Source organism: Geobacillus zalihae (assembly GCF_030414215.1).
In the GTDB taxonomy this organism is placed as follows: Bacteria; Bacillota; Bacilli; order Bacillales; family Anoxybacillaceae; genus Geobacillus; species Geobacillus zalihae.
This window is the reverse complement of sequence record NZ_CP129217.1, coordinates 973,846-1,031,250: the sequence shown is the minus strand read 5'-3', so window position 1 is coordinate 1,031,250 and position 57,405 is coordinate 973,846. Positions and strand designations below refer to the sequence as shown.

General features: G+C 53.8%; 62 protein-coding genes and 1 other annotated feature (2 of these 63 cut by a window edge). Of the genes, 6 read left to right on the top strand and 56 right to left on the bottom strand.

Translation table 11 applies throughout. From position 1 onward, the window contains the following. The 33 genes from ileS to QWV57_RS05205 form a co-directional block, all read right to left on the bottom strand. A protein-coding gene (ileS, locus tag QWV57_RS05365) for an isoleucine--tRNA ligase (protein WP_301101074.1) crosses the window boundary here: on the bottom strand, positions 1-1,215 show its 5' portion. Its footprint begins 1,560 nt before the window's first position; only the first 1,215 of its 2,775 coding nucleotides appear in the window; its start codon is at positions 1,213-1,215; the stop codon falls past the left edge of the window. 53 nt (positions 1,216-1,268) lie between these two features. Continuing rightward, positions 1,269-1,489 (bottom strand) — a binding site (T-box leader). A 97-nt stretch (positions 1,490-1,586) separates the two neighbouring features. After that, on the bottom strand, positions 1,587-2,099 hold the full coding sequence (locus tag QWV57_RS05360) for a DivIVA domain-containing protein (RefSeq protein WP_011230635.1): 513 nt from the start codon (positions 2,097-2,099) through the stop codon (positions 1,587-1,589). A 78-nt stretch (positions 2,100-2,177) separates the two neighbouring features. Then, a complete protein-coding gene (locus QWV57_RS05355) occupies positions 2,178-2,951 on the bottom strand; it encodes a YlmH family RNA-binding protein (RefSeq protein ID WP_015374367.1) in 774 nt (257 codons plus the stop codon). A 122-nt stretch (positions 2,952-3,073) separates the two neighbouring features. Then, positions 3,074-3,346 carry a YggT family protein gene (locus tag QWV57_RS05350; RefSeq protein WP_011230633.1) on the bottom strand — a complete coding sequence of 91 codons (273 nt, stop codon included), beginning with the start codon at positions 3,344-3,346 and terminating at the stop codon, positions 3,074-3,076. 3 nt (positions 3,347-3,349) lie between these two features. Next, positions 3,350-3,778 (bottom strand): cell division protein SepF, encoded by a 429-nt coding sequence (locus QWV57_RS05345; protein ID WP_011230632.1) that lies wholly within the window; start codon positions 3,776-3,778, stop codon positions 3,350-3,352. Positions 3,779-3,791: 13 nt separating this feature from the next. Continuing rightward, complete coding sequence (locus QWV57_RS05340; protein WP_015374366.1) at positions 3,792-4,466, bottom strand: YggS family pyridoxal phosphate-dependent enzyme; 675 nt, start codon at positions 4,464-4,466, stop codon at positions 3,792-3,794. Next, the gene (pgeF, locus tag QWV57_RS05335; RefSeq protein WP_011230630.1) at positions 4,463-5,287 is read right to left on the bottom strand and encodes a peptidoglycan editing factor PgeF; all 825 of its coding nucleotides are present in this window, start codon (positions 5,285-5,287) and stop codon (positions 4,463-4,465) included. Before pgeF ends, QWV57_RS05340 begins: the two co-directional genes overlap by 4 nt. A 247-nt stretch (positions 5,288-5,534) precedes the next feature. Continuing rightward, positions 5,535-5,777, bottom strand: a complete 243-nt coding sequence (locus tag QWV57_RS05330) for a YlmC/YmxH family sporulation protein (RefSeq protein WP_025039063.1) — start codon at positions 5,775-5,777, stop codon at positions 5,535-5,537. Between the two features lie 97 nt (positions 5,778-5,874). Then, positions 5,875-6,654: an RNA polymerase sporulation sigma factor SigG gene (gene sigG, locus QWV57_RS05325; RefSeq protein WP_011230628.1), complete on the bottom strand. Its 780-nt coding sequence runs from the start codon at positions 6,652-6,654 to the stop codon at positions 5,875-5,877. A gap of 119 nt (positions 6,655-6,773) precedes the next feature. Then, positions 6,774-7,493 carry an RNA polymerase sporulation sigma factor SigE gene (gene sigE / locus QWV57_RS05320; RefSeq protein ID WP_011230627.1) on the bottom strand — a complete coding sequence of 240 codons (720 nt, stop codon included), beginning with the start codon at positions 7,491-7,493 and terminating at the stop codon, positions 6,774-6,776. A 52-nt stretch (positions 7,494-7,545) separates the two neighbouring features. Next, on the bottom strand, positions 7,546-8,460 hold the full coding sequence (gene spoIIGA / locus QWV57_RS05315) for a sigma-E processing peptidase SpoIIGA (RefSeq protein ID WP_014195377.1): 915 nt from the start codon (positions 8,458-8,460) through the stop codon (positions 7,546-7,548). A 377-nt stretch (positions 8,461-8,837) separates the two neighbouring features. Next, positions 8,838-9,971, bottom strand: coding sequence for a cell division protein FtsZ (ftsZ, locus tag QWV57_RS05310; protein ID WP_011230625.1), 1,134 nt, complete (start codon positions 9,969-9,971; stop codon positions 8,838-8,840). Between the two features lie 27 nt (positions 9,972-9,998). Continuing rightward, positions 9,999-11,267 carry a cell division protein FtsA gene (gene ftsA, locus QWV57_RS05305; protein WP_033006544.1) on the bottom strand — a complete coding sequence of 423 codons (1,269 nt, stop codon included), beginning with the start codon at positions 11,265-11,267 and terminating at the stop codon, positions 9,999-10,001. Between the two features lie 195 nt (positions 11,268-11,462). Beyond that, a complete protein-coding gene (locus tag QWV57_RS05300; protein WP_301101063.1) occupies positions 11,463-11,825 on the bottom strand; it encodes a small basic family protein in 363 nt (120 codons plus the stop codon). Position 11,826: 1 nt separating this feature from the next. Next, positions 11,827-12,543 carry a DUF881 domain-containing protein gene (locus QWV57_RS05295; protein ID WP_015374360.1) on the bottom strand — a complete coding sequence of 239 codons (717 nt, stop codon included), beginning with the start codon at positions 12,541-12,543 and terminating at the stop codon, positions 11,827-11,829. Positions 12,544-12,571: 28 nt separating this feature from the next. Further along, positions 12,572-13,276, bottom strand: a complete 705-nt coding sequence (locus QWV57_RS05290) for a DUF881 domain-containing protein (protein WP_011230621.1) — start codon at positions 13,274-13,276, stop codon at positions 12,572-12,574. Further along, positions 13,257-14,042 (bottom strand): cell division protein DivIB, encoded by a 786-nt coding sequence (gene divIB / locus QWV57_RS05285; protein WP_011230620.1) that lies wholly within the window; start codon positions 14,040-14,042, stop codon positions 13,257-13,259. The genes QWV57_RS05290 and divIB overlap by 20 nt, the downstream gene beginning before the upstream one ends. 212 nt (positions 14,043-14,254) lie before the next feature. Beyond that, positions 14,255-15,355 (bottom strand): stage V sporulation protein E, encoded by a 1,101-nt coding sequence (gene spoVE, locus QWV57_RS05280; protein ID WP_011230619.1) that lies wholly within the window; start codon positions 15,353-15,355, stop codon positions 14,255-14,257. Between the two features lie 53 nt (positions 15,356-15,408). Then, on the bottom strand, positions 15,409-16,764 hold the full coding sequence (gene murD / locus QWV57_RS05275; RefSeq protein WP_013145847.1) for a UDP-N-acetylmuramoyl-L-alanine--D-glutamate ligase: 1,356 nt from the start codon (positions 16,762-16,764) through the stop codon (positions 15,409-15,411). Further along, positions 16,765-17,739 carry a phospho-N-acetylmuramoyl-pentapeptide-transferase gene (mraY, locus tag QWV57_RS05270; protein WP_021321509.1) on the bottom strand — a complete coding sequence of 325 codons (975 nt, stop codon included), beginning with the start codon at positions 17,737-17,739 and terminating at the stop codon, positions 16,765-16,767. Next, on the bottom strand, positions 17,724-18,179 hold the full coding sequence (locus QWV57_RS05265; protein WP_301101058.1) for a hypothetical protein: 456 nt from the start codon (positions 18,177-18,179) through the stop codon (positions 17,724-17,726). The genes mraY and QWV57_RS05265 overlap by 16 nt, the downstream gene beginning before the upstream one ends. Then, positions 18,176-19,645: a UDP-N-acetylmuramoyl-L-alanyl-D-glutamate--2,6-diaminopimelate ligase gene (locus QWV57_RS05260; RefSeq protein WP_020756474.1), complete on the bottom strand. Its 1,470-nt coding sequence runs from the start codon at positions 19,643-19,645 to the stop codon at positions 18,176-18,178. Before QWV57_RS05260 ends, QWV57_RS05265 begins: the two co-directional genes overlap by 4 nt. A gap of 113 nt (positions 19,646-19,758) precedes the next feature. Then, positions 19,759-21,693 (bottom strand): stage V sporulation protein D, encoded by a 1,935-nt coding sequence (locus QWV57_RS05255; protein ID WP_301101055.1) that lies wholly within the window; start codon positions 21,691-21,693, stop codon positions 19,759-19,761. A 71-nt stretch (positions 21,694-21,764) separates the two neighbouring features. Next, the gene (locus QWV57_RS05250; protein ID WP_301101053.1) at positions 21,765-23,975 is read right to left on the bottom strand and encodes a penicillin-binding protein; all 2,211 of its coding nucleotides are present in this window, start codon (positions 23,973-23,975) and stop codon (positions 21,765-21,767) included. 6 nt (positions 23,976-23,981) lie between these two features. Then, positions 23,982-24,338, bottom strand: coding sequence for a cell division protein FtsL (gene ftsL / locus QWV57_RS05245; RefSeq protein ID WP_011230612.1), 357 nt, complete (start codon positions 24,336-24,338; stop codon positions 23,982-23,984). A gap of 95 nt (positions 24,339-24,433) precedes the next feature. Continuing rightward, on the bottom strand, positions 24,434-25,366 hold the full coding sequence (gene rsmH / locus QWV57_RS05240) for a 16S rRNA (cytosine(1402)-N(4))-methyltransferase RsmH (protein WP_011230611.1): 933 nt from the start codon (positions 25,364-25,366) through the stop codon (positions 24,434-24,436). A gap of 278 nt (positions 25,367-25,644) precedes the next feature. After that, complete coding sequence (gene bshC / locus QWV57_RS05235) at positions 25,645-27,273, bottom strand: bacillithiol biosynthesis cysteine-adding enzyme BshC (RefSeq protein WP_011230610.1); 1,629 nt, start codon at positions 27,271-27,273, stop codon at positions 25,645-25,647. A gap of 82 nt (positions 27,274-27,355) precedes the next feature. Then, positions 27,356-27,742: a DUF3397 domain-containing protein gene (locus tag QWV57_RS05230; protein WP_011230609.1), complete on the bottom strand. Its 387-nt coding sequence runs from the start codon at positions 27,740-27,742 to the stop codon at positions 27,356-27,358. Beyond that, on the bottom strand, positions 27,735-28,655 hold the full coding sequence (locus tag QWV57_RS05225; protein WP_014195370.1) for a 2-dehydropantoate 2-reductase: 921 nt from the start codon (positions 28,653-28,655) through the stop codon (positions 27,735-27,737). Before QWV57_RS05225 ends, QWV57_RS05230 begins: the two co-directional genes overlap by 8 nt. 69 nt (positions 28,656-28,724) lie before the next feature. Next, on the bottom strand, positions 28,725-29,303 hold the full coding sequence (locus QWV57_RS05220) for an RsfA family transcriptional regulator (protein ID WP_011230607.1): 579 nt from the start codon (positions 29,301-29,303) through the stop codon (positions 28,725-28,727). Between the two features lie 69 nt (positions 29,304-29,372). Next, positions 29,373-30,128 carry an enoyl-CoA hydratase/isomerase family protein gene (locus tag QWV57_RS05215; RefSeq protein ID WP_011230606.1) on the bottom strand — a complete coding sequence of 252 codons (756 nt, stop codon included), beginning with the start codon at positions 30,126-30,128 and terminating at the stop codon, positions 29,373-29,375. 166 nt (positions 30,129-30,294) lie between these two features. Then, positions 30,295-30,468, bottom strand: coding sequence for a 50S ribosomal protein L32 (gene rpmF / locus QWV57_RS05210; RefSeq protein ID WP_011230605.1), 174 nt, complete (start codon positions 30,466-30,468; stop codon positions 30,295-30,297). A gap of 145 nt (positions 30,469-30,613) precedes the next feature. Continuing rightward, entirely contained in the window at positions 30,614-31,153 is a 540-nt protein-coding gene (locus tag QWV57_RS05205) for a YceD family protein (RefSeq protein WP_011230604.1), read from the bottom strand. Positions 31,154-31,462: 309 nt separating this feature from the next. Here QWV57_RS05205 and QWV57_RS05200 point away from each other — a divergent pair, with 309 nt between their 5' ends. After that, positions 31,463-32,683, top strand: a complete 1,221-nt coding sequence (locus QWV57_RS05200; RefSeq protein ID WP_301101036.1) for a nucleotidyltransferase — start codon at positions 31,463-31,465, stop codon at positions 32,681-32,683. On the opposite strand, the gene QWV57_RS05195 is transcribed toward QWV57_RS05200, so the two are convergent. Both QWV57_RS05195 and QWV57_RS05190 read right to left on the bottom strand, forming a co-directional pair. After that, entirely contained in the window at positions 32,656-33,675 is a 1,020-nt protein-coding gene (locus tag QWV57_RS05195; RefSeq protein ID WP_033005868.1) for a SepM family pheromone-processing serine protease, read from the bottom strand. The two genes, QWV57_RS05200 and QWV57_RS05195, sit on opposite strands and share 28 nt — an antisense overlap. Further along, on the bottom strand, positions 33,672-34,460 hold the full coding sequence (locus QWV57_RS05190) for a patatin-like phospholipase family protein (RefSeq protein WP_033005867.1): 789 nt from the start codon (positions 34,458-34,460) through the stop codon (positions 33,672-33,674). The genes QWV57_RS05195 and QWV57_RS05190 overlap by 4 nt, the downstream gene beginning before the upstream one ends. Positions 34,461-34,590: 130 nt before the next feature. Between QWV57_RS05190 and ylbJ the strand changes: the two genes are divergently transcribed. After that, a complete protein-coding gene (ylbJ, locus tag QWV57_RS05185; protein WP_301101032.1) occupies positions 34,591-35,826 on the top strand; it encodes a sporulation integral membrane protein YlbJ in 1,236 nt (411 codons plus the stop codon). A gap of 139 nt (positions 35,827-35,965) precedes the next feature. Here the strand turns inward: ylbJ and coaD are convergent, their stop codons facing one another. Together coaD and rsmD are read right to left on the bottom strand one after the other, a co-directional pair. Further along, entirely contained in the window at positions 35,966-36,460 is a 495-nt protein-coding gene (coaD, locus tag QWV57_RS05180) for a pantetheine-phosphate adenylyltransferase (RefSeq protein WP_129447510.1), read from the bottom strand. Continuing rightward, the gene (gene rsmD / locus QWV57_RS05175; protein WP_129447509.1) at positions 36,426-37,022 is read right to left on the bottom strand and encodes a 16S rRNA (guanine(966)-N(2))-methyltransferase RsmD; all 597 of its coding nucleotides are present in this window, start codon (positions 37,020-37,022) and stop codon (positions 36,426-36,428) included. The genes coaD and rsmD overlap by 35 nt, the downstream gene beginning before the upstream one ends. Positions 37,023-37,418: 396 nt before the next feature. Between rsmD and QWV57_RS05170 the strand changes: the two genes are divergently transcribed. Continuing rightward, on the top strand, positions 37,419-37,808 hold the full coding sequence (locus tag QWV57_RS05170) for a DUF7147 family protein (protein WP_013145867.1): 390 nt from the start codon (positions 37,419-37,421) through the stop codon (positions 37,806-37,808). 58 nt (positions 37,809-37,866) lie between these two features. Here the strand turns inward: QWV57_RS05170 and QWV57_RS05165 are convergent, their stop codons facing one another. The 7 genes from QWV57_RS05165 to QWV57_RS05135 all read right to left on the bottom strand — a co-directional run bounded on the left by QWV57_RS05165 (position 37,867) and on the right by QWV57_RS05135 (position 41,416). Continuing rightward, the gene (locus QWV57_RS05165; protein ID WP_025949744.1) at positions 37,867-38,136 is read right to left on the bottom strand and encodes a YlbG family protein; all 270 of its coding nucleotides are present in this window, start codon (positions 38,134-38,136) and stop codon (positions 37,867-37,869) included. A gap of 17 nt (positions 38,137-38,153) precedes the next feature. Continuing rightward, positions 38,154-38,600, bottom strand: coding sequence for a YlbF/YmcA family competence regulator (locus QWV57_RS05160; RefSeq protein ID WP_011230595.1), 447 nt, complete (start codon positions 38,598-38,600; stop codon positions 38,154-38,156). A gap of 140 nt (positions 38,601-38,740) precedes the next feature. After that, complete coding sequence (locus QWV57_RS05155; RefSeq protein ID WP_025949743.1) at positions 38,741-39,109, bottom strand: hypothetical protein; 369 nt, start codon at positions 39,107-39,109, stop codon at positions 38,741-38,743. Between the two features lie 40 nt (positions 39,110-39,149). After that, positions 39,150-39,383 (bottom strand): YlbE-like family protein, encoded by a 234-nt coding sequence (locus QWV57_RS05150; RefSeq protein WP_129447507.1) that lies wholly within the window; start codon positions 39,381-39,383, stop codon positions 39,150-39,152. Between the two features lie 12 nt (positions 39,384-39,395). Further along, positions 39,396-39,779: a YlbD family protein gene (locus QWV57_RS05145; protein WP_014195361.1), complete on the bottom strand. Its 384-nt coding sequence runs from the start codon at positions 39,777-39,779 to the stop codon at positions 39,396-39,398. A gap of 80 nt (positions 39,780-39,859) precedes the next feature. Further along, positions 39,860-40,867 (bottom strand): CAP domain-containing protein, encoded by a 1,008-nt coding sequence (locus QWV57_RS05140; RefSeq protein ID WP_020755441.1) that lies wholly within the window; start codon positions 40,865-40,867, stop codon positions 39,860-39,862. Positions 40,868-40,990: 123 nt separating this feature from the next. Further along, positions 40,991-41,416: a CBS domain-containing protein gene (locus QWV57_RS05135; protein WP_023634054.1), complete on the bottom strand. Its 426-nt coding sequence runs from the start codon at positions 41,414-41,416 to the stop codon at positions 40,991-40,993. A 175-nt stretch (positions 41,417-41,591) separates the two neighbouring features. Between QWV57_RS05135 and QWV57_RS05130 the strand changes: the two genes are divergently transcribed. Beyond that, a complete protein-coding gene (locus tag QWV57_RS05130; RefSeq protein ID WP_015374347.1) occupies positions 41,592-41,951 on the top strand; it encodes a YugN family protein in 360 nt (119 codons plus the stop codon). A gap of 26 nt (positions 41,952-41,977) precedes the next feature. Here QWV57_RS05130 and QWV57_RS05125 read toward each other — a convergent pair whose 3' ends face one another. The 8 genes from QWV57_RS05125 to cyoE all read right to left on the bottom strand — a co-directional run bounded on the left by QWV57_RS05125 (position 41,978) and on the right by cyoE (position 49,177). Then, positions 41,978-42,283 carry an Asp23/Gls24 family envelope stress response protein gene (locus QWV57_RS05125; RefSeq protein ID WP_015374346.1) on the bottom strand — a complete coding sequence of 102 codons (306 nt, stop codon included), beginning with the start codon at positions 42,281-42,283 and terminating at the stop codon, positions 41,978-41,980. 455 nt (positions 42,284-42,738) lie between these two features. After that, entirely contained in the window at positions 42,739-43,194 is a 456-nt protein-coding gene (locus QWV57_RS05120) for a DUF420 domain-containing protein (protein ID WP_011230587.1), read from the bottom strand. Between the two features lie 48 nt (positions 43,195-43,242). Further along, positions 43,243-44,145, bottom strand: a complete 903-nt coding sequence (ctaG, locus tag QWV57_RS05115; protein WP_015374345.1) for a cytochrome c oxidase assembly factor CtaG — start codon at positions 44,143-44,145, stop codon at positions 43,243-43,245. A gap of 102 nt (positions 44,146-44,247) precedes the next feature. Continuing rightward, positions 44,248-44,580, bottom strand: coding sequence for a cytochrome c oxidase subunit IVB (gene ctaF / locus QWV57_RS05110; RefSeq protein WP_013145877.1), 333 nt, complete (start codon positions 44,578-44,580; stop codon positions 44,248-44,250). A gap of 4 nt (positions 44,581-44,584) precedes the next feature. Further along, entirely contained in the window at positions 44,585-45,205 is a 621-nt protein-coding gene (gene ctaE, locus QWV57_RS05105) for a cytochrome c oxidase subunit III (protein ID WP_011230584.1), read from the bottom strand. Further along, positions 45,205-47,076, bottom strand: coding sequence for a cytochrome c oxidase subunit I (gene ctaD / locus QWV57_RS05100; protein ID WP_015374343.1), 1,872 nt, complete (start codon positions 47,074-47,076; stop codon positions 45,205-45,207). Before ctaD ends, ctaE begins: the two co-directional genes overlap by 1 nt. A 22-nt stretch (positions 47,077-47,098) precedes the next feature. Further along, positions 47,099-48,169, bottom strand: a complete 1,071-nt coding sequence (gene coxB, locus QWV57_RS05095) for a cytochrome c oxidase subunit II (protein ID WP_301100990.1) — start codon at positions 48,167-48,169, stop codon at positions 47,099-47,101. A gap of 78 nt (positions 48,170-48,247) precedes the next feature. Beyond that, entirely contained in the window at positions 48,248-49,177 is a 930-nt protein-coding gene (gene cyoE, locus QWV57_RS05090; RefSeq protein ID WP_015374341.1) for a heme o synthase, read from the bottom strand. 380 nt (positions 49,178-49,557) lie between these two features. Here cyoE and QWV57_RS05085 point away from each other — a divergent pair, with 380 nt between their 5' ends. Beyond that, positions 49,558-50,511 (top strand): COX15/CtaA family protein, encoded by a 954-nt coding sequence (locus QWV57_RS05085; protein ID WP_015374340.1) that lies wholly within the window; start codon positions 49,558-49,560, stop codon positions 50,509-50,511. Between the two features lie 76 nt (positions 50,512-50,587). Here QWV57_RS05085 and pyc read toward each other — a convergent pair whose 3' ends face one another. From pyc to QWV57_RS05070, 3 genes are all read right to left on the bottom strand, one after another. Then, a complete protein-coding gene (gene pyc, locus QWV57_RS05080) occupies positions 50,588-54,031 on the bottom strand; it encodes a pyruvate carboxylase (RefSeq protein WP_015374339.1) in 3,444 nt (1,147 codons plus the stop codon). 62 nt (positions 54,032-54,093) lie between these two features. Further along, positions 54,094-55,305, bottom strand: coding sequence for a putative lipid II flippase FtsW (gene ftsW, locus QWV57_RS05075; RefSeq protein ID WP_013523316.1), 1,212 nt, complete (start codon positions 55,303-55,305; stop codon positions 54,094-54,096). Between the two features lie 122 nt (positions 55,306-55,427). Further along, positions 55,428-55,715, bottom strand: coding sequence for an Fpa/YlaN family protein (locus QWV57_RS05070; RefSeq protein ID WP_013145884.1), 288 nt, complete (start codon positions 55,713-55,715; stop codon positions 55,428-55,430). 162 nt (positions 55,716-55,877) lie between these two features. Between QWV57_RS05070 and QWV57_RS05065 the strand changes: the two genes are divergently transcribed. After that, positions 55,878-56,384: a molybdopterin-binding protein gene (locus tag QWV57_RS05065; RefSeq protein ID WP_011230576.1), complete on the top strand. Its 507-nt coding sequence runs from the start codon at positions 55,878-55,880 to the stop codon at positions 56,382-56,384. Between the two features lie 185 nt (positions 56,385-56,569). Here the strand turns inward: QWV57_RS05065 and QWV57_RS05060 are convergent, their stop codons facing one another. Beyond that, positions 56,570-57,405: the 3' portion of a PhoH family protein gene (locus QWV57_RS05060; RefSeq protein ID WP_011230575.1), read on the bottom strand. 496 nt of this gene lie beyond the right edge of the window; the window shows 836 of its 1,332 coding nt (coding positions 497-1,332); the start codon falls outside the window, past its right edge; the stop codon is at positions 56,570-56,572.

Genomic DNA, 57,405 nt, shown 5'->3' with positions numbered 1-57,405 from the left:
CCGGAAAATCGTCGGCTGCTTTGTCCGCCAGTCGTGCGGATACGAGTGGGTGATAAACCCAAGCTTCAACAAAGCGCCGACTTCCTCAAGCTTCTGTGTAATCGCCTTGTTGGCGTCTTCGTAAAACATCCCCTCAAATCCCGGCGCTTCCTCGGTCATGTAGCCGCGTTCATCAACCGGACAAAGGACCGGAAGCCCATATTTTTGCCCAACGAGAAAGTCGTCTTCCCCGTGGCCCGGCGCCGTATGGACGCAGCCCGTGCCGGCGTCGGTCGTGACGTGTTCGCCGCACACAACAAGCGAGTCGCGCTCATAAAACGGATGTCTCGCCACGACGTATTCAAGCTCTTTTCCTTTGACCGTTTTGACGACCGACCATGCGTCCCAACCGATTTCTTTCGCCACCGATTCCGCCAAGGCGGCGGCGACGACATACCGTTTTCCGCCGACATCGACAACATGGTAATCCAAATCCGGATGAACCGCGATCGCCAAGTTCGCCGGAATCGTCCACGGCGTCGTCGTCCAAATGACGATTCGCTCATCGCCCTCAAGCACGCCTTTGCCTTCTTTCACCGGGAAGGCGACATAAATCGACGGCGAACGCTTGTCTTTATATTCGATTTCCGCTTCGGCGAGCGCCGATTCGCTTGACGGGGACCAATAGACCGGCTTCAACCCTTTGTAGATGAGCCCTTTTTTCGCCATTTCGCCAAATACTTTAATTTGCTGGGCTTCGTACTCCGGTTTGAGCGTAATGTACGGGTTGTCCCAGTCGCCGCGCACACCGAGCCGCTTGAACTGCCGGCGCTGGTTGTCGATTTGTTCATACGCGTATTGCTCGCACCGCTTGCGGAACTCGGCGACGCTCATCGATTTGCGGTCGACGCCTTGCTTCGCGAGCGCCGTTTCGATCGGCAGTCCGTGCGTATCCCAGCCCGGCACGTACGGCGCGCAATAGCCGTTCATCGATTTGTAGCGGACGATGATATCTTTTAAAATTTTGTTCAGCGCATGGCCCATATGAATGTCGCCGTTGGCATACGGCGGGCCGTCATGCAGGACAAACAGCGGCCGTCCTTTCGTCCGCTCCTGCACTTTCCGGTAAATGTCCATTTCCTCCCATTTTTTTTGCATTTCCGGCTCCCGCTTCGGCAAGTTGCCGCGCATCGGGAACTCGGTTTGCGGCATAAGCAGCGTTTCTTTGTAATCCATCCTTGCTCCTCCTTCGAACGATAGATTCCAAATAAAAAAACCGTTCTCCCCCGGCAAGGGACGAGAACGGTCTCGCGGTACCACCCTTCTTGGCCATGCAAACGACGCACAGCCCACTTTTCATTCGTAACGGGAATGACGCGCCATGGCCTACTTGATGTTCGGCATGGAACTCCAGGGTGATGTTCACTCTTGCGCCGATGCCAGGCTTCCACCATCCCCGGCTCGCTGCGACCGGTCGTACAAGAGCTACTGTCCCTTTCATCGTCGATGGCTATTTCGCTATTCATCCTGAAAAAAGCCAACCGCCTCCCACGGCGGCTGATGCGGCGATTTTTGCCAATTATTATAACCGAAACGTCTTCGGTTCGTCAAGGCTGTGACAGCGGTTCTCTCGCCCCTTCTTCCAAATCCGGCGCCTCATACTCCATCAACTCGTCCCAATCGCGGCTGTTGATCATATCAAGCTGGGCCTCGACAAGCATGCGGAAACGGGCGCGGAACACTTTCGACTGCCGCTTCAGCTCCTCGATCTCGAGGGCGATTTTCCGCGATTTCGCCAATGCATCGCTGATGATGCGCTCGGCGTTTTTTTCCGCCTCTTTAATGATCAGCTTCGCCTCTTTTTGCGCATTCCGCTTCACTTCTTCCGCTGCTTCTTGAGCAACAAGAATCGACTTGTTGAGCGTCTCCTCAATGTTCGCAAAGTAGTTCAGCTTTTCCGTCAGTTCGGCCACTTTCTCTTCCAGCTGCTTTTTTTCACGGATGAGCATTTCATAGTCTTTAATGACTTGATCGAGGAACTCGTTCACTTCGTCTTCATCGTACCCGCGAAACCCGCGGCTGAATTCCTTGTTGTGAATATCCAATGGCGTCAACGGCACAACGGCCACCTCCGTCTCCATCATTCCTTTTCTTCACTTTCATTCGACACGGTTTGCCGATTTCCTGCCGTCATTTGCTTATTTTTGTCGGCCGATCTGAACGAGCCAGCGCTCTTTTTTCGTCGGCCCTTCCACCGAAAACAGCTTGCAGCGGCCAAAACCGCGCGCCGACAGGACATCGCCCGGTCCGCAGAGGAAATCCGGCTTGTCCACCACCTTCCAGTTCACTTTGACGAGCCCGCTTTCAACAAGCGCACGCGCTTTCTCGCGCGCAAGGCGAAACGCCTGAGCGAGCACAGCATCGAGCCTTAGAGAAGACACCGTGACCGTTCCTTCCTCCCACGTTTCGGCAAGCGGCATGGCAGCCGACAGCGGCAGCGGCTCCAACGCCACCCGGGCTTTGCCGATCATTTCGATATGCAAGCGGACGTAGTCGGCGACCTCAGCAGCAACAAAAAACTGAATTTCCCCATCCCGAACGAGAATATCGCCAAACTTGCCGCGCCGCAAGCCAAGCGACATCAGCGCCCCCAACACGTCGCGATGTTCAAGGGAAACGAATTTCGCCGGATAGCGGACGGCAAACAGCACAATGCCATAATCCTCTTCCTCAGGGTCGATATACGGCGGAGCGAGAAACGCCCGCTTCCGCTCGACAAACGGGGCGCCTCCGAAAAAAAACACGCGCACGTCTCCATCGCCGCCCGTGATGCTTTGCACGATTTGCTGCTCACGCGGATCGAGAAAATCGGTCAGCTTCGGAGCGTACTGACGGCTCACCATCTCCTTCCACTCGAGCACTTGATCAATGAACGGATGTTCCTCTTTGCGAAAATGCTGATACAGCTCCACTCGACGTCACCTTGCTTTCATGGAAGAAAGGAACCCACAACGGATTCCTCTCTGCGAGTTCCGCCCTTCCGCCTTTTTGCCTGCCGGACGGAGAGCGGCGGCGCCGTGCGCGCAAAACGAAGCTAAAACTGCGACTGAAGAATGTCGAATAGGGCATGAAGCCCTCTCGTCGCGAATTCAAGAACGATAAACGCGACGATTGGGGAGACGTCAATGATGCCAAGCGGCGGAATGACGCGCCGAAACGGCTCCAAATACGGCTCGCAAATGGCGGCAAGCATCTGTCCAAACCGCGTTTCGCGCGCATTGGGAAACCACGACATTAAAATATAAATGATCAGCGCATACGAGTACACTTGAATCACTGTCGTCAAAAACGTGAGTACATAATCCAACGGCTACCACCTCTTCATCGGTCTGTCATCCTCGCCGTCGAGCGAAATCGAGCCGCTGACGTCGACGTTTTCCGGGGTGCATAAAAAAATTTTTGTGCCGACTTGCTGAATGTCGCCGCCAATGGCGTACACCGTGCCGCTTAAAAAGTCGACGATCCGCTTCGCCTGCTCATGCTGGATGCGCTGCAAGTTGACGATGACCGCGCGCCGGCTTTTCAAATGGTCGGCGATCTCCTGCGCCTCCGCATACACCCTCGGCTCAGCAAGCACGACTTTCGCCGATTTTTGCACGCTTTGCAGGCTGACGACGTTCGCCTTGCCTGCCGTCTTCGGCAGCGCCTCTTCTTCCGGCTGTGGCGCCTCATATTCTTCTTCATAGTCTTCGTAGTCTTCTTCTAAAAAATAATCACGGAATTTTTTCATCAATCCCATCCGGTTTCACCTCCTACAATGATCCAACAAGCGCGCTGCCTATGCGCACAAACGTCGCTCCTTCCTCGATGGCGATCGTGTAATCGTTTGACATGCCCATTGACAGTTCGGTGCATGGGGCATGGGCCATTCCCAACGCCTGAACGCGTTCCTTCAGCATCCGCAATTGGCGAAAGCAAGCGCGCAATACCGCTTCGTCGTCCGTGTGCGGCGCCATCGTCATCAATCCGACGACTTCGATGCGCGAAAAGGCGCGAAGTTGTTCAATAAACGGAATCGTTTCTTCGGGGGCGAGCCCGTGTTTGGTCACTTCCCCCGACACGTTCACTTGCACAAAACATTTTACTGGCCGCACCGCCCGTTTTTCAATTTCTTTCGCGAGCGACAAGCGGTCGAGTGAATGAATGTAATCGACTTTATCAATAATGTCTTTGACTTTGCGCGACTGAAGCGTCCCAATGAAATGCCACGTCGCTTGATTTCCGATCCGTGCATGCTTTTCAATCAATTGGTCGGAGCGGTTTTCGCCGAGGTCGGCAATGCCGGCGTCAAGCACCTCCATCGCCCGCTCGGCATCGACATATTTAGTGACCGCCACGATGCGCACGCCGGCCGGATCGCGGCCGACGCGAGCGCAGGCCGCCTCGATTTCTCGGCGAATGGCCGCCAAGTTGTCGCGCACCGTCATGCCGTCTCCTCCCTTCGGCCGATAAACGCCAACATCCTTCCAGTCGTTCCGCGGTCGCGGCGGTGGGAAAAAAACAACGCTTCCTCACAGCTTGTACAGCGTTCCGACACATAAATATGGCTGTTCGGAACGCCAGCCGCGATCAACTGAAGCCGATTGGCTTCCTTTAAGTCGAGCGCATATTGCCCTGGGCTTGTTTCCCGCCATGGCAACGGGCTTTCCGGAGGAAGCGTCGGGCGCAGACTGTCCACGACACGGTCGTCAACCGTATAACAGCACGGACCGATGGCAGGTCCGATGGCAACATAGATGTCGCTCGGCGCGATGTGTTCGCGCGTTTGCCAAAGCCGCACCATGTGACCAGCGATGCCGCCCGCCGTTCCCCGCCACCCGGCATGAGCAAGGCCGACTAACCCAGCAGATGGCGCCACAAAATAAATGGGCACACAATCGGCAAAACAAAGCGCGAGCAACACCTCCGCTTCGTCTGTATACAACCCGTCGACCCCTGGAACCGCCGTGGCGAAATCTTGCGCTCCGTTCCCCCGTTCGTTTTTCGTCACCTTCCGAATGTCGGCGCCATGCACTTGTTCACAACATACCCATCGCTCAAGCGGGAATGAGAGCCATTGCGCCAAACGCCCGCGGTTGGCGACAACAACCGTGCGATCGTCGCCGACGTGCAGCCCCATATTCAGCGAAGCGAACGGCCCTTTGCTCTCCCCGCCATGTTTCGTCGTCAATCCAGCGACGGCTCCAGCAAACGGAGGCGCACCGCAGCGGAGCCAGCCGCGGGCTTCTTGTTGAAAAATGTCCGGCATTCGCGTCAACCTCACGCTGTTTTTTGTAGTTTTTTATCACTTTTTTTCCTATTTTATCATAGTTTGTTTGTCCATGATAACCTTTATTTATGATTTTGTCGAAACATTGCCGCAGAAATTGTCCAACCCTTATTGCCGCCCGAAAACCGCGCTGGCGGCATAGCCGATCTGCCCACGAAAAGCGGAAAGGTCTGCAACATCGTCCTGCCGCGTTGCAAGCGACGGGGCCAATCGTTGCACCAGCCGTTTAATCGGAATCATGAAGGCGGACTAAAATAACATCGGCTCCGATTTTGACGATGTTCTGCCATGGAATGACGACCGCCTCTTCGCGGCCGAACAGCCCGAGCATCTTTCCGGCGCCTAAAATAATGAGTGAGCGGATTTTTCCAGTATCTAAATCAATATCAATGTCCCCAATATTGCCAAGCTTCTTCCCATTGGCTACATTGACAACATCTTTCGTCTGAAATTCGGAAATTCTCATCACGGTTTTTCTCCCCGCCTTTCCTCTCTCCCTCTTTTTCATCTATATGAAGCCAAATGTGCAGTTATGTGCCAAAGAAAAAGGCTGCACCTGCAGCCTGTCACACTTGGATGTTTTTATTCATTTGCCGGATCGCCGCTTTTTCGAGCCTCGACACTTGCGCTTGGGAAATGCCGATTTCCTCGGCCACTTCCATTTGCGTCTTTCCTTGGAAAAAGCGTTTGCGGATGATCATTTTTTCCCGCTCATTCAACCGCCGAAGCCCTTCCTTCAAGGCGATTTCTTCGATCCATTGGCTGTCGCGGTTGCGCTCATCGCTCAGCTGGTCCATCACATAAATCGGGTCGCCGCCGTCGTTGTAAATCGGCTCAAACAACGAAACAGGATCTTGAATGGCATCGAGGGCAAAAACCACTTCCTCATGGGCGACGCCGAGTTCTTTGGCAATTTCCTCGGTTGACGGTTCTTTCGCCGTCTCGCTCATGAGCCGCTCTCGCACTTGCAACGCTTTGTAGGCGATGTCGCGCAGCGAGCGCGAAACGCGGATCGGGTTGTTGTCGCGCAAATAGCGGCGGATTTCGCCGATGATCATCGGCACGGCGTAAGTGGAAAACTTCACGTTTTGATTGAGGTCAAAATTATCAATCGATTTCATAAGTCCGATGCAGCCGACTTGAAACAAATCATCGACAAATTCGCCTCGGTTGTTGAAGCGCTGAATGACGCTCAACACGAGGCGCAAGTTGCCGTTTACTAATTTTTCTCTTGCCTCCAAATCCCCCTCATGCATCCGTCGAAACAGTTCACGCATTTCCTCATTTTTGAGGACGGGAAGCTTCGAAGTGTCTACGCCGCAAATCTCGACTTTGTTCCTCGTCAAGTTGTTCCCTCCCATCAGGAGATGCTAAGTCGTCAGTTTTCAGTATCTCCTTGGAAGGGAAAAATATGCACAGCCTGTCCGACGCGGAAAAAGCGGCGGAATTTCGCTCCCGCCGCCCGCTACATCATTTTATTGAATTCTTTGCGCAACCGTTTAATGATCCGCTTCTCGAGCCGCGATATGTACGATTGCGAAATACCGAGCAAATCAGCGACGTCTTTTTGCGTCTTTTCTTCGCCGCCGGAGAGGCCAAAACGCAATTCCATAATTTGCTTCTCGCGGTCGCTCAGCTGGCGCAAGGCGTTTAAGAGCAAGCGCCGGTCGACATCCGCTTCCAAATCTTTCGTAATCACGTCGTCATCCGTTCCCAACACGTCGGAAAGCAACAGCTCGTTGCCATCCCAGTCGATATTGAGCGGTTCATCAAACGACACTTCCGCCCGCACTTTGTTGTTGCGGCGCAAATACATTAAAATTTCGTTTTCAATGCAGCGCGACGCGTATGTCGCCAGCTTGATCTTCTTCTCTGGGTTGAACGTGTTGACCGCCTTAATGAGGCCGATCGTTCCAATGCTGATCAAATCTTCAATGTGAATGCCGGTGTTTTCAAACTTGCGCGCAATGTAGACGACAAGACGCAAATTGCGTTCGATCAAAAGCGATCTTGCCGTGTCATCACCGGCGGCGAGCCTGGCAATCAGCTGCTCCTCTTCTTCTTTTGTCAGCGGCGGCGGGAGGGCTTCGCTGCCTCCGATATAATAAATTTCATCCGCCTTCAGGCCAAGCTTGGCCAAAAGCTTATACAGCCAGTTCATGAAGCGAAGTTTCCATTTTCTCATGAAAATCCCCCTTCTAAACGGATCAAAAGTGAGTATGATATACTAACAAAACCTACGAAGCGGTCAGCTTTCTTCCCGCCTGCACCATTTTCGGATGGACGATGCAGTCGTACTCCCCATCCGTCGACAGCGGATCAGCGCTTAGCGCCACAAGCCCTTGCGCTACTTCCAACCATTCGTTTTCGTACCGAAGCATAATGCGGTCTGGCTTAACCGCCGCCATCATTTGTGGACCGCTGCCGACCGCACGGTACGGAATGAGACGGAGGCGATGGACCCACCGCTCCGGCGGGGAAGCCAGCATCATGGGAGAGCTGAGACAACCCAGTAGCTCCTCAGGAAGCACGGCCTTTGCTTTTTCCTGTTCGACTACCATCACCGGCGTTTTTGTCAACGGATCGACGAGCTGGTTGCCGCTGTCAATCAAGCCGCGCAGCATAAGCGGCCGCCCGTCCCATACGATCTTGACCTCAATGATATATTCAAACCGCAGTTTTTTTTCGCGAATCGCCTCCACCCTTCGGCGAGAAAAAAGCCATAAAACCGGAAACCCGATGACAACAAACAGCCAACTGACCGGATCGCCCGCTCCGGGATGATGCATGAGAAGCATTCCTTGGCGGACGGACAGTTGGTGCGCGAAAACATAATGAACCGCCAGCATGCCGCCGCCGACGGCGAACGTGGCAAAGTAAAACGCCAGCATATTCTCAAGCAAATAGCGCGGGCGCTTAAACCCGAAGGCGGCCCACACGATCAACACGGAAACAGCTACTTTTACCAACGGGTGCTGGGCGATGGCGGAAAACGGGGTAAACAGCAATATGACAAGCAGCGAACCGATCAACGCCCCAGCCAACAGACGCCACCAGACGATCGGCCGCTTGAGCATGAGCGCCGTCAGCCAAAGAAGCAACGCGTCAAAACAGACGTTCAACAGCCAAATCACATCGAGATAGACGACCAACCGTCAAGCCCCTCCCCCGCCCATATCGGCTTTGTCTGAAACAAGTATATAGCACCTTGCGAGGGAAAGTCTGTCAATCGGTGGCGGTGAAAAAGGAGATGTTTTGTCAAAACAGGGGGAACCACGGCGGATCAAATCGGCCGGCACGAAAGCCTAGCCCGCCTTCTCTTTTTCGCCCTTTCGTTGCGAGAGAGCGGGCGGCCAACGCGAGAAGTTTTTGGTCCTAATCGGAAAAGCGAGGCTGTCTCAAAAGATCGTCTTTCTTTAAGAGAGATACAATATATTGTTTCACCAAAGTGCTTCGTGCACGTTCGTGCATGCATCTTGTGATGAAGAAAGGGTGTCCCGTTGCTTTTGGGACACCCTCGTTTCGCCATCTAGCGGCGGCGGTTGCGGTTGCGCAAGAAAGCGGGAATGTCAAGCGGATCTTCTGCTTGCCCCGAGCGGAGCGCCGCATAGTCTTGTATCGGTTCTTCGCGCTTTTCCCGCTTTGGCGCCGGCGCCGCTTTCGGCACAGTGCCGATGCCAATGCGCGGCGGCCGCGGCTGCGAAGCGACGTTTTCGTTGAATCCGGTCGCAATGACCGTCACGATGATCTCGTCCTTTAAGTTCTCATTAATAACGGAGCCGAAGATCATGTTCACTTCTTGGTCGGCCGCCGAAGCGACGATATCGGCAGCCTCCTGCACTTCGTACAAACTTAAGTTCATGCCGCCGGTGATGTTCATGAGCACCCCTTGCGCGCCGTCGATCGACGTCTCCAACAGCGGGCTGGAAATGGCTTTTTTTGCTGCCTCAGCAGCTCGGTTTTCGCCGCTGGCGATGCCAATCCCCATCAATGCCGAACCTTTATTCGACATGATCGTCTTCACATCAGCGAAGTCAAGGTTGATCAACCCCGGCACGGCGATCAAATCGGAAATGCCTTGCACCCCTTGGCGCAGCACATTGTCCGCTTCGCGGAACGCCTCAAGCATCGGCGTATTTTTGTCGACAATCTCAAGCAACCGGTCGTTCGGAATGACGATGAGCGTATCGACCGCCTCTTTCATGGCGGCGATGCCGCTTGCGGCCTGCGTCGCCCGCTTGCGCCCCTCAAACGTAAACGGGCGTGTAACAACGCCGACCGTAAGCGCCCCTAACTCGCGCGCAATTTGGGCGATGACCGGGGCAGCGCCAGTTCCCGTGCCGCCGCCCATGCCAGCGGTGACAAACACCATATCGGCGCCGCGAAGCGCTTCTTCAATTTGCTCTTTGCTCTCCTCAGCTGCTTTTTTTCCAACTTCTGGGTTCGCCCCCGCGCCCAAGCCGCGTGTCAGCTTCGCCCCGATTTGCAGCTTGATCGGCGCCTTCGACAAGTTGAGCGCCTGTGCATCCGTATTGACCGCAATAAACTCTACACCTTGCACCCCATGCTCAATCATCCGATTGACGGCGTTGTTGCCGCCGCCCCCGACTCCAATCACCTTGATCGTTGCCAACTGATCGACTGTTGTCTCAAACTCCAACATGGCCAAATCCTCCTAAAATTTCAATCTCTATTCAAAGAAAGAACCAAAAAATCTCTTGACCTTCTTCCCAAAATGGTCTTCTTTCTTTTTCGGTTTCGACTGCTGTTTTGGCGAGGAGCGCTCGACCGGCTCCACCGCAGCGGCAGCCGGGACCGTTTTCCCTTGCAGCTGCGCCTGCCGGTAGGCGAACTTGAGCAAGCCAACGCCGATCGTATACTGCGGGTCGCGCACACCGATATAATCCGGCATGGCAATGCGGACGCTCGTCCCTAAAACGACGTGGGCCAGCTCAAGCAACCCTGGCATATTGGCGACGCCGCCGGTCAGCACATAGCCGCCGGGGAGATCGCGAAACCCGAGACGACGCACTTCCTGCTGAACCATTTGCAAAATTTCTTCCAGTCTTGCCTCAATAATATCGGCGATCTCCAGCTGGCTGAACTGCTGGTGTTGATCGGTGCCCATGATCGGCACGCTGAACACTTCTTCCTCCGAAGCGTAGTCGTAAAATGCATGTCCGTGCTTCAGTTTGATTTTTTCGGCATCGTCCGTTGTCGTCCGCAATCCGATGGCCAAGTCTTTCGTAATGTGCTCCCCGCCGACCGGCAGCGAAGAGACAGCTTGCAACGTCCCTTGCTCAAAGACAGCGACCGTTGTCGAGCCGCCTCCCAGGTCAACGAGCGCCGCCCCCAAATGCCGTTCGTCATCGGACAGCACGAGCGAACCGGCCGCCAGCGGCTGAAGACAAATATCGCTGATTTCCAAGCCTGCCCGCTCCACACAGCGAAGAAGATTATGTAATACCGTCTTCGCACCAGTCACCATAGTGCCTTCCATTTCCAAGCGGACGCCGAGCATGCCGCGCGGATCATGAATGCCGTCCAACCCGTCGACGATAAACTGGCGCGGAACGACGCCGATGATTTCCCGATCGGGAGGAATAGAGACAACTTGCGCGGCATCGATGACGCGGGCGACATCTTCATCGCTGATTTCCCGGTTTTCGCTCGCGACGGCGACAATGCCGTGGCAGTCATGGAGCTGAATATGGCTGCCGGCCACCCCGACGATCACACGGCGGATCGATAAACCGACCATCCGCTCCGCTTGCTCGACGGCCCGTCTGATCGACTGCACCGTTTTATCTATATCAACAATCGCCCCTTTTTTGAGCCCTTCCGCTTTGACATTGCCCACCCCGATAATATTGATGGAGCTGCCTAGCATTTCCCCGATGATGACTTTCACGCTCGATGTTCCGACATCCAGGCTAACGACGATCTCATTGCTGCTCATTTTTTGGCATCTGCCTACTAAAAACGCGCCGGTGCCGGCCGGCGTTTCAGTAAGCAGCGACACCTCCTTTTTCGGCTGAAATTTCCCATCTCTTTGTCTATTGGTCTATGTCTAGTTTGCGAGTTTCGCAACAACACTATATTTTGTTTTACCCTATATAATTCAACACGCGAAAACACTTTCCCTGTCTTTTGCCTAACTTTTTTCGCGATTGTACCGCCGCTTGGCCCACTCAGCAAGCCAAAGGCGGCGGATGATGGCAATATTTTGAAACAAGCGGACGCCGAAGGCGAACACAGCCGCTAAATACAAGTCTACACCAAGATGCACCCCAAGAAAAGTTAAAGTTGCGGCCAGAACAATGTTGAAAAAAAACCCGGTTATAAATACGGTTTCGTCGTACGTCCGCTGCAGGTGGGCGCGCCATCCCCCTATTAATGTATCAAAGGCGGCCAAAATGGCAATCGACAAATAACTGGAATACTGATCGGGAACTTCCCAGCCGGCGAGAACGCCGATGGCAAACCCAAGAAGCAATCCGAGAAGCGGAAGCCACATGCTATTTCTCCTCCTTGCCGCCGTTTTCTGTCTCCATGTATTTCACATCAGGGCGGCTAGCCGCGGGCGGAATGACAACGAGCGGCTGGGGCTTGGATATTGACAGCTCCAAGTTTTCCACGGCGAAATCATCGCGGATCGGCGAAACGGCGAGCCCGCTGTACAGCTTGTCCGCATCATCGGCGATTGCTCTCACTTCGACTGGCAGCCTCACTGAGCGGCTCCCGACTTTCGTTGCGCCATTGACATCGCGAATGGCCGTCCGGTTCGTCAGTCGTTCACCGTCGATGGCGATTTCTTTCGCCCCGTATTTGTTCAACTCATTCACTAACCGTTGCAATAGCTCGGGCGATACGGCGGCAACGGCCGGACCAACGTAGCCGGCCGCCGAAAGCGGCGCGATCGTCAACACGAGACCGCTTCCTCTCACTTCTGTCAGCCCGGCTTCTTCCCTCAGCTTCGCGACTGTCGCTTCAAGCTCTGTCGCGCCGCCCGCCTCGTGTTCCCGCCGGTAGCGGCGCAATGTTTCCTCGTAACTCTCTAGCTCCTCAAGCAGCCGTTGTTCAAGCTTCTGCTCTTTTGTCAAATCGGCGCGCAACTCCCAAATGTCGCGCGTGTCGCGTCCTTCCGGATGCAGCGTCGTCCGAAGCCCGACGGCCAGCATCACACCGAATATGGCAGCTACGCCGGCAAAATAGAATCGATTTTTCCGTTCCAATGCGCTTCACCGCCCCTTTCCGCCCGTTTTACGGCTCGGGCGCAAACACCGGATCCAACACGATCGCTCCTTGCTTTTCCACTTTTACGTCGATATGGTCTTCGACAAGTTCGTCAACGATGCCGCCGGGAAGCTCTAGAGCGGACATGAGCACGTCCGGATTGCCAATGGCCGAAATGACAAACGGAGCGGCATGCTGCGTTCCATCGACCTCAATGACTGGGCCGTTGCAGACGATGTATGAACGGTGGGAAATGCGCTGCCCATTAATCGCGACCGCTTCGGCGCCGGAAATGAGCAACTCGTGAACAACTTTCCATACGTGCTGTTCGTGAACGATATAATTGGTAGCGCTCGCTTCAGAGGGGATATAAGAGGAATCGGAAAGGGTGACTGCTACACCTTTCCCTTTCACCCTCGCTTTTCCGACATGCATGCGCAGCTGTTCCGCTTCTTTTGCCAATCCGGCCTCGTTCTCCTGCTCCTCGGCCAGCTTCTTCTCCCACGCAGCCAGCTCCTCCTGCTTTTTGACAAGCTGCTGCTTGAGCGACCGGTTTTCTTTTTGCAAAGCAAGAAGCGCCGAGCGATATTCGTACTCTTTTTTCCACTCGCTGTCGCTCCATTCGCGGCGGGATGCTTCGTTTTTCGCATGTTGGTACGAGAACCCGAGCATGGCGCCGAAGATCAAGCAGATCAACGTCAGCAGGAGGCGGCTACGGGCTTGTCGTTTCATCGCCATCCTCCTTTTTCGGGGGGGAGTAAGGAACAAAATAGCTGCCGACTTCCAAATGAATGACTCCTTTGACGTTTCGGTCAAGCGCGGCGGCAATCGCCGGATAATGCGACAGCTTGTCCGCAAATTGCCGGATTGTCGCGCTTACTTCATAACCGTCATTCATGTAGACGATGACGCGGTCTTCATATTCCCTCGTCGGCTTGTAGTGAATTTCCGACATGGCGCCCAGCACGGCCGCGGGCAGTTCGGCGAGCTGCCCCGTCATTTCAGCAATGGCGTCGCCGTCTTTCCAGCCGACAAGCACCGGCGCATCGCTTGGCGCCGTCTTCGTCCCTTCTTGCTTTAACAGCCGCCCGTTTTCAAGCAATGGAAAAAACGTTTGCCGGTCATACACATAAGCGATTCGCCGCCATTCGCGGACGTGGATGGCGATCGTGTTCGGCAGCTGTTTTTCCACTGTGGCCTCCTTAATTTCTGGATGGCGAGTGAGCTTTTTTTCCACGTTTTGTTCATTCACTTTCCAAAAGCTTGTCCGCTTCGTAATGCCGCTTAAGCTGATGATGCGCTCCGCTGTGAGATGACGGTTGCCGCTCACTTCCACATGCCCGACAGCGCCAAGCGGCGACTGGAAGTAAAGGACGCACAAAATAAATAGAAAAAAGAAAGATAAGTACGCAATGAGCCGGCGGTTCGCTTTCTGGCGGCGCCGCTCCTTCAGTTTCGGCACGCGATCCTCCAAGACGACGACTTTTCCCTTTTCCATCGCATTCCCCGCTTTCTTCTTCAAAGCCCGCGCTGAAACGACCGGTATAAAAACAAACGGCATCCGCTGCCGTTTCTTTGTTTTTGCACTTATTTTCATTATATCACAAATGAATGCAAGAGAGAGCCTGTTTTTATCGCATTTGCCGGCACCGTTCGACGATGGGCTGCGTTCGAGAGACGCCAAAAAAACGGCGGACATCCGCCGCTTGCCTAATACCGGGCATGCCTGCTGATATTAAGCAGCACGCCGATGGCCATCAACATCAACGTCAGCGACGATCCGCCGTAGCTTAAAAACGGGAGCGTGATGCCGGTAACGGGCATCAGTCCCGTCACAACGCCGATATTGATCATCACTTGAATCGCGATCATCGAAATAATGCCAAGCGCCAAAAAACTTCCGTACAAGTCAGGGGCGCCAAGGGCAATGCGCACACCGCGCCAAAGAAGAAGAGCAAAGAGCAGGAGAACGAGTGAACCACCGATAAAGCCGAGCTCTTCAGCTAAAATGGCGAAAATAAAGTCGGTTTGCGGCTCCGGCAAATAAAAAAACTTTTGTCTGCTCTGCCCGAGCCCAAGGCCGAACAAGCCGCCCGGCCCAATGGCGTAAAGCGACTGGATGATTTGAAATCCGCTTCCAAGTGGATCTTCCCATGGGTTTAAAAACGATGTAATCCGCTTGATTCGATATGGAGCCGACAGGATGAGGGCGGCAAGCCCAGCGAGCCCCAAAACGCCAAGCCCGGCAAAATGGCTGAGACGGGCGCCGGCGACGAAAATCATCGTCACGCACGTACCAACCATAACGGTGCCCGTTCCTAAGTCCGGCTGCAGCATAATCATGCCGAACGCGGCAAACACAAGCAAAAGCGCCGGCAACAGTCCTTGTTTAAATGACGTAATTTTTTTTTGGTTTTCCGATAAATATTTGGCTAAAAACGCGATCATCGCCAGCTTCATAAACTCGGACGGCTGGATCGAAAACGCCCCGACGCCGATCCAGCTGCGCGACCCGTTGCGAACCATGCCGATGCCGGGAATGAGCACAAGAACGAGCAGCACAAAACAGACGCCAAGCAGCACTTTCGACCAGTCGCGCCACACCCAATAATCGATGTTCATGACAAAAAACATAGCGATAATGCCGACGCCCGCAAACAATAGCTGGCGCTTGGCGAAGAAAAACGAATCGTTGAATTTGTATTCCGCCCAAATGGCGCTCGCGCTGTACACCATAATAAGTCCGATGGCCAAGAGCGAAAACGTCAAAAGAATGAGCAAAAAATCCGGCGCAGACTTTTTCCGCGGCAATGCCCAACACCTCTATTTTTGTAAACTAGAGGGGAAGGGCTGTCCCTTTCCCTCTATTTCAACTTATGCACGGCATTGATAAAAATGTCCCCTCTCTCCTCGAAAGTTTTGTATTGATCCCAGCTGGCGCATGCTGGAGAGAGCAAAATGACGTCGCCCGGCTCGGAAAGCTCGAAAGCAACCGGGACGGCTTTTTCCACATTATCGACATATCGGATCGTTTCTATTCCCGCTTTTTGGGCGATGCGGCCGATTTTATCCGCCGTCTGGCCGAACAGTACGACCGCCTTCACCTGTTGCAAATACGGGAGAAGATCATCAAACTCATTGCCGCGGTCAAGCCCGCCAGCGAGCAAAATGACCGGCTCGCCGGCAAACGCTGAAAGCGCCTTTTGCGTCGCTAAGATGTTCGTCGCTTTCGAGTCGTTGTAAAACCGCCGGCCGTCAATTTCCGCCACATACTGAAGCCGATGTTTCACGCCGGAAAACGTCGCCAGCACCTGGCGGATCGCCTCATCACTGGCGCCGGCCAGCTTGGCGGCCGCCACCGCCGCTAAAATGTTTTCCAAATTGTGCTGTCCAGGAAGAACGATGTCAGCGATTCTGATAACTGGATCACCGTTCCAATAGATGGCGCCATCTTGAACGTACGCCCCTTCGCCAAGAAGCTTCGTCGCCGAAAACAGCACTTTTTGCGATCGAACCGAGGAGGCAATGTTCATCACGAGCGGATCGTCGGCATTGACGACGGCATAATCGCGCTCCGTTTGATTGCGGAAAATGTTCGCCTTTGCCGCTGCATACGCCTCTTTCGTTCCGTGGTAGTCCAAGTGGGCGTCGAAAATATTGAGCAAAACCGCAATGGCTGGGCGAAACTTGTCAATGCCGGCAAGCTGGAACGAAGACAGTTCCGTGACAAGCCATTGCCCCGGCTTCGCTTCCCTCGCCACCTCGCAGGCGACAAGGCCGATGTTGCCGGCAAGCAGCGGATCTTGGCCATCCGCTTTTAACATTTCGTAAATGAGCGTCGTCGTCGTCGTTTTTCCGTTGGACCCGGTGATGCCGATAAACGGCCCTTCGGAAATGTGATAAGCAAGCTCCACTTCGGTCACAACCGGAAGCCCCTTCTCAAGCGCCTTTTTCACCATCGGGTTCGTGTACGGAATGCCCGGGTTTTTCACGACAAGGTCAAACGGCTCATCAAGCAGTTCAAGCGGATGACCGCCGCAAACGACGCGAATGCCCAGCGGTTCAAGCTGCTTGGCCTCCATGTTTTCCGAAAGCGGCTTTTGATCATTGACGACGACCTTAGCGCCTAACTCCGCAAGAAGCCGAGCTGCCGCCGCTCCGCTTTTCGCCAATCCAATGACAAGCACACGACGATGTTGATAAAAACGAGTCGGTTTCAATTACATCCACACCTCGATATAAATTCCTAGCATCGCAAATAAAAGGCCGACGGCCCAAAACGTCACAACGATCCGCCATTCTGACCAGCCGACAAGCTCATAATGATGATGAAGCGGACTCATGCGGAACACGCGCCGTCCCGTCGTTTTGAACGAAGCCACTTGAATGATGACCGACAGCGTCTCGATGACAAACACACCGCCGATGATGACAAGCAACAGTTCAAGCTTCGTCAGGACAGCGACAGCGGCGATCGCCCCACCAAGTGCGAGCGAGCCGGTGTCGCCCATAAACACTTTCGCCGGGTGGGCGTTAAACACTAAAAAGCCAAGCACGGCGCCAACAACAGCGACGCAAAATACAGCGACATCGTACTGGCCTTGATTCCAAGCCAAGACGGCATAAGCGCCAAAGGCGATCGCCGCCGTTCCGGCAAGCAGCCCGTCAAGCCCGTCGGTCAAGTTGACAGCGTTCGAGCCGCCGACAAGCATGAACAACAAGAGCACGCCGTACGCCCATCCGAGGTCGACCGACCAATCGGCGCCGGGAATATGTAACACCGTCGAAAAGCCGCTTTGGCGGTAGACGGCAAAAAAGATGGCTGCGATCAGGAGCTGGCCGATAAATTTTTGCCGGCTCGTCAAGCCAAGATTTCGCTTCATCACGACTTTGATCATATCGTCGAGGAAGCCGAGCACCCCATAGCCGACGGTGACCAACAACAGCAAATACGTCCTCGTCGACAAGCCGGCGATTTTCGGCGTGATCCATAAGGTCGTCGCCACAATCGCCAACAAAATCATGATGCCGCCCATCGTCGGCGTGCCTGATTTTTTTTGATGCGACTTCGGCCCTTCCTCGCGGATGCTTTGTCCGAATTTCAACCGCCGCAAAAACGGAATGAACAGCGGCGATAAAATGACAGTGATGAGAAAGGAAGCCGCCATGGCCATGATGATCACTTGTTCTCGCATGCATTGTCACATCCTTTAAACGGCCGAGCGTCCAGCCATCGCTTCTTCAATTTCGCCAGCCGGCGACGCACGGCCTCCCCAGCGATGGGGCTGTCTTCGGGAAGCTCGAAGAAAAACTGCGCCTCCCCCTCGCCGCCTTGCTCTAAATACCGTTCAAGCAATGCCGCGGCCGCCTCGAGCGGCGACGGAACGAAAAAAAGTGGAAATTGGTTAGGAATGTAGCGCGGCAACGGTTCGCCAAGAGGCCAAAATGAAGCGATCGCTCCGTGTTCAATCGCCGTTTTCAATGTTTCCGCCCCGTTTTCGAGCGGAACGAACAACCCTTTTTTCACTTGTTTGGCTGGGTTGACGAACACGGCGTGAAAGCGGATCGTTTCATCAACAATGCCGCGCGCCTCCACCGCCATCGATTGCACCGTCCTGTATGCGATCATGGTCATCCTCTCTCCTTCACTGCCGCTCGGGCAACAGCGCGATCGTCAAACTCAATCACATCGTTGCCAATGATTTGATACGTTTCATGCCCTTTGCCGGCAATCAACACAACATCGCCTTCCTGCGCCTGGCCAATGGCGTAGCGGATCGCCTCTTCACGGTCAGGAATCGTCACATGCTTTCCGACCTCAGCGCTTACTCCCGCTTCCATGTCGCGCAAAATTTGCTGCGGGTCTTCCGAGCGCGGATTGTCGGAGGTAAAAATAGCGACATCCGCATACCGCACCGCCACCTGCGCCATGAGCGGGCGTTTCGACCGGTCGCGGTCGCCGCCGCAGCCGATGACGACATACACGTTTCGCTTCGCCAATTGGCGCACCGTTTTTAAGGCATTTTCTAAACTGTCCGGCGTGTGAGCGTAATCGACGATGATCGTAAAGTTTTGCCCTTCATCAACCGTTTCAAACCGACCCGGCACCGGCTCGACATCCGCAAGCGCCGCGGCGATCGTTTCAAGCGAAAAGCCAGAGGCAAGGCAGGCAGCGGCAGCGGCGAGAATGTTATAGACATTGAACGAGCCGACAAGTTTCGTTTCGACCGCCGCCGATCCGTGCGGCGTGCACAGCCGAAACGCCATGCCGCCGGCGGTCATGCGGATCTGTTCCGCCATCACATCGCTTTTTTCCCTCATCCCGTATGTGACGATCGGCGCGGCCGTCATATGTTTATAATACTGCGAAACCGGATCGTCATGATTGAGAACGGCAAATTTCGGCCGCCGTTCGTCGTAGCGGTTGCCGAGCTGGGCGAACAAAAGCCCTTTGGCGTTCCGATATTCTTCCATTGTCCCGTGATAATCCAAATGGTCTTGCGTTAAGTTCGTAAAGACGGCCACATCGTAATCGCAGCCATGCACCCGCCCTTGGTGCAGCGCGTGCGACGACACTTCCATGGCGACAAACTCCACTCCTTCATCGACCATCTGTTTAAACGTGCGCTGCAAAATGAGCGACTCCGGCGTCGTATTGGCCGCCGGATAGGAGCGGTCGCCGACCTTGATGTGAACCGTGCCAATGAGCCCTGTTTTCTTGCCGGCTTTTCTCGCGATTTGTTCGATGATCGACGTTGTCGTCGTCTTGCCGTTTGTGCCTGTCACTCCAATTAAATGAAGGCGGTGGGTCGGCCGTCCGTAAAACGCGTCCGCTAAAATCGCCATCGCCCGCCGGCTGTCCGACACAAGAACGACGGGAACATCAACGGAAAGCGGCCGCTCGGCCACGATCGCCGCCGCTTTGCGCGCCACCGCTTCCTCGGCAAAGTCGTGTCCGTCTACTGTAAACCCTTTAAGGCAAAAAAAGAGAGAACCGGGGGCAACGCGGCGCGAGTCCATTTCGAGCGCCACGATATCGGGATTGCCTCCATGGTGCACCCAAAAACCGGGCAAGTGTGACAGCAGCGTCAGCAGTTTCATATTTCGTTCATCCCTTTCGCTTCGAAATCGTCCGCTCCGTTAGGCAGACAGCGGAAAAAGGGGCACAACCAACCCGATGTGTCATCGCATCGGTCGCCCCTTGCACGTTCGTCTTACCGTTCTTCCGCCGCTTCGCGTTTCGCCAAATAAATGCGGACCGTTGAGCCTTCTTTCACTTTCGCCCCTGGCTTCGGGGATTGTTCCACAACGACATCTCCCTCGCCACTAACATCTAATTTTAAGTCAAAAAGCTGCTCTTGCAAATCATTTTTTGTCATTCCGATCAAGTTTGGCACTTCAATGACTTTCGGCTCGTTCCAGTCGCGCTCCTTCTCGAGCTGGTCTTTGCGGGGCTTCACGCCCAACGTGCGCAAACTATCTTCCATAATTTTCCCCACAATCGGGGCAGCGACCGTGCCGCCGAACTGAACCGTTCCTTTCGGGTTGTCGACGGCGACGTACACGACAAGCTTCGGGTCATCCGCCGGAGCGAAGCCGATGAACGAAACGATATGGTTGTTTTGCAAATAGCGGCCGCCTTGCGCCTTTTGCGCCGTTCCCGTTTTTCCACCGACGCGGTACCCTTCGACATACGCCTTTTTCCCTGTTCCTTGAGCGACGACGCTCTCAAGTGCGTAACGGACTTGTTTCGATGTTTCCTCGGAAATGACGCGCCGTTTCGCTTTTGGCGTGTTGCGGCGGACGATCTCTCCTGTTTCCGGGTCGACCCACTGCTTGGCAATGTACGGAGTGTACAAAATGCCGCCATTGATTGCCGCCGACACGGCAGCGACTTGCTGGATCGGCGTCACCGACACTCCTTGGCCAAACGCCGTCGTTGCCAGTTCCACCGGCCCAACCCGTTTCAAATCAAACAAAATGCCTGTTCCTTCGCCTTGCAAGTCGATGCCCGTTTTCTCACCAAAACCGAATTGCTTAATGTAACGAAACAACGTCTCCTTTCCAAGCCGCTCGCCAAGCTCGACAAACCCCGGGTTGCACGAGTTTTGCACGACTTCCAAAAACGTCTGATCTCCGTGGCCGCCTTTTTTCCAGCAGCGAAGCGTAGCGCCGGCTACTTTGGCGTAGCCCGGGTCAAAGAAATGGTCTTTCAGCAAATTCACCTTATGTTCCTCAAGCGCTGCGGCCAGCGTAATGATTTTAAACGTCGATCCCGGTTCGTACGTGCTCCAAATCGGCAAGTTGCGGTTGTAAATTTCCGGAGGAACGCTCCGGTAATCCGCTGGATTGAACGTCGGCCGGCTCGCCATCGCCAAAATTTCACCGGTGTTCGGGTCCATGGCGATCGCGATGATGCCGTCCGGATTGTATTTCGCCTCCGCGATGTCAAGTTCGCGCTCCATGATCGTCTGAATGCGCGAATCGATCGTCAACACCAAATTCAAGCCGTCAGTCGGCGGCGTATAGTCATCAGCGATATCGGGCATGCGCCGCCCTTTCGCATCGGAATAAAACTGAACGGAGCCGCGCTCGCCCCTCAGTTCCTTGTCATAATACAGCTCCAACCCGGTGAGCCCTTGGTTGTCAATGCCGGTGAAGCCGAGCACGTGCGACAAATAGCTGCCAAACGGATAGTAGCGCTTCGTATCTTCCGCGATATACACCCCATCCAAGTCGAGGGAGCGCACATTCGCCGCTTTTTCATCGGAAATTTTCCGCCCTTCTTTCAGGCGGACGATCGACGTTTTTTGCGTGATTTGTTTATAGATGGATTCGATCGAACCGCCCAGCACCCCGGCCAACTTTTTCGCCGCCTCTGCCGGGTTTTTGACTTGCCGCGGAATGACATACACCGTCGGCGCGCTCATGTTCGTCGCCAGCGGGACGCCGTTGCGGTCCAAAATTTCGCCTCGCTTCGGCTCAAACGGAATGTTCCGGCCCCATAGCCCTTTCGCCCGTTCCGCTAATAGATCGCCGAGCCAAAATTGGACGTAGCCGAGACGGAGATCGATAATGGCAAAGATCAAAATCCCGATCAAAAACACGATCGTCAACCGCTTGCGCACGGTAACGTACGATACGCGCATATGGCGGAACCTCCTTCATGGTGGGCTCGTTCCACTATATGCTTGTACGCCCCGTTATAGAACGGCAAAAATCATTCATGCGGCTCGGCTTCTTTCCGTAAAGCCGCCTCTTTCTCCTTCTCCGCCGCCTCTTTCTCCCATTGGCGCGGCGGAGCCAATTCAACAATTAAATAATCGCCTTTGCGCACCTCCGCTCCCGGACGAATGTTTTGGCTGACGACATAGCCGGTCCCTTTCGTGCTCGGCCGCAAGCCGAGTATATGAGCCACTTTCATAGCGTCGCGCAGCGAGAAGCCGCGCAAATCCGGCATCGTTGCCGCCCCGTCCGTTTTCAACACGACCCGTTCGCCCAAAAGAACGTGATCGCCGCCTTGCGGAAGCTGCTGCTCAACATATTTGCCGCGGCCGATCACGACCGGCACATATCCCTTTTCCTTCAGCTGCTCTGCTGCCGAAGCCGCCGGCTGGCCGATCCATGAATCAAGCGCCTGCGGTTTTGCAGTCTTTGCTTTCATTCGTTTTTCCCCGTTCGGTTCAATATGCAAATATTGCAAACTGCTTTTCATCACCGTCGTAAAAATTTGCGACACCGGCGCCGCTCCGGTTTCGGTCACATCGAGGTGCGGCTGTTGGACCGCGACATACATGAGAAGCTTCGGATCATCCGTCGGCGCCATGCCCAAAAACGAAAAAATGTAGTTTTCCCGTCCGGTCAAATAGCCCCCGGAAGCCGACGGAATTTGCGCCGTCCCCGTTTTGCCGGCGACGCGGTAGCCGTTGATTTGGTACGGACGGCCGGTGCCGTGCTCGGACGTGACGACCGTCTCTAAAATGGCGCGCACTTTGCGCGCGGTTTCCGCCGTAATCGGCTCGCCGACCACGGTCGGCCCATGATCGAGCACGACTTTGCCGCTGTCTGGGTCGACGACTTTCTCGATGACATACGGCTTCATCATTTTCCCATCGTTGGCGATCGCCGTCGCCGCTTGGATTTGCTGGATTGGCGTCACCGATGTCCCTTGGCCGAATCCGGTCGTAATTCGTTCAATCGGGTAGCGATAGCGGATTTGTCCGACCGCTTCGTTCGGCAAATCGATGCCCGTTTTCCGGTCAAAATGGAAACGGTGCAAATATTGCAAAAACCGATCTTCACCAAGCTTTTCTTTCACTAAAATCGAAAAGGCGACGTTTGAAGAGCGCTGCACCCCTTCATTAAACGTGATCGTCCCCCAGCCGACATCGTTATGGTCGCGGATCGTGTTCGGCCCCACTTTGTAGGAACCGGAGCGATACGTTTCGTTGCCGTTATACACTCCTTCGTTGATGGCCGCCGCGAGCGTGAACACTTTCATCGTCGATCCCGGCTCATACGGATAGGAAATGGCGTCATTTAAAAAGTTCGTAATATCACGCTTGTTTGGGTCAAAGCTCGGACGCGTCGCCATCGCCAAAATTTTCCCTGTTTTTGGATCAGCGACGATGGCGATCATTTTTTTCGGCTTGTATTGCTTCTCGACGCTGTTCATCGCATCTTCCAAAAACGATTGAATCTTTCCGTCAATCGTCAAATAGACGTTTGCCCCATTGTCCGGCTTGACAATGCGCTCTTTCCCCCCGGGGAGGCGGAAGCCGTTTATGTCGCCGGCAAACGACACATAGCCGTCTTCTTCACGCAAATACCGGTCAAGCTCTTTTTCCACTCCCATTTTGCCGACCGTTTCGTTGGCTGCATTTTTTTGCGCATAGCCGATGACGTGCGACGCAAACATGCCGTTCGGATAAAACCGGCTCGTGTCGCGGATGAAAGCGATGCCTGGCAAATGGAGCGCTTCGATTTTTCGCTTCAGCTCAAAACTGATGTTGCGGCCGTAGGCCCCAAACTCGACTTGCTTCGCTTTTTTGGTCAAAATGCGTTCCATCGCCTCGACGTCCATGCCAAGCAACGGGGCGAGTTGTTCCGCTGTTTTTTTCGGATCGACCACATGGTGCGGATGATCTGGATCGGTTGTCATCTTCGGATCCAAAATGGCCACAACCGTATACGACGGTACATCTTCAGCCAAAATGGCGCCGTTGCGGTCGAAAATCGTTCCGCGCTTCGCCTTGATCGTCCGCGTTTGTTGATGCTGCCGCTCCGCGATCACAGCCAGCGTTTGGCCGTCCGCTTTGCCGGTCCATTCAAGCTGCACAAAGCGGGCGAACAACAGAGAAAAGAGAAAGCCGAACAGGCAAAACAGGATGAACGCTCCCTGATGGGTGTTGCGATGCTTTCTTGCCTCCATCACCGATCATTCCTGCACAACTTTCACATGGTTTTCGTTGAGCGACAAACCGAGCTCTTTTGCCTTTTGCAAAATGCGTTCGTACGCGCTCAGCCGTTGCACCTCGACATATAGGTCATTGTTCTCCTTTTTCTGCTCGTCAATCGACGCCTCGAGCTTTTGCACCCCTTTGTTCAATTCGTAAATGCGCACTTGGTTCGAGACGATATGAACCGCCGCATAGAAGACAAACAAGAAAAACAACACAAATAGCATCTTTTCAGCCAGCGACAGGCGAAAGCGCTGCTTCCGCCGCGTCTTCGGGCTTGGCGGTGCCGCCGGATGTCGTTGTTCACGCGCGACTTTGACTGCTGCATCGTTCACATTTTTCCCCTCCTGTTTCTCCATGCATTCGTTTTTCGCCGCAATGGGCGGCGCCCGCATTGAAATTGGTTGTGTTTCCCCGCTATTTTCGTCATCTACAGCTTTTCGGCAATGCGGAGTTTGGCCGAACGGGCGCGGTGGTTTCGTTCGAGCTCTTCCTCGGAAGGAACGATCGGTTTTTTTGTAATGATTTTCAGCACGGGGCGGTAGTCGTCGGGGAGAACCGGAAGCCCCGGAGGCAATGGCGGACTTTCGCTCGCCTTTTTAAACGTTTCTTTGCAAATGCGATCTTCAAGCGAATGAAACGTAATGACGCTCACCCGTCCACCGGGTGCAAGCAGTTCGATCGCCTGCTCGAGCGCCTCGCGAAACGCCTCAAGTTCGTCGTTGACCGCGATGCGGAGCGCCTGAAAAATGCGTTTGGCCGGGTGTCCGCCGCTGCGGCGAGCCGGGGCGGGAATCGCCGCCTTGATCACATCAACGAGCTCCCCCGTCGTTTTAATCGGCCTCGTGCGGCGCACTTCCTCGATTTTGCGCGCCACTTGCTTCGAAAACCTCTCTTCGCCGTAACGGAAAAAGATGCGGACGAGCTCCTCGTATGGCCAGCAGTTGACAATCTCCGCCGCCGTCAGCCGCTGCTTGCGGTTCATCCGCATATCAAGCGGCGCATCGTGCTGATAACTGAAGCCGCGCTCGGGTTCGTCAAGCTGCGGTGAAGAAACACCCAAATCAAACAAGACGCCGTCGACGGACTTGACGCCAAGCGCCGAAAGCTCCTCTTGCAAAAACCGGAAGTTCCGGTGCACAAACTGCACTTGCCGGCCGTAGCGGGCGAGCCGTTCGCGCGCATGCATGATGGCGGCTTCGTCTTGATCAAAGGCAAACAGCTTCCCATGTTCCGACAAACGGGAGAGCAAATATTCGCTATGGCCGCCGCTGCCCAGCGTACAATCGACGTAAATGCCGTCAGGGCGGATGTTCAGCCCATCGACTGCCTCTTTCAGCAACACTGTTGTATGTTGAAACACATGTCCACCACCTTCGTTGCGTAAAGCCACACTCACATCGGCCAGTGGCCGCCTCCTTATTATATCGCAAAGATGGACAAAATTTTAGCTTTTTTTGTAAAAAAACGTCCTTTTTTGTTTCTTTTTGTCGGACGGGCCAATCACAGCCATCCTGGCGGCTTCACCCCTTTACTTTTATTTCCATTTAATGAATGTTGTTTTTTTACAATTCATTTCACAAAAAAGAAAATCCTGCTCAAAGCAGGATGTTTCTTTTCGACTTTTTCTTTGAAAAAGCCTCACATATATACAATTTTATGCATTCCATTGCCAGGACTGCGAATGGCCAAAAGTTTTTCTACAAAATCAAATCCGTAGCGGTTGATGTAATAAAACACGTTCCAAACCCGCTCCTGGAGCGCGCCGTTCGGCCGAAGCGACGTCTCGATGCGCCAAAATTTCCGCCACTCCGTCTCATGTTTGCGCAACAGCGCCCGCTCGAGCGCGTGCTGAAGAAACTCGATTTGCGCCTGAAGGATGGCGGCATTTTTCGCCACCAATCCCTCCAATCCGCGGTCAATCGCCACCCCAAGCTCACGAAGCGGCCGGTGCGCCGCGTCAATGTCCGCCTTCGCTTTGGCAAACGCCGAAGCAAGCGGCGCTTGAGCGGTCGCCTCCCGCCACTCCCGCTTTGCTTCATCGAGCCGCCCAGTCAATACATCAGCCACCTCAAGACCGATATCGGACAGGTCGGTTTGCAGCGAACGGCTGACAATCGTCGCCTGCAGACGCGGCACGACTGGAGGCATTTCTAGGTCGAAAAGCGGGAACGCCTCTTTCAATTCCGCCCAATAAGCGATCTCCCCCGGTCCGGCAACGAAAGCGAGCGTCGGCAGCAAATGCTCTTGCATGAGCGGACGGGTGACGACATTGTTGCTTAAACGGGCCGGATTCGTTTCGGCAAGCTCAAGCAGCTCTTCTCTTGTCCAAACGAGAGTTCCCGCTTTATTGTGAAACAGGCCGCGTTCCTCATCATACTGCAAAAGCGAACGTTCACGGCCGTCGTAATAAAACAAGTTGGCCGCGTCACGACCGATTTCAATCAGCGGCGCATATCCGAGCGTGCGCAACGCCTCTTGCTGAGCGAGCACCGCGGCCGTCACATCGCGATGGCGTTCAATGAGCGCAGCGAAAAAGCGGCGCTCAAGCGGCCGCACCGCCGCATCGCCAGCGTTCAAAACAACTAAACCGTGATCAGCGAACAACCGGAGCACAATGGCGGCAAAAAAGTCGACAAACGTGCGCGCCTCATCAAGACACGATGACAAAAAGAAGAGCAGCTCATTCGTCACGTCCGTTTCCCCATACGTTTTGACGACGCGCTCGATCCACTCTTTCGCAGCCATCCGGTCCAGCAGCACATCGGCGGCCATCCGTTTTTCGTTCGTTTTGTGTGGGTACGCTGCTTTTTTTACTTCTCCTTCCTCAACGACATAGACATGATCGATTTCCGCGATGTCATGATCTTCGCCGGCGATCCAAAACAGCGGCACGACCGGCACGCCCAATTTTCGTTCCTGCTCTTTGGCAAGCTGGATGATGGTGATGATCTTATAAATCGTATACAGCGGCCCAGTCAACAGCCCGGCTTGCTGCCCGCCGACAATGACGACGCTTCGCTCATTGCGCAGTTTCTCAATGTTTGCCATCGTAGCCACACTCGCCGAGAAGCGCCGGTGATAAGCACGCAAATAGTCGGCAAGCCCTTCTCGGTCATAGGTTCTTCCTTGCAAATAGGCCAACCGCCGACAAAACGCTTCATCGTCCGCCTGGGCATAAGCGAAGCCGCTCTCTGCTGGAAACGCGCCGGTTATGTAATCAGCCGCCAATTTCGTCGCTGCTGGCAACGGAATTTCGCGAACTTCCATGGCTAAAAACTCCCTTTCTTATGTATTCTTTCATGAGTATAGCACGTTTATTGCCAAGAGAAAAAAGGCTTGCTCGGCCACACTAAAGGCTCATCGCAACGCGAATGGCCATTCCGTATACAAGCAGCCCGGCGTAAAGGGAGGCAAAAATGAGAAAACTCGCCCGCCAAAAGACGCGGAACACCGTCCGCAAACGAAAGTCCGCCTTTTTCCGCCAATAGCCAAGCGCGATCGCCGCGTGCAGACCAAACAAAAAGAGAAGAAGAGGAACGAAGTACGATTTCCCAAACAGCACTGTCAGCAAAAAATAGACAGCGGCGATGAAAAAAACAGTCGCAGCGTTGACCGCGGCGTAAAACGCTGCCCGCCTCCGCCTGCCGACCAAGCGTGCTCCGAAGTAGACGAGCAAAAACAGCAGAAGCGGCGCGGTCACAAACGTCGCCAGCGTTGAAGCGAGCCAATCACCCATCCGTCTCTCTCCCTTCCTTCCCTTTCACCGCGCAAAAGACAAAGCGGACGACCGGCAGCATAGCGCCGCGCGCCTCCCCTTGTTTCAACACATAGCCCAAAATGGCGTCAATCTCCGTCCGGCGCCCGTTCGCCAAGTCCATATACATCGACGAATAGTTGTCCGCTGTTTTTTGGCATATGCGGACGACGCGCTCCCACGCCCGATTGGCGTCTTCAAGAGGCAGCACGTTCCGCACCTCATCAAACAGCTGCCTCATCATATCGCGGTACGGAGCCGTTTCTAGCAGCGCCCCGTTTTTCACTTGCAATAGAGCGGTGAGCGGATTGATGACGGCGTTGACGACAAGCTTGTCCACAAGAATGCGCTCCCAATCATCGGCCCATTCGATCGGAAAGCCGCGCTCCCCTTCCCGAAGCTCCCGGGCGTCGCCAAGTGAACCGTAGCGAGAAGCAAGTGTCAGCTTTCCGGCGCCCGTATGCGCCACCGTCCGGTCATCTAGCTTCATTGCGCCATGCTCCACGACGCCGACGAGGACATTTTTGTCGGCAAACATCGTCAACTGCTCGAGATGCCCCATGCCGTTTTGCAAAAAAACGAGCGTGCGAACGCGGCGAAACGCGTCGATTTGCGCACAGACGGAAGCGAGATCGTACTGTTTGACGGTCACAAACACGAGCGGCTCGTCCAGCTCCGCTCCAGCAAACGGCTGCGCGCGCACCGCCACGACCGATGTCTCGCCATCTTTTTTTAGCGCCACACCATGCTCGGCAAGCTGCCTTGCTTGGGACGGACGCCTCGTATAGACCGTCACCCCATGGCGCCGCCCAAGATAAGCGGCGAGCAGCAATCCGACTGCTCCGCCGCCGACAATCCCAATGTTCAATCCTTCTCCCCCGCTTTCTTGCAACATGGCGTTAGCCTTATTTTAGCAGAGATCTTCTTCTTCCGTTAAGAAAAAAAGCCGGCGAAAAGCCAGCCTTTACCCTTCGTCGACGCCTTCAGCCACTGCATTCGGAGCCGGTTTCCCGCTGTCTGTCACCATTTTGCGCGCCCGCTCCATAATGGAAAGCAGCGTTTTATACTCCTCCTGGATCGCAGCTAGTTGTTTTTGCAGCGATTCTTTTTCCATTTGCAACTTCGTTACCATTTGCTGCAGCTGCTCCATATCGTTTTTGAGCGCCCGGTTTTCATCGGCCGTCCGTCGAGCGTCGCGCGCCTTTTGCTCCTCAGCTTGCAAAAAGGCCAGCACTTCCGCCCATGACAAATGGCTTTTGACTGCCGCTTCCACCTTCTCCTGCCCCTCGCTTTCCTTTGTTGATGGGGTTTCTTTTTTTCGCATCTTCCGTTCTTGCTTGGCTTGCTCGATCTCCTCCTTGTACTGCTTGCGAACGCACGAATTCCAGCGAAATCCGCACGCTGCCGCCGTCCGCGACAAGCGCCGCCCGACTTCGGCAAACGCCTCCAGCTGGGTGCCGCCTTCGCGAATATACTGAAGCACAACATTCGCCAACAACTCATCCTCTTCTTTCGTCCATGCATCTTGACGTACTCCCGTCATCCCCTTCCCCCCTTATCGCCGCTTTGTCATTATATGTATGCGGCTAGTAGAAACGGTAGAAGGAAAAAATTACTTCTTACACAAAAAAGGACGCAATGCCTGTTCATGTTCAGCCGACCCCCACAGCTCGGCGCAACGGGCGATCTCGGCGAAAAACCGCTCTCGAAACCAAGCTGTTCGCCATTTTTCGCCGGCTGCGGCCTTATATGCCTGCAAGACGGAAAGCGACCGCTCCGCATAAGGCGCCAGCCGTTCACGCCATTGTTCGCGCCAATGTTCGGCTGGCAGGATGGCGTCAACCCAACCGCACGCTTCCATCGCCTCCGCCGTCATCGGCTCGGCGCGCAGCAATAAGTCAAGCGCCCGCCCGTACGGAAGTTTGGCAAACAGCATCGACGCTCCTCCCCAGCCGGTTGTAATGCCAAGCCGGCCTTGCACAAATCCGATCCGGCTTCCTTCTTTGGCAAAGCGAAAATCGCAAGCGGTCGCCAGCTCGCAGCCGCCCCCCATCGCTGTTCCGTTGACAAGGGCGGCCGTCGGCTTCGGAAACGTCAGCAGCCTGTACAGCAGCTCTCCCATGCGCATGAGCATCTGTCTTGCCTCCGTGCCGCGCAAATGCCCAAACTCGCTCAAATCGCCGCCGGAGCAAAACGCCTCGCTGCCGGCGCCGGTAATGGCGAACACTTTCACCTGTGGATCAGCCGCCGCCTGTTCCATCGCCTCCTCAAGCGCCCCCATCACGGCAAAATTGATCGCATTCCGTTTCTCTGGACGGCAAATCGTAAACAGTGCAATGCCGTCATGATGCTCCAACATTGCTTCCATCAGCACGTCTCTCCTTTCTTCATCACATCAATGAATTGGGCGCGTTCTCTTCAATTTCCTGCCTCACGACGAAAAAAACTGCCGCCTAGACGAACAGCGTTGATTTTTTGCAGACAATCAAAAAGGCTGTCCTCTTTTCGGACAGCCTGTCGTTCGATGTCGGCCATTATTTGTTGACGACATCTCTTCCTTTGTATGTTCCGCATGCTTTGCAGACGCGGTGCGCCAATTTCCATTCGCCGCAGTTCGGGCATTGCACCATGCCTGGCACTTGCAGTTTAAAGTGTGTGCGGCGCAGCCGTTTTCTCGTTTTCGATGTTCTTCTAAAAGGTACTGCCATCATTCCCACCTCCTTGTCGGGCGCATTTTGGCATATCCATGCCGGCGAATCAGTCAACCTCGAGGCCGCCATCCGCCGGCACACAAGGCGGCTGCCGGACGGTGCGCAATATTCGGCGCCATCGGCCGGCAACGCCGACTCACGATCATTCCTCTCGTTTTTCCTCGAAAAACTTGGCCAGCCCTGCAAGGCGAGGATCTACTTTCTTTTCCCGCTCTTGCATCGCTTTCTCCCATTCTTCTTCCGACAGAACGTCCCATCCTTCCCCATGTTGCGGCGCTCCGCCGGCAACCGGTCCTTCGGCGATCAGCTGCAACGGGATTTCAAGCAAAATCAACTCGCGGATGATGGGATTCAAATCAATCGTGTCCCCCGCCACCATATGGGTGTCCTCATCGGTCTTCACGATGCCGCTGCCATCCGCAAAAAACGTCTCCGTCGTCTGAATGGAAAACGGATACGTCACATCGACAAGCGTCCGCGAACAAGGCAACACCATCGTTCCGGACAACGTCAAATGAAACGTGAATTTTGTCGACCCGACATCCGCTTTTCCTCGGACGTGCACCGGCGAAATATCGCGGATCAACGTGTCAATTTGTTTTAAATCGGACACATCGACCGTCTCATCAATCGCCATTTCCTTATGTTGAAAACGGCGAAGCTGTTGGACCGTCCATTTCATATCATCACCTCAAGGCAACGAATAAAATTATACGTTTCGTTTCTAGTTTTGTCAATGTTTTTTCTTTACAACCACTCATTCCTTGGGAAAAGAACGGCATACTCCCATCATTTCCAAATGCCATTTTGAACATGCACGGTCGGCGCGCGGACATCGGAAAACGGTCGACCGCTTCGTTTCTTTTGCTGTCCTCACCGCATGTTGCCGTTGATCTTCGCCGCTTTCTATTCCATACTAAGTTCAGATAGAATAGACAGCCATTTCGTTGCGGCCAAGCCGCGCGAATCGCCATGAAAGGAGCGAAAAAAGGTGAAAGCCGTCGGCGTGATCGTGGAATACAACCCGTTTCACAACGGTCATTTCCACCATTTGAACGAAACGAGACAAAAGACAGATGCGGACTGTTTGATCGCCGTCATGAGCGGAAACTTCTTGCAGCGCGGTGAGCCGGCCATCGTCTCCAAATGGGCGCGGGCAAAAATGGCGCTCGCCGCCGGCGTAGATGTGGTCATCGAGCTGCCGTACGCCTTCGCTGTGCAAGCGGCTGAACAGTTCGCACATGGGGCGGTGCAGCTGCTTGCGGCGATCGGCTGCCAAGAGCTTTGCTTTGGCAGCGAATCGGGGGAAATTTCCGCTTTTTTATCCGCGGCCCAAACATGGCTTGAACAGAAGGAAACGTTCGATTCCCTCATCCGCACCGGGCTGGCGCGCGGACAAAGCTTTCCGAAAGCCGCCGCTGAAGCGTGGCAAAAGTTCGGCGCCGCTCCGCTTGATTTGTCCAAGCCAAACAACGTGCTTGGTTTTGCGTATGTGAAAGCCATTTGGCAAAACAAGCTGGCGATGATGCCGCGCACGATTCCGCGGCTGGCCGCCGGCTATCATGACGAATCATTTTCCCACCCGTCGATTGCGAGCGCCACCAGCCTGCGGAAAACATTGCGACAAACCGGTCGTCTCGAGTCGATCGCGGCGTACGTTCCGCCCGCTGCGCTCGAACAACTCCGCCAATATCGGGAGACATACGGGCGCTTTCACGATTGGGAAGTGTATTTTCCGCTCCTAAAATATCGGCTGTTGACCGCCACAGAGGCCGACTTGCGCCGCATCGCCGGCGTGGAGGAAGGGATCGAACACCGGCTGAAGCAACACATCGCCCACGCCGAAACGTTTGCCGCCTTCATTGCCGCCGTCAAAACGAAGCGATACACCTGGACAAGGCTGCAACGCCTATGTGCGCATGTGTTGACGAATTTCACAAAGGAGGAGCAAGCCAAAGCGGCCAACCCGACCTATATCCGGCTGCTCGGCATGAGTGAAACCGGCCGCCGCTACTTAAAGCAGGTGAAAAAAAGCGCTGCGCTCCCGCTCGTCGCCAGAGCATCCAAACTCAATGGCGACCCTCTTTATGAGCAAGAAAAAAGAGCGGCAGCTGTGTACGCCGCCGCTTTTCCGGAGCCGCTCTACAGCGCCGCGCTGAAAGAAGAATACGCCACGGCGCCGATTTACGCTTCCGGCATCGAACGCAAATAACGAACTGCCTCGTCGAACGTATCGACCGGGACGATTTTCATATGCGTCCCGATTTTTTTCGCCGTCCGCACCGCCTCGCGATAGTTCGACGTCGGCGCACCATGTTCGTTCGGGGCGAAAAACACCTCGGCTCCTTCGCGGTCAGCGGCCACGACTTTTTGCGAAACACCGCCGATCGGCCCGACGTTTCCGTCAAGATCAATCGTCCCGGTGCCGGCGATTTTATGACCTTTTGTAATATCTTCATCGACAAGTTGGTTGTAAATTTCAAGTGAAAACATGAGCCCAGCCGACGGTCCGCCGATTTGTTCCGACTCCACGTCAACCGGCGGGTCGGTGCGGACGTCATAATCGGTCATGAGTGTCACCCCAAGGCCGACTTGGTTCGGGTGCTGTCGAAACGGCTTGAGCTCGAGCTCTGTTTCCTGCCGCTTCCGGCCGCGAATGAATGCGACGCGGACGCGATCACCCGCTTGTTTTCCGCGAATGTAGTTGACCATCTGCTCCGATGTGCCGAGCGGCTTTCCGTCGATCGCGACGATGCGATCACCGGTCTTTAGACGGCCGGCGGCCGGCATATCCGGGAGGACGCTCATGACATAAACGCCATGAGGTTCATACGACACCGGCTTTCCGGCGTGGCGATAAGCGACGATGATCGCCGCTTCCTTCGACTGTTCCATGAGCTCAAGCTGGCGCATCGTATATTCCTTGTCGCTCTCCCCTTCCTGCTTGATTTCCTCGACCGGATGAAGCTCATAAAACGGGCGGATATGGGCCAACAAATACGCCATCACATTCGCCCGCCCCATCCGCACCGTCGTAAGCATCAACGTTCCCTTATCGCGGTCGCCGTTTTCCACGTGAACGAGCGGCTCCAAACTTTGCGCGCTTCCCGGCATCGTCACATAATACGGCAGCTTCATAAAAATGAGCAGAAAGATGAGGGCGGCGCCAAAGAAAAACAGGGCAATATACGTCCGTTTCTTCATTCGTGTGATGACTCCTTCCACTGTTCGATCGCTTGACGGATCGCTCCCACTTGCTTCCGCGCTTCCTCTTCCCCGCGAGCGATGATTTCCTCAATATCTGTGAACGCCCGCGAGCTATACTGTTCGACTCGCGGCCGGATCATAACGTCTGAGGCGAGCTGACGGTGAGCGACCAGCTCCGCTTGCAAAATATCGAGGCTCTGCCAAATGACATCGGCGATCGACGCAATTTCCGCCTTTGTGTTGAGCGGAGAGACATCGACAGCGATGACAATATCCGCTCCCATCGCTCGGGCGACCGACACTGGCACCCGGTCGACGACGCCGCCGTCGACAAGCAGTCTGCCATTCACCTCCGCCGGCACAAAAATGCCAGGAATTGAGATGCTCGCCCGCACCGCCTGGGCTGCTTCCCCTTGCCGAAACACGACTTTCTCTCCTGTCCGCAAATCAGCGGCGACAACAGCCACAGGCGGGGACATCTCCTCGATTCGTTTCCCTTTCGTCAACAAGCGAAGAAACTGCGTGATGCGCTCGCCAGCGATCAGCCCCATTTTCGGCACCGTCCAGTCAAGAAAATCGTTGCGTCGAAACGATTGAGCCAACCGATAGAGACGATGGAGGCCATGGCCGCTTGCGTAAAGGACGGCGACAAGCGCGCCGATGCTGCTGCCGGCCAAATAGGAAATCGGAATATGCTCCTCCTCAAGCACTTTCAATACCCCAAGATGGGCGAACCCGCGCGCTCCTCCCGACCCGAGCGCCAATCCGACTTTTGGCGGCACGCCTCCTCCCCCCTTTGTCGCAGCGCTATCCGCTTTCATCTTATGGTCTAAAACGCCCCCCTATGCTCGTATATTAGGTTATATGAGGTTGTACTACAAGAAACCGCACGGCAAAAAAGGGGGGAAAAAAGTGAAACAAAATTGGGGGGCGAAATGGAAAACCGTATTGCTCGCTTCCGCCGCCACCTTGTTTGCGTTTTCGCTCATTTGCTATCCAAAACAGTCGCTTGAAGCGTCCATTCGCGGTTTAAATATGTGGTGGGAGGTCGTCTTTCCATCGCTTTTGCCGTTTTTCATCGTCTCGGAACTGCTCATCAGCTTCGGCGTCGTCAGCTTCCTTGGCGTCTTGCTCGAGCCGCTCATGCGCCCGTTGTTTCGCGTCCCGGGCGTCGGCGGATTCGCCTGGGCCATGGGAATGGCGTCCGGCTACCCGTCTGGAGCCAAGCTGACCGCCCGCCTGTACCAGGAAAAACAGCTGACGACGATTGAAGCCGAACGGCTCTCGTCGTTCACCAATTCATCCAACCCACTTTTTATTTTTGGAGCTGTATCAGCGGGATTTTTCAACAACCCGCAACTCGGCCTTGTGCTGGCCGTTTCCCACTATTTAGGAAACATTAGCGTTGGGCTGATCATGCGCTTTCACGGCATCCGAAAAGAACAGAGGCAAGCGAAGCGGCAGCCACGCTCATTTTCGCTCCCGTATGCGCTGCGCACACTGCACCGCACGCGACTGAAAAACGAACAGCCGCTTGGCAAACTTCTTGGCGACGCCGTGCGTTCTTCTGTCCAAACACTGTTAATGATCGGCGGTTTTATTATTCTCTTTTCGGTTATGAATAAACTGCTGTATATGATGCATTTGACCGAACAGCTTGCCCCATTGCTGCGCCATCTGCTCCGCCTTGCCCAGCTGCCGGAGCAGCTTGACATCCCAGTGTTTTCCGGCTTGTTTGAAATTACACTCGGCAGCCAAATGATCAGTCAAACCGATGAGGCGATGCTGATGGAAAAAGCAGTGGCCACAAGCTTCGTCCTCGCTTTCGGCGGTTTTTCCGTCCAAGCGCAAGTCGCCAGCATTCTCGCCGAAGCGAACATCCGCTTTCAGCCGTTTTTCATCGCGCGTTTGCTGCACGGAGTGTTTGCCGCTTCCTTTACATACTTGCTTTGGAAACCGTTGTACATCAAAACAGCCGGCGGAATGCCGACTAACATCCCAGCGTTTCTTCACGCCGCCAAAGACGGCGCTTGGAATGAAGGCTGGCGGTTGCTGCAGCAATACGGGCCGCTCTTGACACTGTTGTTCCTTTGCCTTTATATATGGCTCGTCATCAAGGCGGTCAGTAAATCGCGCGGGCGCTCATAAGACGCTTGAGCGCCCAGCTTTTTGGCAGCAAAAAGCCATCGGGGCGGCTCGCGTCGTCTCGGCCGTGAGCCGCCCTTGACGGCAAAACCGGGCCGGCGCCGACTGCAACGTTCGCTTAAGCGGCTTTCATAAGGAAGCGTCAATCAGCGGCCGTGGACGCAAATTTCCGCTTCAGCGCCTGCTCAACAACCGGGGGCACGAGCTCGGAAATATCGCCGTTGTATTTCGCCACTTCTTTGACGATGCTCGAGCTTAAAAACGCATACTGGCTGTTCGTCATCATAAAAAACGTTTCAATGTTTTCATCAAGAACGCGGTTCATCGACGTAATTTGCATTTCGTATTCGAAATCGGACACAGCGCGCAAGCCGCGCAAAATGGCATTCGCTTTTTTGCTGCGGGCATAATCAACAAGCAGGCCGTGAAACGCTTCGACATGGACGTTCGGAAGCGTCCGCGTCACCTCACGAAGCAGCGCGATCCGCTCCTCGACAGTAAACAGCGGCTTTTTCGACGAGTTGTTCAACACCGCCACATACACTTGATCAAACACTTTCGCCCCTCGTTTAATAATATCCAAATGCCCGTACGTCACAGGGTCAAAGCTCCCGGGGCAAACCGCAATGCTCGCCATCGCTTCCATCCCCTTCCCATCTATAAATCGTCACACCGGTGATACCGTATGTTTCCCGCTTCCATCGTGTCAGGCCGCCGACCTCCTCCGGCAGCTCCGCCTCCGCCGAGTGTTCAGCGACGACGACGCCGTGCGGCTCCAGCAACTGACGCTCGGCGATCGACGACAGCAACGTCGGCCACTGTTTCTCTTTGTACGGCGGATCAAGGAAAATAACCGCAAAGCGGAGGCCGCGCTTCGCTGCTGCCTTCAGCGCCCGCTCGGCGTCGTTGCAGTAAATTTCCGCCCGCTTCTCAAGCCCGCAGGCCGCCACGTTTTTTCGGACCGTCTGCACCGCTTTCTTGTCATGATCGACGAAAATGACGCGCTCGATTCCTCGACTGAGCGCCTCGATGCCCAAGCCGCCGCTGCCAGCAAACAAATCAAGACCGTTGCCGCCTGAGAAATATGGCCCGATCATATTAAAGATCGCTTCTTTGACTTTATCGGTCGTCGGCCGTGTCGACATCCCTGGAACCGCTTGCAGACGCCGTCCTTTGCATGTCCCGGAAATGACTCTCATCATCTTCACCCAATTCACCGTTTCAAGGTGGCTTTGTCATCCATTTGATTCGTTGTTTTCATGGTAATCTTACCATAAAGTTGATGATCGTCAAACTACGGAATTTTTTCGCCATTCATGTATAGAAATCGGCAAACGGTCCATAATGAGTAATGGCAACACGCTTCGTGCGTTGTTGCCAGTGACGGAGAAGACTTACGTTTCCCCATAAGTTCTTCCTCCGGTTTCTCCTCTCCCTTTTCTTTATTCTTTCCGATCCTTGTTCCGCCCTGCGCGGAGGCAAGGAACTGGAAAGGGCCTTGCGGGTTCATTTCCGCAAGGTTTTTTTTTGATTGCAATTCGCGAGGATGGCCGGTAAAGTTAAGGGTGGACGATGCTTGCAAGGGGGAACGATTCATGATCCAACGATTTATCGAACTTGGCGAAGGATATTCGGATATATATGAGCTGATTGCATTGGCGAAGGCCAACCGCCATCGTTTGTCCGGATTCTTTGTCTTCCATACGGTGAAAAAAGGCCAGGCGGTCGTCTCCTTGGCCGTTGTCCTTCATCCGACGGACCCCGGCGATTTCCAGCCGCTTTACATTTGCCGTGAAGGCATTCCCGATCCGTCCGTCAAGCCAAACAAACGGTACGAACTATTTATGGAAACCGCAAAGGAGCTGGGCATGGACGTCATTCACCTTGATGTTAAGCCATCGACGATGTTCGCTGAACTCGATTTATATTACCAACATTTGATCGGCATTATGCGGATGAATCGCTTCATCCCGCCGCTGCAGTAAACAAAGAAACAGCGGGCCGAAAAGCCGGCGTCGGCCTTTTTCGACCCGCTGTTTTCCTTCATCCAAGCGGATACGGGGAGTCTTTTTCCTTCTCCCCTTTCGATTCAAATTCCAGTTTTAAAAATGGGCGGTACGACGGCTCGACCCGCTTGACGAACGGAAGCGAGGCGAGCTTTTTCATGACATGGTCGACTTGCTCCATATCGCAATACAGAACCGCATACTTCAGCCGTTTGGAAATGTAATGAATGTTGCCGAACCTGCGCAACTGTTTCCCATATTTCAGCGAATGAAGCCAAACGATAATCCCTTGCCGTTTTGGAAACATAGTCCCTTCCCCTTTTTTTATGTGCGGCAGCCGCAGCTTCCGCCCGCCCCGCAGCCACCGGAACAGCCCGCCGACAAAAAGTATGGATTTCCGGTCGGCACTTTCACATGTTCGGACACCGCTTTGCCGATCAGCACGCTGATCTCATCAAGCAACTCTTGCATCGCCTTCTCTGCCTCCTTAAAGGCGGCGACCGTCTCATGCAAATCGAGCTCCCGCTTCGCTTCGCGCACTTCTTTCATCACGTCGCGATAATCAGGATGGTATTTTCCGAAGCGCTGCACTTCTTCGTAGCGCTCCTTCAGCTTGACAAAGCGAGCGATTAGCTGCTGGGCGCGGCGGTCTTGCTTCAGCCGCCAAAAGGCGCGGCGGTATTCGTCCGCCACGTCCGACTCGACAATCATTTTGGCCAACGCTTCTGCTTTATCTAAAATCTCGATGCGCTCGAGAGTCGCAATCTTCACCAAATGGCACCTCCATTACCCATCATACCATGAACGAAAAGAAAAGGAAAAGGAAAGAGATAGCAAAGAAGCAAACAAAAAAGGCGATCCAGACTGTGCCGAATCGCCTCTGTCCGCCTTTTAAACGATCGTCGTCATCTCTATCGGATGGCGACGTCAAATTCGTGCGTCATGCCGGTTGCTTTCCCATCATTGTAGACGAGCTCAAGACGGATGGTATGTTTCCCGCTCGGCAAACCGCGCACGATAAAGGCGGCCGTGTATACTTCCGTCATTTTTTGCCCGTTGACATAGACATGAATGTGTCCGCCGCCGCTCCCTTTGCGGAACGGAAAGTGGACGGCAACACATTCAATGAATACGTCGCTTCCTTTCACTTCATGCTTCACCTGAAGCGGACCGCCCACTGCTTCGGCGTGAGCGGAGGATGACGACGCCGGCTCAAAGAAGGCATACGCCGCGAGCAATATGACAGCCGCAAACCATGCGAACCACTTTGGCAAAGACATCACTCCCTTTCGAAACTAGTCTTTGCCATTGGCCGCCCGATTAGTCGCGCATGGCTTTAAACATTTGCCACATAAGCGACGCCATTTGCAACGATTGGGAGATTTTTTTCACTTTGTCAGGGATCGTCAGCTCATAGTGGCGCAAGGCGGCCAATTGGAACGTCGACAGTTCATGCGGACGGCGGGCAAGGAGCCGGTACCAGCGCGGCTGTTCGCGCAAAAACGCGCGCAACATCGGAGTTCCTTGCAGGTATTGCCATACATCTTTCCTCATCGCCACCACCCTTTAATCTTTGCGGAACGAAAACGGATGCGCTTCTTTGTTTCTTTGTTCTTGACCGGCCCCTTGAAATTCGGAAAGAATGCTTTGGATCGCCGCGATCGCCTGCTGGACGTTCGCCAAATGTTTTTGCACATCGGCTGCATCGATCTGTCCAAGCATAGACGCGAGCTTATCGAGCCATTTGTTCGTTCCTTTTTCCTCCTCTTTTGCCGCACCGTTTGTTTCCCGATACGGCTCCCATATGTCATCGTCTTCCCCGAACAAATACCAATCCTCATACACTTGTTTCCACGTCTTTTTGCCACTGCGCACCTCCTGGATGATTTTTGGATGTTTTTTCACAAACTGTTTAAACTGTTCAACGGAAGGATGCAGAGGCTTGACCATGGCGGTTCTCATCCCTTTCGTCCACTCATGCCTATCTGCCATATCATATCGCATCCAACACAGAGAGGTGCGCCCAATTTTTAGAGCGGCGTAAAGAAGTTTTGCGTATAGTAATCGGCGTAGACGCCAACGCCCAAGTGAGTGAACTCTTCGTTCAACATCATGTTCCGATGGTTTTGGCTGTTCAGCCATCCGATGGTCGCCTCAACGCCATCGACTTGATGGGCGGCGATATTTTCCCCGGCAAGCTGGAACGGAATGTGAAGCGCGCCAAGCCGCTTCGATAAATCGCCATACTGCGGCGACTCATGGGAGAAAAACCGGTGATCATGCATATCTCGGCTATGTTTTTCCGCGGCGGCAGCGGCCTTGTCATCCCACATGAGAGAGGAAAGCCCATGGCGACGGCGGATCAAATTCGTCCAGTCAAAAATTTGCTTCGCGTTGGCCGCATCAACAGCCTGTCGCTTTTCTTCCGACAGCGGCGCGGCCGCCGGCAGGCTGCCGCGGTAAACGAGCTCGTACGGCCGCAACTTGACGAACGTTTCTGCATCCATCAGGCGGATCGCCGCCACCTCGCCGGTAAAGCGGTCAACATACAGCTGAGCGTAGACGCTGCCAACTTTGACAACCGGCCTTGATGAGTAATCTTGTTCAGACAGCTCAAACCGGTATGTCCCGCTGCCTAGCTTAATCTCAATGTTCGATAGCACCGGCATCGTTTGAAAAATCGTCTGCAACCGCTGGCCGACCGCAAACGGTTCAACGTTCACCTTCTCTCCGCCGACAAGGGCGGTGACGACGCGACCGCGCAAGATGCCAATCTGCACGTACGACTCGGGTCGACGGCTGTACACCCACCAGTCATATCCGTAAGCTGACGGGTCGATTCGGTCTGGAGCGCCAAGCCGTTTTTTCGCCTCTTGCGCCGATTGCCCGATCAACGCAACGATGCCGGCCGTCGCCTTCGGCTCTTTCAACATGTATCGATTCGTCTCTGGCTGCTCCGGGGGGCTCGGGGGCGGCGGACTCGGCACAAAATAATACAATCCAATCAAGAAAAACAAAAAAAGGAAAAACCATTTCACACGGCAACTCCCGCTTTCTGCGCAATCTCCTTATTGCCATTATAGCCGTTTTTTAGAGGCCAAAAAAAGAGGACACCCAAAAAGAGCGCTCCTCCTCGAAAGAAGCCGTGTCCGTTGCGTTTGTCAATGGATGGCGTCTTGTTCGGAAATCTCGCTTAACGCACGACCCGCGCGTTCATCAGAATAGCGGTTCGTCGCCAAATCGCCGAGCGAGATGATGCCGACCAAACGCCCGTTTTCTACGACCGGGAGGCGGCGAATTTGGTGACGTGCCATCATATCTGCTGCCTTTTGCACCGAATCGTCCGGGGAAAGCGTGACGAGATCGCGGCTCATCACTTCCGTCACCGCAGTCGAACCGGGACGTTTTTCAGCCATGCCGCGCACGACAATATCGCGGTCGGTAATCATTCCGACAAGGCGGCCGTCATCGACAATCGGAATCGCCCCGACGTTGAAATCGCGCATTTTTACCGCCGCTTCGTAGAGATTGTCAAGGGGCGTGCAATATTGCACATCCGTTGACATGACGTCCCGTACCGTTTGCATTCTTCGTCTCTCCTTTCTACCCGTATTGTGCGCCGGATCACACAAAAAAATGCGAGCGAAACGGAAACAATGGCAAACAATTCGTTGAAAAGCAAACCGTTTTCGTACTATTATAAATGAGGGGATGATTTCCTGTTTGGCGCTTTTACATATTGTGTTGTTAGGAGGAAGAAAGATGAAGTTTGAAAATACTGGACTGGAAAATCAGACGGTCGAACTGTCCCACCTTGATGACATTATGGAGCGCCACGGTTTTGTCCGCGCAGCGCAATGGGATTATGAACGGGTCACATACGACCGGAAATACGTCGTCAAAGAAGGCACCTACTATTTGCGCGTTCAAGGATACGCCATTGAGGGAGATGTCGATTCGCGCTATGCACTCATTAAGCTGCTCACGCCGATTTTAGGGAAACATTACTATCCACACGGCGTCGAATACGGCGATGATGAACATTTTCCGTCCTCTCTTGTCAGCCAATGCCAAAACGTGTTGGCGCAGGTCAAAAGCGAGCTTGAAAAAATCAAAGAATAATCAAAAAACGCATGAGAGCACGGTTCTCATGCGTTTTTTTCCGGCATGACAAGCCGTTTGACAACAATGTCGACCGCCTCGGCGACATATGGCGTCATCGCGGCGATCTCCTCGGCAATATGCTGTTGCAGCTGGCGGCAAACTTCCATCACCGGCGCCCCATATCGAATGGACATCTTGACCGTGACGCGGCACCGCTCGCCTTGAGCAACGGTGATGAACACCTCACAATCGTCAAGTGCGACCTCCGTCTGGCCGCGCACACACATCATGACAATGGTCAACAGCGTCGCCTCTACGGCGCTCCGTTTCCGATAGCGAAACGTGTTCACCGCCTTCTCCTCCCGCTGCACAAAATCACGTCTATACAGGCGTGTTGTATTCTATATATATAAGTTGCAATTTTGTTTTACATGGCATTGTTCGCTCTTCTTGTCACCGTGCCAGCTTGTTAGGTGATAAAGTAAAGACGGGACATGGAGGTCGGAAATTCTTTATTACAACCTATATAGATGCAATTTAAAGCTTTAACATTTTTCGTTTTTACCGGTCATTGCATCCGACTGCCGAATGACCGAACAACACCGCTTTCAGACCCATGAATGGGTCTTGGGAAGCGAGTCGTTGTTCGGTCGTCCGTCACGCCAAGGCGTGACGGGGGCAAGCCTGCGGCTTGCCCTCGACAGTCGAAACATCGATAAGTGGCTTTTCTATCCAAGATATGTTAAACGTTTTGGTTGCATCTATATATATGCAGCCATCCCTGCCCTTGCTCCTTGCCCGCCGGTTAAAAACCGAGCACCGCCTTGATGAGCGACGTCGTTTGGCCCCCTGGATAGAGGACATAAAGCAGCCAATAGACGACGACCCCGGTTGAGGCGCTGCCAAACCAAATGATGCTGGTGATCGGCCCAAGCCGACGATGGCGGGCCCTCTTGTCTTTCAATCCCGTCCAAATCGTGACAAGGCCAAATACGGCGCCAACTGTCGCCAGCACAATATGGAAAATAAGAAACAGCGTATAGTACACTTTGACGTTCTCCGGCCCGCCAAAGCTCGTATTGCCGATAAACAACGTCCGCGACATGTAAATGGTGAAAAACAGCAAAGCAAACACCGCTGCCGTCAGCATCACCTTTTTATGCGCTTCGATCCGCCTGCGGCTGATCAAATACCACCCATAAGCAACAAGCAAAGCGCTGATCACGATGCAGCTCGTGCTGATTGTCGGTAAAACGGCCATCGCTTCTCTCCCTTTCTTCTTTGTTCATCGTTGGCGGCCAACCGCGCTTTACAGTTTGGTCGGCCGCGGCTCCATATCCATGCTTGGCTCTTTCTCCCGCTCCTTCCGATACCATTCGGTGAAGATGAAGAACAGCATCGTCCCGTACACGATTTCCTGGATGATTTTCATCAACACTCCGCCGAGCTGCTGATCATGGAGCGGCGACATCGATAAAAACATTTGCGGCCCGGTCAAATCAAGCGAAGCCAGCGTCCCTTGAGGAACGCATAGAGCCAGCGCGGCCATCCATGCTTTCGGGTCAGTATACGTCGCATAAAGCGGCGTATCGGTAAAAATGATGAGCGCGCAAGCCGGGGTCAACAGCATGCCGTCAGCGAAAATGTAACCCATTTTTTTTAAGCCGGACAATGTTTGCCACTCAGGAAGTTTATTAACAAGCGGCCACCACATGCAAAACGCAGCAACGAAAATGACCGAGGTAACAAAGGCATGCAGCCACATATTCATTTTCACAGCGTCAAAAATGAATGGAACGTGATAAAGCGAAAACAAACCGTTAAACAGCAGCAGCGCCACAATCGGCTTTGTCAACAACCGAAACACGCGGCGCACCGCTGCGAAACGGAACGCTCGCTCATAAAGCGGCGCCGGAATGCCTAAAATAAAACATTGCGGCACGATCAAATACAGCACTGCCATTTGCACCATATGGGCGGTGAACGTCAAATGGCCCATCAAATCCAGCGGAGACCCTTTGCATATATAAAGAAGCGCCATCCCGGTCCAAAAATATGCTTTCTGCTTCCCCGAAACGGCATCACCGAGGCCGAAACGCTGCCGCCATGGCCCGGTGATCCCCATGTACAGCAATGCAACCGCCACTAACACAAGCAAAAAAAACGGACTCCAAAGGGCGACGGGGCCAAACATTTGCAGCGATTGAAACATACGAATCCCCTCCTGATTGGTCCTTTCCCATTATACTACAAGACGCCGCGCCACAGCTATTCAAAAAAGGGGAAACCGGCGCAAAACCGATTCCCCCTTTTCTTACCACCAAATGACTGTTGTAAACGCCCAAACGAGCAAAAGCATAACCGCCACACCGCCGTAAATAAACATCGCCGGGAATTCGTGGCCTTTATGGCTCATGTGCATGAAATAATACAGCTGAAATGCGACCTGCACGGCGGCTAAAAGCAAAATAAACGGAACGACAAACCAATGGGAAAACTCTTCGTAACCAACGGCGGCGAAGGCGATGAGCGTCAACAAAATCATCAAAACGAATGCAATCATTTGATGGCGCATCTCTTCCGCGTTTTTCCGCCGGCGATACGCCAAATCGACGCGTTCATTTCCTGAATTCGTTTGATTCGCCATACGTTCACCCCACCATTCCCATCAAATATACAACGGTAAAAATGAACACCCAGACAACGTCAATGAAGTGCCAATACAGGCTTGCGACGTAAAATTTCGGGGCGTTGTATAAATTCAACCCACGCTTAGCATTGCGAATCATGAGCGTCAAAATCCAAAGCAACCCGAACGCGACGTGGCTTCCGTGCGTGCCAACGAGCGTGTAGAATGCTGAAGCGAAAGCGCTGGTCGTAAACTTATGGCCTTCATGCACATATTCATTGAACTCGTAAATTTCCAAGCCCAAAAAGCCGGCGCCAAGCAAAACAGTGATGCCAAACCAGAGCTGCATCTTTTTAAAGTCAAAGTTTTTCATATGATAAATGGCATACACGCTCGTCAAGCTGCTGGTTAGCAGCAGCATCGTTGCCATGAACACAACCGGCATTTGGAACAGTTCTTCCGCCGAAGGACCGCCGTTCGTTTTATCTTTCAGCGCCAAATAGGTGGCGAAGAGAGAGGCGAACAGCACCGTCTCTCCGCCTAAAAAGAGCCAGAAGCCGAGAAACTTATTTTTTCCCTCAAGGGTGGCGCGTTCCGGCGCGGCTGGAAACGTCTCGGCCGTCAATTTTTCCTCTGCATGCATCAGGCGTTCGCCTCCTTCTTCTCAAGTTCAAGCACTTCTTCTTTATGGATGTGGAAGCCGTGATCATCGATCACCGAGCGCAAGAACATCGAACCGAGCGTAATGAGCAGACCGAGAATGCCGACCGGCAAGCCCCATCCGGCGTCATTATGATACGTAAAGCCGAAGGCGGCGACAAACAGGCCGAACGCAATGACAAACGGCAAAAACGACGAATTCGGCATATGGATGTCGCCAAGCGGTTCAGCTGGCGTCAATTCTTTTTTGCCTTCCATTTTTTCAAGCCAGAAAGCATCCAAGCCACGGACAAGCGGTGTTTGCGCAAAGTTGTACACCGGCGGCGGCGAAGCGATCGCCCATTCGAGCGTGCGGCCGTCGCCCCATGCATCGCCCGGCACTTTTTCGCCTTTTGCTGTCGTTACCACAATGTTAATAAGTAAAATAATCGTGGCAGCCGCCATAAAGAACGCACCGACCGTGCTGACGAAGTTCCCTGTCTCCCATCCTTGGTTCGGCAAATACGTAAACACGCGCCGCGGCATCCCTGTCAAACCAAGGAAGTGCTGAATAAAGAACGTTAAATGGAACCCGATAAAGAACAGCCAGAACGTAATTTTGCCAAGCGTTTCGTTCAACATGCGGCCAAACATTTTCGGCCACCAGTAATGCGTGCCCGCGAGCAGAGCGAACACAACCCCGCCGACAATGACGTAATGGAAGTGCGCGACAACGAAATAGCTGTCATGGTATTGGTAGTCTGCGGCCGCCGCCGCCAACATGACCCCGGTCACCCCGCCCATGACGAACGACGGGATGAAGGCGACCGCATAGTACATCGGCGTCGTAAACTTGATGCTTCCGCCCCACATGGTAAACAGCCAGTTAAAAATTTTGACTCCTGTTGGAACGGCGATCGTCATCGTTGCCACCGCAAAGATGGCGTTCGCAATCGGCCCCATCCCGACCGTGAACATATGGTGCGCCCATACCATGAACCCTAAGAACGCGATGAGCACGGTCGCAAACACCATTGACGAATAGCCGAACAGCCGCTTGCGCGAGAACGTCGCAAAAATTTCCGAGAAAATGCCGAACGCCGGCAAAACAAGAATGTAGACTTCCGGATGGCCGAATACCCAGAACAAGTGCTCCCAAATGATCGTATTGCCGCCGGCAGCTGGGTTAAAGAAGTTGCCGCCGAACAAGCGGTCCATCATCATGAAAATCAAGCCGACCGTCAGCGGCGGGAACGCAAACAAGATAAGCGCCGACGCCACAAACGTCGCCCACGTGAACATCGGCATGCGCATAAATGTCATGCCCGGGGCGCGCATGTTGATGATCGTCACAAGAAAGTTAATGGCACCCATGATCGTTCCGAAGCCGGAAATTTGCAGCCCGAGCGTATAAAAGTCGATGCCATGATGCGCTTTTGAGTCAAGCGACAGCGACGCATACGACGTCCAACCGGCGTCCGGCGCGCCGCCTAAAAACCACGAACAGTTTAAAAACAGGCCGCCGAAGAAAAAGAGCCAAAATCCGAGCGCGTTCAAGAACGGGAACGCGACGTCGCGCGCGCCGATCTGCAGCGGCACAACTGCGTTCATAAAGGCGAAAATAAGCGGCATGGCAGCCAAGAAAATCATCGTCGTTCCGTGCATCGTCAACACTTCGTTATACAACCCGCCGACAAGGAAATCGTTGTTCGGCTTCGCGAGCTGAATGCGGATGAACAACGCCTCAAGACCGCCGAGCAGGAAGAAAAACCCGCCGGAAATCAAGTACAGATGGGCGATTTTTTTATGGTCGACCGTTGTCAAGTAATCCCATAAAACGGCGCCGACACCCTTTTTGCGCGCGATCGTACTCACGGTAAAACCCCCTTCGCATGCTTTATTCCACTTTTAAGCTCATCAAATATTTCGCCAATGCGTCAATTTGCTCTTCCGTCAAGTGGCCATATGTACCCGCCATTTTATTTCCAGGCTTCACGCTGTTCGGGTCTCTCAGCCATTTTTTCAGATTTTCTTCGTTATGCTCCAAAATACCGGCGATTCGTTCGCGATCGCCAAAATCCGCCAAGTTCGGCGCTGTGCGTGCCTGTTCCGGACGCTTGTCCACAGGCGTCACCGCATGGCAGCCAATACAGCTTTTATTGAAAATCGCCTCGCCTTGTTTGGCAACCGGATCCGTCACAACCGGTTTTTTCGCGTTTTGCATCTTTTTCACCCACGCGTCAAACTGGTCGCGCGGCAACGGCCGAACTTTAAAATCCATCAGCGCATGGGACGGACCGCAAAGCTCCGCACATTTGCCGTAAAAGACGCCGCCGGCCTTATCGGTCGCTTTTTGATCAAAAACAAGCCAAAATTGGTTTTTGTTGTCCGTGTTCGTATCCATTTTGCCGCCGACCGCCGGAATCCAGAACGAATGTTTGACATCCGACGCAATCAAGTTGAAATACACTTTTTCATTCGTCGGCACAACCAAGTCTTGGCTCGTGATAATGCCGTAATCTGGATATTCAAACTCCCACCAGTATTGGTTGGCGCGAACATTGACGACAACTGTATTCTTATCGCGTTTTTTGTCGTTCATCGCCTTGACGTCGGCGAGTTTAAATGTAGTCAATACCGTCGGCACAGCCAAAATGAGCAAGAGGATGATCGGAATGACAGTCCAAATAATTTCCAGCTTATGACTTCCTTCCACTTGCTTCGGGATTTTGTTTTCTTCCCCCTTGCGCCGCCGGAAGCGGATGACAACGTAAACGAAGATGATCGCCACGACGACAATGACGAGCACCATGATCGATGTGCTCAACAACATGAGCGAATACTGCATGTCCGCTACTTCACCGGCGGGCTGGAGCGTCGATAAAAACGGCTTGCCGCAGCCGGCGAGCAACAGCGCCATCATCCCGAACAGGGAAAATAAGCGCCAGTTACAGAGCCCCTTGTTCATAGCCTAATCAAACCCCTCTTTCCTTTGATGGATAAATGTGTATGTCAATTCTTTCACAAAGAAAGAATTTTAACCTGCTCACCAAATCGTAGCGATGACCATTGCCACGAACAAAATGGTCAAATAGTTGAGCGAATAGACGAACATCCACTTCGCCCATTTGATGTCATCTTTCATTTTCAAACCCGCCAATCCCAGCAGCAGCCAGCCGACATTGAGCAGCGTGGCCACGACTAAAAATGGAACACCAAGCGAGAACAAGTAAAACGGCAACGGCAGCAAACACGCCACCCAAACGATGATTTGCCGCTTCGTCATGGCGAATCCATGGACGACCGGCAGCATCGGGATGCCGGCGGTGCGGTATTCTTCACACCGCTTCATCGCCAACGCCAAAAAGTGCGGCGGCTGCCACAAAAACATGATTAAAAACAGGATGAACGGAACAATATGGAAATCCGGATCAACCGCCGTCCAGCCGATCACCGGCGGCACCGCGCCGGAAATGCTGCCGACAACGGTGTTGATCGTGTAATGGCGCTTCGTCCAAAGCGTATATAAAAAGACGTATGTCACCATACCGATCAATCCAACGACAGCAGCCGTAACCGTTGTCATAAGCAGGCTCATCTCGCCGATTGCGACAAGACCAATCCCAAGCCAAAGCACCCGCCGCGGATCCATCGTCCCGGTGACGGTCGGGCGTGCTTTCGTTCGCTCCATATATTGATCAATGTCGCGGTCAATGTAGTTGTTGATCGCACATGAACCCGCGATGACAAGCGCTGCCCCAAACAGCGTGAAAAAAACAAGATGCAGGTTCTCCAAAAAGTGTTCCCCAGTAAAATAAAACGCCAGCCACATCCCGGCGAACGTCGTAATCAAATTCGAATTGACGATTCCGATTTTCACAACAGACGATAACTCTCTCCAAACTGTCTTGACGCTCACATGCGAGCGATGACCGGCATCGGCCGCATCCTGGTGCACCGCTTTCAATTCGGCCATGTCTCCTGTTCCTCCTCGCTGCGCCGCTCCTTGCCCGGCCGGCGCCGTGATGTTGCCTGAAATTCTTTCCAACGCCAAATAGCCAAAACGGGCTGTTTCCTCTTTATATTAAATCACATTTTTTCCTCATCATGTGAACTTTTTTTGAATAATTTGTGTCAAATTTTTGAATGCGCGCACCCAAAACGGCTCATTCGCTTGTCCCATTAATATTTCTAGCAAACTTAATCGACTTATTCAATATGCAAACGTCATTTTGTGTTTCCGGCCGCCATCGTGTAAAATAGATTTGGCTTGGCAGCACGGTTGGCTGCAATAAAATCCATCACTTTACTAATATGGACAAAATCACAGTTTCTCAATACAAGAAGGTGAAGATTTTGCAACGTTCACTGAAATGGTTTGCCTCGGCAACCACGTTGGCAATGTTGTTTGTTTTAATTGGTGGAGCGCTTGTGACCAAAACCGGCTCCGGCATGGGGTGCGGCCGATCATGGCCGCTGTGCAACGGCCAATGGGTGCCGGATCAGATTACGCCTGAGCTCATCATCGAGCTGAGCCATCGACTCGTTTCCGGCTTTGCCGGCATCATGGTGCTCATCCTTTCCATCTGGGCGTGGAGAGCCATTGGCCATGTGCGGGAGACAAAGTTTTTAGCTGTCATATCGTTTGTCTTTCTCGTCTTGCAAGGGCTGATCGGCGCCGCCGCGGTCGTGTGGGGGCAGTCCGATTTCGTCCTCGCCTTGCATTTCGGCATTTCGCTCATTTCGTTTGCCGCTGTGCTGCTGTTGACGCTATTGATTTTTGAAATCGACAAAACGTTTTCCGCCGCTTCCCTTTCGCTTGACGGCAAAATGCGGTTTCATATTTACGGCATCACCATATACTCATACATCGTCGTCTACACCGGGGCGCTCGTGCGCCATACGAACGCCAGCCTCGCCTGTCCGAGCTGGCCGCTTTGCGCGAAAACGCGCCTCCTCCCGGCTCAGTTTCATGAATGGGTGCAGATGGGTCATCGATTGGCCGCTCTTGTCATCATCATTTGGATCGCTGCTGCCGCCATACACGCTGTGCGTCATTATCGCGAACAGCCGGTCATCTACTACGGATGGCTCATCGCTCTTTTGCTCGTGCTCGCGCAAATGACAACCGGAGCGCTTGTCGTTTTTACGCAGCTGAATTTATACATTGCCTTGGCGCATGCCTTTTTCATTTCCTGCCTGTTCGGCGTGCTCAGCTATTTATTGCTCTTGGCGCTCCGCACCCGCCGGGCGCCGGTAAAAGCCGCCGACCACTCAGCCGAGGAAGCGGCGCCGGCCACGTTGAAATGACGGCCATCCATCCGCAAACAAAAAGGGATGCCCGCCAAAACTTGGGCACCCCTTTTTTTGTTCGGTATAGACCGTTTCATTTGGACAGCTCAATCAGCAAATCGCCCGCCTGAATGGCGTCGCCGCTTTTGACGTAAATGTCTTTGACAATGCCGGCAAACGGCGCCTGCACCGTCGTTTCCATCTTCATGGCTTCCGTTACCATCAAATGGTCGCCTTTGTCGACTTTTTCCCCTTTCTCCACGAGCACTTTCACCACCGTGCCCGGCATCGTGGCGGCAATGTGGTTCGGATTCGTCCGATCGGCCTTGATGCGCTCAGCAACGGCCGCTTTGATGCTTTCATCGCGGATGATGACTTCGCGCGGCTGGCCGTTCAGCTCGAAGTAAACGACGCGTGTGCCGTCCGCCTGAGGCTGGCCGATGGAGACGAGTTTGACGATGAGTGTTTTCCCACGCTCAATCTCCACTTCAATTTCCTCGCCGAGGCGCATGCCGTACAGGAACGTCGGTGTATCGAGCACGGAAATATCGCCGTATTTTTCGACCGTTTCGGCATATTCCAAAAACACTTTCGGATAAAGCGCATAGGCAATGGCGTCAAAGTCGGTCACTTCGCGGCCGAGCTTGTCATACAGCTCCCGCTTGATTTGCTCGAAATCAACCGGCTCAAGCAGCTCGCCCGGGCGAACGGTGATCGGTTCGCGCCCTTTCAAAATAATGCGTTGCAACTCTTTCGGAAACCCGCCATGCGGCTGGCCTAAATAGCCTTCGAAAAACTCCACGACCGAGTCTGGGAAATTAAGCGTTTCGCCGCGTTCAAAAATGTCTTGCTCCGTCAAATTGTTTTGCACCATGTAAAGCGCCATGTCGCCGACGACTTTCGATGATGGCGTCACTTTGACGATGTCGCCGAACAAGTCGTTGACGCGGCGGTACATTTCTTTCACTTCATCCCACCGATCGCCGAGGCCGACCGCTTTCGCCTGCTGTTGCAGGTTGCTGTACTGGCCGCCTGGCATCTCATGCATGTATACTTCCGTATGCGGCGCGTTCATGCCGCTTTCAAACTCTTGATAAAATTTGCGCACGTCTTCCCAATAGCGGGCCAACTGCTCAAGGCCGTAAATATCAACCTCCGGCGCCCGCTCCGTTCCTTCAAGGGCATAGTAGAGCGTATTGGCGCTCGGCTGCGACGTCAAGCCGGCCATCGAGCTGACGGCGACATCGACGATATCGACGCCGGCTTCGATCGCTTTGGCGTACGTGTAAATACCGTTGCCGCTCGTATCGTGCGTATGCAAATGGATCGGAATGCTGACCGTCTCCTTAAGCGCGGAAATGAGCACGTACGCCGCCTGCGGCTTCAACAGACCAGCCATATCCTTAATGCCTAAAATGTGCGCTCCGGCTTGCTCGAGCTCTTTCGCCAAGGCTTTGTAATAATCCAAATTGTACTTCGGCCGATTCGGGTCTAAAATATCGCCCGTATAGCAAATAGCCGCCTCGGCGATTTTGCCGCTTTGCCGGACGGCATCGATCGCCACCGTCATCCCTTTCACCCAGTTTAGGCTGTCGAAAATGCGGAACACATCAATGCCGGCTTGCGCTGATTTGTCGACGAACTCGCGGATGACGTTGTCGGGATAGTTTTTATACCCCACGGCGTTGGCCGACCGAAGCAGCATCTGGAACAGCACGTTTGGAATGCGCTCGCGCAGCTTCAGGAGGCGGTCCCACGGATCCTCCTTCAAAAAGCGGTACGCCACATCAAACGTCGCCCCGCCCCACATCTCAAGCGAGAATAAGTTGGGCAGCAAACGCGCCGTCGGCTCAGCGATCCGCAACAAGTCGATCGTGCGGACGCGGGTCGCCAACAACGACTGATGAGCGTCACGGAACGTCGTATCGGTCAAGAGCACGCGCGGCTGCTCTTGGATCCAGCGAACAAGCCCTTCAGGTCCGCGTTCATCCAACATTTGCTTCGTTCCCGCTGGGATCGGTTCCGTTTGGCTCACCTTCGGCACGCGCGGTTTGTCAAACACCGGCTTTTTCTTTTTGCCGATGCCAGGGAAGCCGTTGACCGTCACGGTGCCGATGTACGTCAGCATTTTCGTCCCGCGGTCTTTTCGGCGCGGGAATACAAACAATTCCGGCGTCGTATCGATAAATGACGTATCGTATTCCCCCGACAAAAATTTCGGATGCTGAACGACGTTTTCCAAAAACGGAATGTTCGTTTTAATGCCGCGGATGCGGAATTCGCGCAAGTTGCGCAGCATTTTTCTTGCCGCCTGCTCAAACGTCAACGCCCATGTCGACACTTTCACGAGCAGCGAATCGTAATACGGCGTAATGACCGCCCCTTGGAAGCCATTGCCGGCGTCCAAGCGCACGCCAAAACCGCCGCCGGAACGGTACGCCATAATTTTTCCCGTATCCGGCATAAAGTTGTTGAGCGGGTCTTCCGTCGTCACCCGCGACTGAATGGCGTAGCCGTTGATGCGGATGTCTTCCTGCTTTGGAATGCCGACTTCCGGGCTGTGGAGCGAAAATCCGTCGGCGATTAAAATTTGCGACTGGACGATGTCAATCCCGGTGATCATTTCGGTGATCGTATGCTCAACTTGAATGCGCGGATTGACTTCGATGAAATAAAACTCATCTCCGGAGACGAGAAACTCAACCGTGCCAGCGTTGACGTAGCCGACGCTTCTCATGAGCCGGACCGCCGCCTCGCAAATGCGCTCGCGCAGCTCGTCCGACAACGAGACGCTCGGCGCGACTTCCACGACTTTTTGATGGCGGCGCTGCACCGAGCAGTCGCGTTCATAAAGGTGAACGATGTTTCCTTCGTGGTCGCCCAAAATTTGCACTTCAATATGCTTCGGCTTTTCGATCAGCTTTTCAACATAAACGTCATCGCTGCCAAACGCCGCTTTCGCTTCCGACTTAGCCCGCTCAAACGCTTCCTTCACTTCCGACTTCGAGCGGACGATGCGCATGCCCCGGCCGCCGCCGCCAAGCGCCGCTTTAATGATGATCGGGTATCCGTGCGTCTCAGCAAAACGGACGACGTCTTCAAGGCCGCCGACCGGTCCATCGCTGCCCGGGATGACCGGAATGCCCGCCTTCATGGCCGCATGGCGCGCTTTCACTTTATCGCCGAACATATCCAAATGTTCTTCGTTCGGGCCGATGAAAATAATCCCCTCTTCGCGGCACCGTTTGGCAAATTGAATGTTTTCCGACAAAAACCCATAACCCGGGTGGATGGCATCGACATCGTGGGCTTTGGCGATCTCAATGATGCCTTCGATGTCCAAGTAGGCTTCGATCGGCTTTTTCCCTTCCCCGACTAAATACGCCTCATCCGCTTTGTAGCGGTGGTACGATCCGGCGTCTTCCTTCGAATAAATCGCCACGGTGCGGATATCAAGCTCCGTGCAGGCGCGGAAAACGCGAATGGCGATCTCTCCCCGGTTGGCTGCCAGCACTTTGCGAATTCGTCTTGTCCTCATTCTGTCCCTCCTCCTTTATTTAATAAAAGTATAAAAGTTTTGCCGATTTGTAAATACACTTTCTAAAAAGTCAGACCTCTTTTCTGTTTGCTGACCATCGTTTTTTCCGCTTTTTTATACCGTTGTTCGTACTTTGCAAACATCGAAATGTTCACCAAAAGACCGAGCGAAGCCATGGTCAGGACAAGCGACGTTCCCCCATAGCTGACGAGCGGCAGCGGCACCCCTGTAATCGGAATAAGGCCAACGACCCCACCAACGTTAATGAACGTTTGAAAGCCGATCATGACGGAGATGCCGATCGCAAGCAGGCTCCCAAACGCATCGTGGGAGCGGCGGGCAATCCAAAGCCCGCGCAGCACGATAAACGCCAATAACCCAAGCGTGAACGCTACACCGAATAATCCGAGCTCTTCGGCGATGACCGCCATAATAAAATCGGTGTGCGACTCTGGCAGGTAGCCGTATTTTTGAATGCCTTTGCCAAGCCCCACTCCTTTCAGCCCGCCAAGCCCGATCGCCAAATACGAATTCACGAGCTGGTAGCCATCGCCGTTTGCGTATTGAAAGGGATCCAAAAAGCTGTAAAGACGCGATACCCGTTCAGGAGAAAAAATTTTTTTGCCCGCAACCGGGAGCCAAAACGGTGACAGCACCGTCCCGATCAATGTAAAAAAAAGCAGCTGCTTTAGAAGCAACACGAGGCGCAAACCGGACGAAACAATGATGCACATCGCGATGGCAAACACGATCGCCGCCGTTCCGAAGTCAGGCTGTATGGCAATCAGGAAACAAATCACCAATGTATAATAAATGGGGAACAAATTGCTTTTCGCCGGCTCGGCCAGCCGCTTCCGCTTGTTGGCGAACGCTGCGGCCAAGTATAAAATCAGACCGAGCTTCGCGAGCTCCGCCGGTTGGATCGAAAGCGCCCCGACGCGAAACCAGCTTGTTGCGTTGTTGGCCGTATGGCCGAGAAAAGCGACGGCGATCAGCATCAATGGAGAAGCAAAAAAGACGAGTTTCACCCATCGCTCCGCCCGCCACACTTTATACGGAATCGCCATCATAATGGCGAACGCGATGAATCCGGCAATCAGCCACAGTTTTTGCCGCTCGTAAAAATAGTCGCTTGGCACTTCAAAGCGGATGACAGCGGTGACCATGCTCGAGCTGTACACCATAATCAATCCGAACAACGACAGCATGATGACCGCGGCGATCAGCGGATAATCATAGCACTTCAATACTTTTTTCCATAATTGTCGTTCCATCGTTCCTCTTCCCTGTGAACATGTATGTACTTAAAATCATTCGCAGCGGCGCGCTGTTTTCCTGCCGAAAAACAGAAAAACTCAAACGATGGCGCGCCAATCGTTTGAGTTGCCTTATATTCTTATCGCACGCGCTTTTTGGCCACGGCCTCGTGCAACGCGGAAAGTTCGCGCTCAAGCCGGTCAAGGAGCGCTTTTCCGTCTTTCGCTTCCACAAGCCCGAGGCGCACTGCAAAATCAATTTCCCGTGACAAACCGAACATTTGCGTGTCAAGCACTTCTTCATACACCGGACATTGCGGCATCGTCAAATGGTCCATTTGCACGCGGATGAGTTGGATGATTTTCTCTGCATCCGCTTGTAAAAGCGCGTACGCCTTCTCCCGATAGCTCATCGATTCGTCCGTCACATCGATCCCTCCGTTCTCTCCCCTATCCTTCTTTACATCTTAACGTGAAACAAGCCATTTTGCAAGTTGAAACCGTTGACAGCAACCGGGCCTAGAACATGACAAGCTCTTTCATTATTATTATACTAAAAACGGTGGGAACATGCAGAGGAGAGGTGTTTCATGAACGATATTATTGTGCTGACAGGAAAGGTGAAGTTTACGATCACGCTTGACCCCGGCGTCTGGATTTTCGACGACCGGAAAGTGGACATGGATGCGTATTTTTCGGAGCCGGCTCCACAGCCGACGGAAGCGGAGCAAGAGGACGAGGAAATCAAAAAGCTGTCGGCATTTTGGGACCGGGAAATTCAAGAGGGCGCGGTTTTTCCGCCGACGTTGAAAACGGAGCGGCGCTTTTTGAAGGAGAAAATCATCACCGGCTCGTTCGGCATGCCGTTCGCCCCATTTTTGCGAAACGCTGAGCCGCATGAAGACGCGTCTGAACTTGTCATTGAGACGGAACATGGAGAAACCGTGATCCCTCTGGAAAAGGCGTACGACCTGATTTTCGCTTTTTCCCAAAACGGAAAACCGTTGCGCGACGACGGTCCGGTGCACATTTATTTTGGCGACGGCTCCAACCGTGAGGCGCCGATTACTCATGTGCGTCGGCTCGTCGTCCGATGACCGGCCGCCCCATGAAGGGGCGGCCCGGTGTTTGAGGTTTTGACGCCTTCAACCGCCTCAAGCGCTTGGAACCTAGATGTTTTCCGCAGCGCCCCAGGCGGCGGGCGCCTTTCGAAACGTTCGTGGCGGCGGGCCGCGCGCCTGGCACCCGTTCTTTAACGGCGGATGCTCTGAGGAACGCCTAGCTACAGCAAATCAGCGGCAAGCTGGGCGAGCGCCGAACGCTCCCCTTTGACGAGCCGGATATGACCGGCGATTTTTTGGTCTTTAAACTTTTCGACGACGTACGTCAACCCGTTGTTATATTCATCCAAATACGGATGGTCGATCTGTTCCGGATCGCCCATTAAAATGATTTTACTTTTCTCCCCAACGCGTGTCAAAATCGTCTTCACTTCATGCTTCGTTAAATTTTGCGCCTCATCAATGATGATAAACTGCTCCGGCAGGCTCCGGCCGCGGATGTACGTGAGCGCCTCCACTTCAATCGAGCTCATGCCGGCTAAAATCGCATCGAGCTCCCCCGGTTTTTTCGTGTTGAACAAGTATTCCAAGTTGTCAAAAATCGGCTGCATCCACGGGCGCAGCTTTTCTTCCTTTTCCCCCGGCAGAAAGCCGAGATCTTTCCCCATCGGCACAATCGGCCGAGCGACGAGCAATTTTTTGTATGTGCGCAAATCTTCCGTTTGCATCAACCCCGCGGCAAGGGCAAGCAACGTCTTGCCCGTTCCGGCTTTGCCGATTAGCGTCACAAGCGGAATGTCGTCGCGCATGAGAAGCTCAAACGCCATTGTCTGCTGCACGTTGCGCGGGCGAATGCCCCATATATGTTCGTGATGGAAGATGAGCTTTTTCACTTTTTTGCCGTTTTGGTCGACAATGCCAATCGCTGACGCCGAGCTGCCAAACGCGTCTTTCATAATAATGAACTGGTTCGGATAAAACGGGTGGTCGGCGATATCGGCGAGCACGAGCTCCCCTTTGTCGTAAAACCGCTGCAGGTGGTCCTTTCCTATGTACA

Bases quoted from the DNA above. Each gene is read 5' to 3' on its own strand.
- QWV57_RS05205 (WP_011230604.1), bottom strand. From the start codon at position 31,153: ATGAAATGGACGGTCCAACAGCTTCGCCGTTTTCAACATAAGGAAATG.
- divIB (WP_011230620.1), bottom strand. From the start codon at position 14,042: ATGGAAAAGGGAAAAGTCGTCGTCTTGGAGGATCGCGTGCCGAAACTG.
- QWV57_RS05170 (WP_013145867.1), top strand. From the start codon at position 37,419: ATGATCCAACGATTTATCGAACTTGGCGAAGGATATTCGGATATATAT.
- ctaG (WP_015374345.1), bottom strand. From the start codon at position 44,145: ATGTTTCAATCGCTGCAAATGTTTGGCCCCGTCGCCCTTTGGAGTCCG.
- ctaF (WP_013145877.1), bottom strand. From the start codon at position 44,580: ATGGCGAATCAAACGAATTCAGGAAATGAACGCGTCGATTTGGCGTAT.
- QWV57_RS05230 (WP_011230609.1), bottom strand. From the start codon at position 27,742: ATGGGTGATTGGCTCGCTTCAACGCTGGCGACGTTTGTGACCGCGCCG.
- QWV57_RS05290 (WP_011230621.1), bottom strand. From the start codon at position 13,276: ATGAAACGACAAGCCCGTAGCCGCCTCCTGCTGACGTTGATCTGCTTG.
- QWV57_RS05145 (WP_014195361.1), bottom strand. From the start codon at position 39,779: ATGGTCAAGCCTCTGCATCCTTCCGTTGAACAGTTTAAACAGTTTGTG.
- ftsA (WP_033006544.1), bottom strand. From the start codon at position 11,267: ATGAGCAGCAATGAGATCGTCGTTAGCCTGGATGTCGGAACATCGAGC.
- QWV57_RS05225 (WP_014195370.1), bottom strand. From the start codon at position 28,655: ATGTTGCAAGAAAGCGGGGGAGAAGGATTGAACATTGGGATTGTCGGC.
- QWV57_RS05255 (WP_301101055.1), bottom strand. From the start codon at position 21,693: ATGCGCGTATCGTACGTTACCGTGCGCAAGCGGTTGACGATCGTGTTT.
- coxB (WP_301100990.1), bottom strand. From the start codon at position 48,169: ATGAACAAGGGGCTCTGTAACTGGCGCTTATTTTCCCTGTTCGGGATG.
- QWV57_RS05260 (WP_020756474.1), bottom strand. From the start codon at position 19,645: ATGAAACTGCTGACGCTGCTGTCACACTTGCCCGGTTTTTGGGTGCAC.
- QWV57_RS05300 (WP_301101063.1), bottom strand. From the start codon at position 11,825: ATGTGGCTTCCGCTTCTCGGATTGCTTCTTGGGTTTGCCATCGGCGTT.
- QWV57_RS05130 (WP_015374347.1), top strand. From the start codon at position 41,592: ATGAAGTTTGAAAATACTGGACTGGAAAATCAGACGGTCGAACTGTCC.
- mraY (WP_021321509.1), bottom strand. From the start codon at position 17,739: ATGCGAGAACAAGTGATCATCATGGCCATGGCGGCTTCCTTTCTCATC.
- QWV57_RS05195 (WP_033005868.1), bottom strand. From the start codon at position 33,675: ATGAAGAAACGGACGTATATTGCCCTGTTTTTCTTTGGCGCCGCCCTC.
- QWV57_RS05340 (WP_015374366.1), bottom strand. From the start codon at position 4,466: ATGACGGTGCGCGACAACTTGGCGGCCATTCGCCGAGAAATCGAGGCG.
- QWV57_RS05120 (WP_011230587.1), bottom strand. From the start codon at position 43,194: ATGGCCGTTTTACCGACAATCAGCACGAGCTGCATCGTGATCAGCGCT.
- bshC (WP_011230610.1), bottom strand. From the start codon at position 27,273: ATGGAAGTTCGCGAAATTCCGTTGCCAGCAGCGACGAAATTGGCGGCT.
- QWV57_RS05065 (WP_011230576.1), top strand. From the start codon at position 55,878: ATGAACGATATTATTGTGCTGACAGGAAAGGTGAAGTTTACGATCACG.
- ctaE (WP_011230584.1), bottom strand. From the start codon at position 45,205: ATGCATGCAGAGGAAAAATTGACGGCCGAGACGTTTCCAGCCGCGCCG.
- coaD (WP_129447510.1), bottom strand. From the start codon at position 36,460: ATGGCGAGCATTGCGGTTTGCCCCGGGAGCTTTGACCCTGTGACGTAC.
- QWV57_RS05135 (WP_023634054.1), bottom strand. From the start codon at position 41,416: ATGCAAACGGTACGGGACGTCATGTCAACGGATGTGCAATATTGCACG.
- QWV57_RS05250 (WP_301101053.1), bottom strand. From the start codon at position 23,975: ATGGAGGCAAGAAAGCATCGCAACACCCATCAGGGAGCGTTCATCCTG.
- pgeF (WP_011230630.1), bottom strand. From the start codon at position 5,287: ATGCCGGACATTTTTCAACAAGAAGCCCGCGGCTGGCTCCGCTGCGGT.
- ftsW (WP_013523316.1), bottom strand. From the start codon at position 55,305: ATGGAACGACAATTATGGAAAAAAGTATTGAAGTGCTATGATTATCCG.
- QWV57_RS05345 (WP_011230632.1), bottom strand. From the start codon at position 3,778: ATGGGATTGATGAAAAAATTCCGTGATTATTTTTTAGAAGAAGACTAC.
- QWV57_RS05155 (WP_025949743.1), bottom strand. From the start codon at position 39,109: ATGTCTTTGCCAAAGTGGTTCGCATGGTTTGCGGCTGTCATATTGCTC.
- pyc (WP_015374339.1), bottom strand. From the start codon at position 54,031: ATGAGGACAAGACGAATTCGCAAAGTGCTGGCAGCCAACCGGGGAGAG.
- QWV57_RS05215 (WP_011230606.1), bottom strand. From the start codon at position 30,128: ATGGAAGCAATGTTGGAGCATCATGACGGCATTGCACTGTTTACGATT.
- QWV57_RS05220 (WP_011230607.1), bottom strand. From the start codon at position 29,303: ATGACGGGAGTACGTCAAGATGCATGGACGAAAGAAGAGGATGAGTTG.
- sigE (WP_011230627.1), bottom strand. From the start codon at position 7,493: ATGAGAAAATGGAAACTTCGCTTCATGAACTGGCTGTATAAGCTTTTG.
- ftsZ (WP_011230625.1), bottom strand. From the start codon at position 9,971: ATGTTGGAGTTTGAGACAACAGTCGATCAGTTGGCAACGATCAAGGTG.
- QWV57_RS05265 (WP_301101058.1), bottom strand. From the start codon at position 18,179: ATGACCATGATCGCATACAGGACGGTGCAATCGATGGCGGTGGAGGCG.
- rpmF (WP_011230605.1), bottom strand. From the start codon at position 30,468: ATGGCAGTACCTTTTAGAAGAACATCGAAAACGAGAAAACGGCTGCGC.
- cyoE (WP_015374341.1), bottom strand. From the start codon at position 49,177: ATGGCCGAATTGAAAGCGGTGCACCAGGATGCGGCCGATGCCGGTCAT.
- QWV57_RS05150 (WP_129447507.1), bottom strand. From the start codon at position 39,383: ATGAGGAAAGATGTATGGCAATACCTGCAAGGAACTCCGATGTTGCGC.
- QWV57_RS05165 (WP_025949744.1), bottom strand. From the start codon at position 38,136: ATGTTTCCAAAACGGCAAGGGATTATCGTTTGGCTTCATTCGCTGAAA.
- rsmD (WP_129447509.1), bottom strand. From the start codon at position 37,022: ATGAGAGTCATTTCCGGGACATGCAAAGGACGGCGTCTGCAAGCGGTT.